Below are 57,671 nucleotides of genomic sequence, written 5' to 3' on the forward strand. Positions count from 1 at the left end.
TATTAACGGCGGGTTGATTGACTCAGTGGGTGTGTCTAATACATTTATGTATTGGGGTTTGATTGTTATGGGCATGATTGTAATCGGTTCCTTGCTCGTAAGAGAAGCTCCGGTTCAAGCGGCCCCAGCACCAGCGGGTTCAACGACAGCTGCAGTAATGAGTTCACCGAAAGACTATACGGTCAAAGAAATGCTGCGGACAAAAGAAGCGTATCTGCTATTTATCATCTTTTTCACCGCCTGTATGTGTGGTCTGTATTTGATTGGTATTGTAAAAGATATCGGCGTGCAGCTGGCTGGACTTGATGTACAGACTGCAGCTAGTGCGGTGGCTATGATTGCGATCTTTAATACAGCGGGACGTTTAATTCTGGGTGCTTTATCTGACAAAATGAGCCGCTTGAAGCTGGTAGGCGCATCACTTGCTGTAACTGCGGCGGCTATGCTGACCCTCAGCTACGCGACCCTGAATTTCGGACTTTTCTTCACTTGTGTAGCAGCCATTGCGTTCTGCTTTGGCGGGAATATCACGGTGTTCCCGGCCATTGTCAGCGACTTCTTCGGACTGAAAAATCACAGTAAGAACTACGGAATCGTCTACCAAGGTTTTGGTATTGGTGCCCTTTCCGGTTCGTTTATCGCCGTCTTCCTAGGCGGGTTCAAACCAACCTTTGTTATCTTTGGCCTCTTGTGCCTGCTGGCCTGCATCATCGCGATTTCTCTGAAACCGCCAGTGGCGAAGTCGAAAGAGAAAAAAGCGCTGCGTCTCAAAGCAACGGAACGTACGGCTTAAGGTGTAATTGAAGTTAGAGCCAGGCAGCGATTCTCCGGTTAGTGGAGAATTGCTGCCTGTTTTTTTGATTTGCGGTGGCTTGCTGAGCTGAGACTTGTTTGGGCGGATTATCTTCAATTGGGAGAAGGAGTTTTGCTGGGATCTGAGAAGTAACTGCATTCTGTACAACTATTCCGTATGAAATAGTGAATCTTCGGATTTTAGCTGTATTCTGTACAAATAAAAACTCGAAATTTTGCTTATAGGCGAAAAAACCAAGGAAATAGTTGCACCAAATACAGCTATATCTAATGGTGGCGTGATGCATGAAAAAATAGGTGTACGAAATACAGCTAAACGTGACTACCCTTGCACCAGCACCAGCACCAGCACCAGCACCAGCACCAGCACCAGCACCAGCACCAGCACCAGCACCAGCACCAGCACCAGCACCAGCACCAGCACCAGCACCAGCACCAGCACCAGCACCAGCACCAGCACCAGCACCAGCACCAGCACCAGCACCTATATCACTACGAGCGCCTAGCACCTACATCACTAGGAGCACTTAGCACCTACATCACTACAGGCACCTACACCAGCACCAGCACCAGCACCAGCACCAGCACCAGCACCAGCACCAGCACCAGCACCAGCACCAGCACCAGCACCAGCACCAGCACCAGCACCAGCACCAGCACCAGCACCAGCACCAGCACCAGCACCAGCACCAGCACCAGCACCAGCACCAGCACCAGCACCAGCACCAGCACCAGCACCAGCACCAGCACCAGCACCAGCACCAGCACCAGCACCAGCACCAGCACCAGCACCAGCACCAGCACCAGCACCAGCACCAGCACCAGCACCAGCACCAGCACCAGCACCAGCACCAGCACCAGCACCAGCACCAGCACCAGCACCAGCACCAGCACCAGCACCAGCACCAGCACCAGCACCAGCACCAGTACCAGCACCTGCACCAGCACTAGTACCAGCACCAGCACCAGCACCTGCACCAGCACTAGTACCAGCACCAGTACCAGCACTAGCACTAGTACCAGTACCTACACCAGTACCAGTACCTACACCAGTACCAGCACCAGTACCAGTACCAGCATCTCTACCAACGTCTGTTCCTGCACCATCACTTTTGCCATTCCTTTCCCTTCGTCTCTCTTTTGCGTCTAAACATTGCCTCCGTTACTGCTCAATATGTTTATTTAGAGGGTGGATAGATTTGTCGGACGCACAGCGGATTTTTTGTAACTAGGTAAGCAAGTACATCAATAGGACAGTGTGGTCGAAGCAGTGTTGGATGTGACCTGGTTCTTGCGGAACTCGGATGGGGAGACCCCGCTAAGTTTATTGAATATGCGGTTGAACTGGGAGAAACTGTTGAATCCGCATTGCCCGGCGATCTCGGAAATCTTCAGGCGGGTGTAAATCAGCAATTGCTGGGCATTACGGACCCGGGTCATCTGAATATATTCTGTCAGCGTGGAGCCGGTAATTAACTTAAATTGGTGTGATAAATAATAGGAGCTGATAAAGAACTCTTTAGAAGTCAGCTATGATTATCTGAATTGGTATAACGAGAAGCAGGATGCGTATTATACATTCACCAGCTATGGAGATAAGATTTTGACCAAGGAGCAATTTTTACAGCTGGCTGAGGAGCTATTGAAGTAGAGTTTTGAAGTTTGAAGTTTGAAGTTTGAAGTTTGAAGTTTGAAGTTTGAGGTTTGAGGTTTGAAGTTAGTAGTTAGTAGTTAGTAGTTAGTAGATGCATGCGCTAAGTTAGTTGTATTATGTGCAATTAAAGTTCACTAATATTCTGTATATAGGTCCTTTAGTTGTATTTGATACAGTTATTACTGGTTAGATTAGTGGAAATAGACGTTTTTACGGATTTTAGTTGTAGAGAATGCAATTAGAGAAGAGGATATGAGCAGATTAGAAATAAATAAGTGTATAAAATACAGTTAAATCGTATGCAGGGAAGGCAGCAAGTCGATCCAGATATAAAAGAAGGTATCCCCCAAGCGAGAGCTGCAGGGATACCTTCTTTATATTCTTATGTCGTCGAAAAGTCGAAGAGCGTTAGCCTTCTAACAACAGTGCTTCTGGATCTTCCAGCAATTCCTTCACTTTGACGAGGAAGCTTACCGCTTCAGAGCCGTCTACGATCCGGTGATCATAGGAAAGGGCGATGTACATCATTGGACGGTTTACGGTTCTTTCTTCGTCCAGCGCGATCGGACGCAGTTGGATCTTATGCATCCCTAGAATACCCACCTGTGGTGTATTCAGAATCGGTGTGGATAACAAGGAGCCGAATACGCCACCGTTGGTGATGGTGAATGTTCCGCCTTGCAGCTCGGAGAGGCTGAGCGTATTGGCGCGTGCTTTGGAAGCGAGCTCGCCAATCTGGCGCTCGATTTCCGGGAAGCTGAGCCGATCCGCATCACGGACTACTGGAACTACAAGTCCTTCTTTCGCTGCAACAGCAATACCGATGTCGTAGAATTTCTTAACGACCAGATCTTCACCGTCGATTTCGGCGTTCAGCAGTGGATAGGTTTTAAGCGCACCGATCACGGCTTTAGTGAAGAAGGACATGAAGCCCAGTCCAACTTCATGTTTCTCTTTAAAAGCATCCTTGCGGCGCTTGCGGATGTCGAGGATCGCTGTCATATCCACCTCGTTGAAGGTGGTAAGCATGGCCGCGGTCTGCTGCGCTTCGACCAAGCGGCTGGCAATCGTGAGCCGTCTGCGCGACATGCGCTTGCGCTCCACGTTTTTGCCCTCGTCCGGCGTGGCTTTGCTCGCTGCCGGCTTCGCTGGCTCCGGCTTGCCTTGCGGCGCCGGAGCTACCGGTGCAGCGGCCTGCGGCGCTGCTGCACCATGACCGGACACATCGGCCTGACCAATCCGGCCGATAGGATCACGGGCGCTAACCTCGCCGAGGTCGATGCCGCGCTCCCGTGCCAGCTTGCGTGCGCCCGGCGATGCCAAGGCAGCATGGCTGTCGCCACCTGCTGCAGGCACTTCGGGCGCAGCTACAGGCGCGGCGGCTGCTACTGCGTTGCCGCCTGCCGGAGCCGCTTTAGGCGCTTCGGCTTCGCTTTCAGCGGCCCGCGGCGTACTGCCGCTTGCGGCTCCAATGATGCCGATGGCTTCGCCAACGGCTACGTTCTCGCCCGCTTGACGCAGGATGGTGGAGATGACACCCTCCACCTCTGCACTAATTTCCAGATTCACTTTATCTGTTTCCAGCTCAGCGAGCACATCGCCTTGACCTACCGTGTCGCCTTCTTTAACCAGCCATTTGTAGATGGTTCCTTCGGATATGGATTCTCCCAGATCGGGTACTAAGATTTCTGACACAGGCCGTTTCCTCCCCAAACATAATGGTTTACGCTATTGTGATACCGTCCTCTTAAGAGGACGGTACAGCCGCTTGTACGTTCGAATTTGATTTTAGGGCTTCTGTTACAATTCTCCGTTGTTCGAAGCTATGAACATCTGCATAACCACTGGCCGGGCTGGAACGTTCCGGACGGCCGATATATCTTACGCCGGCATTCTTCGGTGCGATGGCCCGTAACCGAGGCTCGCTATAGCTCCAGCCGCCCATATTCTTCGGCTCTTCTTGCACCCAGACAATTTCCTGGAGGGAGCTGAGGGAGTTTAAATGTTCGCTTAGCTCCTGTTCCGGGAACGGATAAAGCTGCTCTAGGCGAAGAACATGCAGCCATGACCAATCCTTATCAGGTGCTGCTTCCAGTTCTGTTTGGATGTCGATAGCGACTTTACCGCTGCAGACTACGAGCCGTTTAACTTCACTTGGTTTCTGGCCAAGCAAAGATTCAGCTAATACAGGCTTGAATTGTCCTGAAGCCAGCTCGGTTCCGGCAGAAGTGCTGCGCGTATTACGAATGAGACTTTTCGGCGTCATAATGACTAGCGGTTTAGCATCTTCCTGCCCGCATAACGCTGCTTGGCGCCGCAGCAGATGGAAATATTGCGAAGCGGTAGTCAGATTAGCGACTGTCCAGTTCTCCTCAGCGGATAGCTGCAAGAACCGTTCCAGCCTACCGCTGGAGTGCTCAGGTCCCTGTCCTTCGTAGCCATGCGGCAGCATGATGACGAGATTGCTGCGCTGTGTCCATTTGGCGCGTCCAGCCGCAATGAACTGGTCAAAAATAACCTGACCCGCATTGGCGAAATCACCATACTGTGCTTCCCAGATTACGAAGGTTTCCGGTGCAAACACATTATAACCATATTCAAAGCCTAATACTGATGCCTCTGACAATGGACTGTTGTATACGCCAAAGGAGGCACGGGAATCGCTTAGCTGATGTAGCGGAGAGAATAAATCTCCTGTTTTACTGTCGTGCAGCACCAGATGGCGATGTGCGAAGGTTCCGCGTTGGGCATCTTGACCGCTCAGTCGGATGGGCGTCCCATTTTTCAAAATGGTAGCGAAGGCTAACGTTTCAGCCAGTGCCCAGTCGACCTTTTCACCCTCATTCAGTGCATCTTTACGACGTTGTAAAATGCGCTCCAGCTTCGGATAAACCTGGAATCCAGCTGGAACCGTCAACAGTTCACGATTGATCTCCTGCAGGCTGGAGATGGATACCGCTGTAGTGTTTGCCGCTGCGCGGTCCGTTTGTAGAGGAATGAAGGCTTTGGGTTCTTTTTTCTTATGATTGCCTTCCTTCATATTATCGTACGCACGCTGCAATACGCTTTCTGCTTCAGCATTCATCTTTTGTACGTCTTCGGCGGTAAGAACCTTTTCGTTTTTCAGTCTCTCTGCATAAACCTTGTAGACGGTCGGATGATTGCGAACCTTGCCGTAGACAATAGGTTGTGTGGTTTCAGGATCATCCATTTCGTTGTGACCATGACGGCGGTAGCCGATGAGATCAATTACGAAATCTTTTTTGAATTGATGGCGGTATGCGCTAGCTAAACGTACGGCTGCTACGCAGGCCTCTGGGTCATCAGCGTTGACATGGACTATCGGGATTTCATACCCTTTGGCAATGTCACTCGCATAATGCGTAGAACGGGAATCTTCACTTTCAGTCGTAAAACCAATTCGGTTATTAACAATGATATGGATCGTCCCACCATTTTGATAACCTTGAAGTTTGCCGATATTAAGCGTTTCTGCAACAATTCCTTCACCTGGAAAAGCAGCATCACCATGCATCAGCACCGCCATAGCTTTACTGGTATCAATCTTCGGCAGTCCTGCAGTGCTCCGGTCTTCTTGTGCGGCACGAGTGAAACCTTCCACGACAGGATTGACGAATTCCAAGTGACTTGGGTTATTCGCTAGTGTTATTCTTGTGCGTACGGTTTCTCCTTCACGGACAGCACGGTCTGCACCGAGATGGTATTTCACATCACCTGTCCAGCCATAGTTAATGCCTGTGGAGCCTTCGGAAGGGAAAAGCTCCTTGTTCGGAGAATGATGAAACTCTGAAAATATGATATCATAAGGTTTGCCCAAAATATGTGCAAGGACGTTGAGGCGACCGCGATGCGCCATGCCCATCAAAATATGCTCTGCACCGTCATGTGCAGCAGCGCGTACGATTTCGTCTAACATCGGCACAAGAGCATCATTGCCTTCAAGACTGAAACGCTTCTGACCTACAAAAGTCTTGTGGAGGAAGGTTTCAAATTGCTCTACCTGAATCAGGCGGTTCAGGAGCTCTTTGCGTTCTGTATTATTCAGGGGTGCTGGTGAGCTGGTGGATTCTGCCTGTCTATTTAGCCATTGCAGTTCTTTTTCTTCATGCACATGCCCGAATTCATAGGCGATAGTCTTGGTGTATGCCTGACGCATACGTTGCACGGCATCCCACCCGGTATGCACATCATTCGGCGCATTTTCCCATATAAGCGTGGCAGGCAGTGCAATCAGGTCTTCGCGGGTCAGCCCATAGGTTTCAGGCTCAAGATATTTTGCCATGGGATTCTGATCGCGTACCAGCGGATCAATTTCAGCGGCCATATGGCCATATATACGAATATTGGCGATTAGCTTGGAAGCTCTTACTGCTTTTCTAAGCCATTCGGTGTCTCCCGAGATGCGCGGCTGAGGAGCCGGTTCGCTATCCGGAGTTAGGGGAGGGGGTCCCGAATTTGTAAAAAGCTCGCGATAATTATTTTCTACGGTGGAGGGATCTTTCACAAACTGTTCATATCTTTCTTGAATGTAGCCTAAATTGGGTCCGTAATACTTACTCCAAATGGATTCGTTATAGGGCTCTTTGGCTGCCATGAATACATCCTCCTTAACGGATGAACTCCATACGTGACATTTTGTGTCAACGCTTACTGGAGCTGTGATGATTGCGGTTTCATTTCTCATCTTATTGTGCTACTTTCAGCCACTGTAATCAATTCATTCTTTCGTCCAATACGTTCGCAAAATGGTATAGGTTAGCTTGTTCTAATGAAAAGAAGGGTGTTTCTTCTCATTACCCATTCTAAAGGCCTATTAAAATGATTCTATTATCCTTATTTTTAACTATTAGGTCAGTAAATATTTATTTTGCTAGTACAATTTATTTTATGTAACGGACGAGTATCGTGATAATCGGACAAGATCTTTGAAAAAAAATCTTTTATTTTTCGTTTTTAAAATAGAAAGTAACCAGGAATCGACACACTTTTCCGCTTTCTTTTTGTATAATGTTATTGCAGATAGTAATTTTATAGTTTTTTAAGCAGATCCTTTCGTGAAAAGGGTCCAGTAAAAGGTAAACTTGCCGAAAGGCAGGGGCACAAAGTCGCGGGTCTAAGGTAGAGATACTATGACAGCCGGATTGCCTGGGGACGTAAAATCTTAGGGGGAGATTTTTTGGAAAAGTCCAACCAGGGTAGCAACAGAGAACAGCAGTTTATTGATCTGGATCAAGAGTGGGTACATTTATTATTAGCAGCTAAGAAGGCTGGCATTAAGGCAGATGAAATCCGCCAGTTCTTTCATGAGAAAACTGTGCAGATCGTGCAGTAATACATTAGAGGGGTTACATATCGAAAAAGGGCACAGCGGTTCTTCGCTGTGTCCTTTTTCGATATGATTTAGTAGAAGAGAGGATCGTACCAGATTAGTAGGAAGTATTAATCCTTTTGATCGAGCTTCCATTTCTGATAGTCCAGAAATTCTTTGAATTCGCGTTTGCTAATGCCTGAGTCCATAGCTTCCTGCACCAATCGGAACCATTCCGAATCTAAATGTGATTCCTCTGCATCATTTGGTTCTCCATAGAGTAGGGCATGAATGGATACCTGAAGCGCGTCAGCGATCTTTTCGATAAACTGGATGGATGGATTGGATTGGATGTTTCTCTCCACGTTGCTAAGATACGACTTAGCCACATCTGCTCTGTCCGCAAGCTCAGATAGGGAGAAACCCTTGTCTAGGCGGAGCTGCTGGATACGTTGGCCCATATTCTGTGGCACTATGCTGACGCCCCTCCGTAATTTTTGTTATTAGTATAGCAAATATCAATAAATCGGACAAAGTTTATTGTAAAGAGAAGAGCAGCAATCTGCTTATCCGTGGCCGGATTCAGGATCTGCTGCTCTTCGAGTATTTTATTAAATTACTTTATTGATCTTAGTAGTCTTTTTTCGCACCTTGTTTAGCTACGAAATCCCAAGTCAGTGTTAAGCTATCGCCTTGGAAAATATTTTGATCTTGGTTATTTTCCACAAATTCGAATTGGACGGAGAAGCTGTCATTGGTACCGGCTTTAATACCGGATGCTTCGGTAAAGAGTTGATCCCAACCTGTATTTTTTACGAGATCCGGATGCTGACTTTTTAAAGCAGCAAGTGTAGTCTCATAAACTACATTTTCAGGAGAGACGATAGGTACTCCTTTATCATTATTTCTAAGGAATTTAACTTTAATGAACTCGGCTAAATCCAGGTAGTTATCTCCTTTAGCATCCGTGATTTGAGTCGATGTATTCAGAATGATAGATCCGATATCGAGCGAACCATCGTTTTTCAATTTGAAGGATTTAGTTACAGTATCACCTGGTTTCAGGTTAGGAATATTAACGATGACAGAAGGGTCGGAGTTCAGATCGAGTGTACCCGCTGCGAATGTAGCTGTGCTTTGCGCAGTGTCGCTAAAGTATGCGAAGGTTCCTCCGCCGATTAATGATAAACCCAGTGCTGCAGATGCTACGCCAAGACCCAATGTTTTCTTGATACCCATAATAAAATTCCTCCTCAAATTTGTGTTTGAATTTTTTATAAAATTTATATATTGTATCTTCCGGTTCGTAAGCGGAAGTGGACAATCAACTTAGGGCTGTGTTTCTGTTGGGGACGGTGAGGCTGGCAGTAGGGCAGCATTTTTCTTTTCTAATGCAGCTACAGCCTTCCAAGAGGTATACAGAGCATAGAGCAGAAGCATCAAGCCAGGCACGATCATGAGGACTACACTTCCAGCTTTGGAAACCGCGAAATTCATAGCGTAACCGACATAGGGTACAGTGACCCCGGTATACTGAGCTACAACATTCGCAGAACTGGTAGGGTTCATGTCGGGTGCGTCGTTGTTATCGCCTTTAGTGCGATAAACAGCTTCACCAGTAGCGTTATTGACGGTCGCTTCTACAATCCGGTGAGTAATGAGCAGATTATCTTCGTTCCTAAAGGTGATGACATCGCCTGGTTTGAAACGATTCATATCCCCTCCGGGTTTTAATGCGACAATTGAGCCTGTCTGAATTCCTGGTTCCATCGATCCTGAGAGTACGGTTTTGATCTCATATCCGAAGAAAGCAGGTTCACCACCGGAGGCCTTGGATAACACTACGGCTGCCACCAGCAGAATAAAGATCACAAGCATTAAGCTCGATAAGGTATTATTGATAATTTTTTTAATTCGCATCTTATTCTCCACCTTTCTCAGGTTGAGGGTCCGAAGGAGCTTGGGTTGCTACCGGCGGGGTAGTCGTACTGTCTTCCGCCTTTGGCGTCTCTTGTGGAGCCTCTTGCTGAGGAACATCTTTTGGAATTGTGAGCTCTTCACCAATTTCCGGCTTAACCGGGTCAGTGGCTGGGGCTTCAGGTTGTTCTTTATTTGGGGCTTCCGGAGCAGCTTCACCTGACGTTGGAGGGGTTGCCTCAGCTTTCGCTTTATCCTCGGCTTCTTGTTGCTTTTTCTCCTCAGCCAAACGTTCTTCTTCCTTCTTCGCTTCTTCTTCTTTCTTTGCTTGCTCTTCTTCTAGCCGAGCTTTTTCAAGCTCTTCTAGTTTTTGCTCGCGAGTCTGACTGATCATTTGGAGTTTATCTTGAAGGGTAGTGATACCTGAGGTTGCCGATTCTTTAAGGTTAGTCAATTCGGTATTTAGAGCTTCATAAGTGGAGGTGAGGTCGCTAGAGATCACGCCATCTGGTTGAGTGAAGGTAATCAGGAATGGCAGTGGCTGTGGGAACTCTCCTTCGCGTAATTCAAGTTGTCCATAAACATCACTGGTAACTACCGAAGCGAATGGAAGACCGACATCGTGTATGGAGGTTAGGTAACTAATAACTCCATTTAAGGAAGCATTCAAGGATTCCGAGATCACACCACTTTGATTCAGGCTGCTTTGTAAATCTCTGAAAAATTGCTCATCCTTGATTTCTAGACAGTTTGAATCTAGAGAAGTCATATATCCTCCTATCTGGAAGAGTAAGGCTGCTGCTGCACTTAGCTCATTGTGGATTTGATTCCAAATTTGGCTGTTAGCCGCCAGTTGCTCGTTAACGCTATCTATTTGGGATTGAAGCGCCGCTATTTGCGAAGAAATCTCTTGTGCAGCGACATCAAGCTCTTCCAGCGACATCCCTTCTATTCCCGAAACGTCCGAGTAGTTAGCTGATGAGGAAAAGGGTTGTAGTGATTCTTTTAAAGTGAGCGCTCGATTAACATGTTCTTTGAACTCTGTAAGCAGTGCCTTGATCGAATTCGGAAATACTTCGCAAAAGCTAATCGTGCTAGTGGTTTGCGCAGCAGCTCCAAAGCCTCCATAGGTACCACCAACTTGCTGCGAGGTATATAGAAATAAGACGGAGACAGCCATTCCTGATTGCAGTATACGTAAACCAATTTTCCTGTTTCTTCTAGGCCTTCTCCTTGCTGATCTGGGTCTCAGAGGAATACCTCCCCTCAATGTCTGTTTCTTTGGTTCGTTATTATCGTTCTTTATTAAGAACAACTTCTGTAATGAATCATACATGGAATAAAACAAAAAGAAAACTGCCAATAACGCGCATTTGTACTCTATAAAGAACAAAAATGATAATTTATCTCTAAATAACTCCATTTATCGCTCGATTACTAAATATATTCGCAATAAAGAACGATCTATTAGGGTGATTCGCATAAAAATACCCGGCTCGCAGTAAAAACGCGAGCCGGGTATAAGTGGAGTAATGAAGTTGAGAATATAAATGTATATGTTACGGAAGTTTTGAACCACGTGAACTAACATACAGGTCGTACCATTCCTTACGGCTAAGCTCCAGCTTGTCCGCATCGGCACAGGCAGTAATACGCTTCGGATTCACAGTTCCAATAACAGGCTGAATGGCAGCTGGATGTGTCATTAGCCAAGCCAATACAATAGCTTCGGGTGTTGTTCCTTTTTCATCTGCAAGCTGTTGGACCATAGCTGCTGTTTGGACGATATTCTCCGGTTGATCCTCTAATGAACGCCCGCTAAATAGACCTTGGGCGAGTGGCCCCCAGGCTTGAAGCTGAATGTTCTCCATTCGACAATGTTCAAGGGTTCCCTCAGGAAAGATAATATCCTTCCAGGGTTCACGATTTACACTGATTCCAGCATCCACCCAGCTGATCTTAGCCAAGCTCATATGCAGCTGGTTTACGATAAAAGGTTCATCGCAATAAGTCTGCAGCAGCTTGATCTGAGCGGCGCTCATATTGGAAACCCCGAAATGACGAACCTTACCAGCGGCCTTCAGTTGATGTAATGCGGAGGCTACTTCCTCGGGATCCATTAAGGGATCAGGTCTATGCAGTAGAAGAATATCAATGTATTCGGTCCCAAGTCGTGACAATATTCCATCTACACTGTTCAGAATATGTTGGCCAGAGAAATCAAACGTATTAGTGCTGTCTCCAGGCTCCATTAGCTTAATTCCACATTTAGATTGAATTATGATTTCTTCACGTAGTCTTGGACGATCCTTAAAAATCTGACCGAATACCTTCTCCGCCTTCCCACGAGTATAGATATCTGCATGATCAAACATGTTGATGCCGATGGAAAGGGCGGCATCAACCGCTTCATGTCCCTGTTTAACATTCTCCGCAGTAATCGGCTCATGGTCCCAGTCACCGCCTAGCCCCATGCAGCCTAAAGCAATGCGGCTTGCGGGAATCCCGCGCTTGTTTAAAGGTAACGCTTTCAACAATGTGATTCCTCCTTGGAAATTATGATTGCGTACTTGTAGATATTGTACACTCTCAGAAGCCCGTATGGTATTTTTTGTCGCTGGAAGAGCGGTGTTTGGTCTCCTCTTTGTTCTTTTCCTCTTGCTTTTCCAGCGTTAAATCTTCCATCGGAATCGGGTCTACATTCTGCTCACTTTCATGAAGATCAAATAGACTTTCTTTTTCTGTTGGATATTGTTCCGGGTGATCACGTTTGTCACTATTCAGCTGATGTTTTTCTTGGGTCATTTTTACCGCCTCGCCTTCCTTTGAGATTTAATGGATATTGTGCTCGTTAATAAACGTATTTTGACTCCCTTAAACAGAAAAAGAGGCCATTAGGCCTCTAAATTCAACGGTGACCCTATGTCTTTTAGCTTGCGTGCTACAACATCATCGTATAGGCGCTGCAGCCATTTCAGCTCAGTCAGGGTGTGCTCATATGTACCGTACATTAGATGCAGGGCAGAACGAGGCACGATGGAGATATGCTCCTCGTATACCTGATAAGCCAGATTAACCTGATGTTCTGTTTCCCGGAGGCGTTCCTCGAGCAGCTTCTCAACCTTGCTCTGATCGATATGACGGGACATAGCCAGGGCCATATACATCGGATGATAGAAGGGTTCGTTTTTCTTAATTTGTTGCAGGATAAGCTGTTCGAATAAAGCTTTACCTTGCTCCGTTATGGCATAGATTGTTTTGTCCGGCCGATCACTGCTGCGGATGACCTCTAAAGCTTCTATATAACCATCTTGTGCAAGCTTATCCACAGCATAATAGAGTGATCCCATCTGCAGCTTCGTGATCCGGTCCATGGAACGTTCCTTCATCACTAATGTGATTTCATAGGGATGCATGTTCCGCTCCAGCAGTAAACCTAAAATGGCTAATTTCATGGACATAATGGTTACCTTTTGCCCTCAGACGCCTGAACAGCTTTAGCAGGAATGGTAAGACGGTCTTTTGGCATGAGCAGTACAAAGACTAGACCGAGCAGTGCAGGAATCAAAGCCCACATAAAGGTTTGGGCAATAGAGGTGGATAACGCACTTGATATTTTCTCTAATATTTCAGCAGGGATCTTCGCTCTTGCTTCAGGTGTTAACGCAGCGCGTGGATCTCCGAAAGCTGCTGACTGTTCACTACCGCCAAAAGCATCGCTTAGACTGTTAGTAAAGCTATTCCGCTGAATAATCCCGAAGATCGTAATTCCCAGCGTCATTCCAAGGGAGCGCATGAAGGTACTGGTTGATGTTGCCGACCCCCGTTGGCGCATATCGAAATTATGGATAGCTGCCATGCTCAGCACGGAGAAGGAAAAGCCTACGCCGAACCCAGTCAGAGCCATAAATACATTAAGCATGAGGCGGGAGGTATCTGGTGATAAAGTGCTTAGGCTGTAGACCCCTGCGACAAAGCAGACTGCGGATAGGATCATAATGTTGCGGAAGCTGGTTTTTGTTGTAAGCAGCCCCCCGGTCTGACTGCCAACGACCGTACCGATCATCATCGGCATAAGGATCAGCCCTGAGTTCGTAGCTGAGCCGCCAAATACACCCTGCACAAAGATAGGAATGTAAATAGTAGCTACGATAAAAGCAGAGCCATAAAATAGGCTGGTCACGCTGCTTGTTGCAAACAACCGTTTGCGGAACATAGCGAACGAGATCACAGGTTCAGCAGCTACTCTCTCAATAAGGATAAACGCCAGCAAGAGAACAGCAAAACCTACGAATAAGCCAAGGATGGCACTGGAATCCCAAGCATATTGATTACCACCAAGTTCCAGAGCGAACATTAGGCAGATAATCGCGCCAACTAGAGTGAAGGCTCCGCCCCAGTCAATGCGCTGTTTAGCGTGGGAGATCGACTCCTTATAAGAAGTTGCAATCAGGAACAGTGCAATAATTCCTAGCGGCAGGTTAATGTAGAATACCCACTGCCAACCAACATAGTCGGTAATATAGGCACCGAGTAAAGGTCCAAGTACACTGGAGATTCCGAAGACGGCTCCAAAGAGACCGGTCAATTTCCCTCTTTTTTCAGGCGGGTAAATGTCGAAAACGATGGTGAAGGCGATTGGCATTAGTGCACCGCCGCCGATCCCTTGAATGGCACGGTAAATACTGAGCTGTGTGATACTGGTGGCAGTACCGCACAGAGCCGAGCCAATCAGGAATACAATCAATCCGAAAATGAAAAAACGTTTACGTCCATACATATCAGAGAGCTTGCCGAAGATAGGGGTTCCGGCCATTACCATTACCATGTAAGCGGAGGTGACCCATACGATTTTATCCAGACCGCCAAGATCTGAGACTATCGTTCCCATAGCTGAAGCTACAATGGTATTGTCCATTGCGGACATAAGAATCCCAAGCAGCAGGCCAACCACTACGAGTTTAAGATTACTTTCTTTAGTATGCATGCTTCGCAGCTCCTTTTTCTTAATAGTGATAGTGATAGTGATAGTTCTGTTCGAAAAATGTTCATAATTAGAAGCAAAATTTATTATATTCAAATTTGAATAGGGAGGCAATAGTTTTTTTGAAAAAATAGAGATGTATAGCCAACCGTAGAAGAATACGGCGGTAATATAGGGACAAAATACCCGTGGAGATCATCTGTGGATGAATTAGGAATGCCTCTTGACATACCCTACGGGGGTATATTATATTATAACCAAGGAGGCTGATTCTTATGTCTACTGGCAAGAAAGAGCAAGCTGCAGAATCCTGCGACATAAATTGTCATTCTTCATCATCAGGAGAACGAAAAAGTCATCATTCGGCAGAATTCAAGAATAACTTGAATACGCGCCTCAACCGGATTGAAGGCCAGATCCGCGGGGTAAAGGGTATGATTGAGCGGGATACCTATTGTGATGATGTACTCAACCAGCTCGCGGCGGTACAGGCGGCGTTAAATGGTGTCGGTAAGATGCTGTTAGAAGGACATATGAAAAGTTGCATTGTTGAGCGAATCGAAGCTGGCGAACATGAGGTTATCGACGAGCTCCTAATTACGGTTAACAAATTAATGAAATAATAAGCTAATGCTTCTAGAGCATAGCTTCACAACATTTATTGGAGGTTATATTAATGTCAAACGCTACATTAAACGTTGAAGGAATGTCTTGTGGTCACTGTGTTAACTCTGTAGAGAAAGCCGTAGGCAATCTTGGAGCCACAGCTAAAGTTGATCTTGCTGCTAAGAAAGTTTCCGTCGAGTATGATGAGAACAAAGTAAGCCTTAGTGCGATTAAAGAAGCAATTGTAGATCAAGGGTATGACGTAGTTTAATTTGAAGCACAGTAATAAGGCTTGGAGTGATATGGGGAAGCAACCCGAAGCTCCAATGCCTTTTCTTTTAGAAATTATCATACCCTATAGGGGTATGTGGAGGCGTGGAAATCATGGATAAAACCAAAACAACAGCTTCACCAAACGAACAGCAGGCAACTGTACAGATTACAGGGATGACTTGTTCCGCTTGTGCAACCCGGATTGAGAAAGGTTTGTCCCGGATGGACGGCGTATCTCGTGCGAATGTGAATCTAGCCTTGGAACAGGCTACTGTTGGATTTTATCCGACAGTATCAGGGTTGCCACAAATTGAAGATAAAATCCGTTCTCTTGGTTATGACACTATTAAAGAATCTGCGGATTTTGATATATCGGGGATGACCTGTGCTGCTTGTTCCTCACGGATTGAAAAAGTGTTGAGCCGTACACCGGGCATAGCAGCAGTTAATGTGAATTTGGCGCTGGAAACAGCACATGTAGAATATACACCCGGTAATATCAGTCCAAGGGAGATCATGGAGAAGGTAAGCAGTATCGGCTATAAAGCTTCTCTTAAAGAAGACCGCAAAGATCATGTGGATCGTCGTGGAAAAGAAATTCAGCATAAAAAGTGGAAATGGATCATTTCTGCAATTCTTTCGTTCCCATTGTTATGGGCGATGGCGGGTCATTTCTCCTTCACCGGCTGGATTCCAACACCGGATATATTTATGAATCCTTGGTTCCAGCTTGTTCTGGCTACCCCTGTGCAATTTATCATCGGTTGGCAGTTCTACGTCGGTGCTTATAAAGCCCTTCGTAACCGGAGTGCCAATATGGATGTGTTGGTCGTATTAGGGACGTCGGCAGCTTATTTCTACAGTCTTTATCTGACCATTGATTCCTTAAGCATGAAGGGAATGAATCATACTGTAGAAATGTATTATGAGACGAGTGCTGTACTCATTACCCTTATCCTCGTCGGTAAATGGTTTGAGGCGCTGGCGAAAGGCCGTTCCTCTGACGCAATCAAAAGCTTAATGGGTCTTCAGGCAAAAACCGCCCTCGTAATTCGGGATGGGCAAGAAATGAATATCCCGACAGATGAAGTCATTCCTGGCGATATTGTATTGGTGAAGCCCGGTACTAAGGTGCCTGTGGATGGCGAAGTTGTCGAGGGATCTTCTTCTGTGGATGAGTCGATGTTGACCGGGGAAAGTATTCCTGTGGAGAAAAAACCAGGGGATACCGTGATCGGTGCCACTATGAATAAGAATGGTATCTTGAGAATCAAAGCAAATAAAGTGGGTCGCGACACTGCGCTGGCTCAAATTATCCGAGTAGTGGAGGAAGCTCAAGGCTCCAAAGCTCCGATTCAACGGATTGCCGATGTAATCTCAGGGATTTTTGTGCCGATTGTTGTGGGTATTGCTGTGATAACGTTTCTGATCTGGTATTTCTGGGCAGCCCCTGGCCAGTTCGCTGATGCCCTCGAAAAAGCCATTGCAGTGCTCGTAATCGCTTGTCCATGTGCGCTAGGTCTGGCAACGCCAACCTCCATTATGGCAGGATCGGGCCGGGCAGCAGAGCTTGGAATCCTCTTCAAGGGCGGGGAGCATTTAGAGGGAGCGCAAGGGATCCAGACCGTTGTGCTAGATAAAACAGGTACAGTGACGAATGGTAAACCCGTGCTTACCGATGTTGTGACTACTACTGGAATTGCAGCTTATGGAAAAGAAAATGCGGAAAACCGTTTGTTAGCTTTAACTGCAGCCGCAGAAAAGCTATCAGAGCATCCACTTGCGGAGGCTATTGTTGCTGGCGCCGCTGATAGAGGTTTGGCTTTGCCTACTGCTGAGCAGTTTGATAATGTGCCCGGACGTGGAATTATGGCGGTTATCTCTGATCAGCAGGTTATGGTAGGCACACGGCGGATGATGGAAGATCATCAGCTCGATATCACAGAATGGACTCCAATTATGAAGAAGCTGGAGGAGTCGGGAAAGACAGCTATGCTAGTAGCGGTAGAGGGAGAAATCGCTGGAATTGTGGCCGTTGCTGATACGATTAAACCGACCTCAAAAGCGGCTGTAGCCGCGCTTCATGATATGGGTATTGAAGTCGTTATGATCACTGGTGACAATAAAATTACAGCTGAGGCTATTGCGAAGCAGGCAGGGATCGAAAAAGTGTTAGCAGAGGTTCTGCCAGAGGGCAAAGCTGAAGAGGTTCGCAAGCTCCAGCAAAATGGGACTAAGGTTGCCATGGTTGGGGATGGGATCAACGATGCTCCGGCACTGGCTACTGCCGATACGGGTATGGCGATTGGGACAGGAACGGATGTAGCTATGGAAGCAGCAGATATTACGCTGATGCGCGGGGATTTGAAGAGTATTCCTGATGCGATTATGATGAGCCGCAAAACGATGAGAAATATTAAACAAAATTTGTTCTGGGCGCTTGCTTACAATACAATAGGAATACCGATTGCTGCACTTGGGTTTCTAGCCCCATGGCTGGCAGGAGCTGCGATGGCATTTAGCTCCGTGTCTGTTGTCTTGAATGCACTTCGGCTACAGCGGGTAAAGCTGTAATATCACCATCACTATTTAGGGAGTGGCCACAGTGCAAGTAAATAACGATACAATTTCTCTGTTAATGAAACATGCCTCTGTCCGCAAGTTTCAGGATAAGCCAGTAAGTGAAGATCAGCTTAGCGCTATTATTGGAGCAGCTCAGATGGCTTCAACCTCAAGCAATGTTCAGGCCTATAGTGTTATTGCAGTTACTGACCCGGCACTAAAGACGGAGCTTGCGGGATTAGCGGGCAATCAGGCTTATATAGAACAATGCCCAGTGTTTTTGGTCTGGTGCGCTGATCTGTATCGGCTGCGCGAGGTGACGAAACCTCATTTGCAGGGAGAGACTTCTTATGAAGATTCTGCTGAGAACCTGATTGTAGCTACCGTTGATGTTGCGCTTGCTGCACAGAATGCTGCAGTGGCTGCGGAATCACTAGGACTTGGAATTGTATATATCGGTGGAATCCGTAACCGGATCGCTGAGGTATCGGAATTGCTGGGACTGCCTGAATTGGTCTACCCGATATTTGGGATGTGTGTGGGTTATCCTGACGGAGCTTCGGGCCTGCGTCCGCGGCTTCCACTAGAGGCTGTTCTGCATCGTAATCGCTACAATGCGGAAACCACTGTGGAGCAGGTCAAAACTTACGATAAAGTCTCTTCAGACTATATGCGTGAGCGGACCCACGGTGCCAAAGACACCCCTTGGTCGGCCATTATGGCGGAGCGATTGGCACAGCCAGCACGGCTGCATATGAAGGAGTTCCTGCTGGAAAAAGGATTCCTTCGAAGATAACTAAACTTTCTTCACCTAAAGAGGCTGCCTTATTAGTAGTTCATTCTACTGATAGGGCAGCCTCTCTTTTTTATTCGGAGCCAGGAAGGTGACAGTTGTCATCTTAAAGAAATGACAGTCCATACTAATGTCATGTCTTCTTTTTCCATATGATTGAAATAGATCAAACGCATTCGGAAGCGGAGGGATTACGTTATGGATAATATTATAGAAATGCACGGAGTCAGCAAAATATATAAGGATAAAAAGGCTGTAGATAATATCAGCTTTAACATTGCTAAAGGTTCGATTACAGCTATTCTGGGACCGAACGGAGCGGGTAAAACAACGGCATTAGGCATGCTGCTGGGGCTAATAGAGCCTACCGAGGGTACAGTGGAGTTATTCGGGCATCATCCGAAGGATAAAGTGGTACGAGAAAAGACAGGAGCGATGCTGCAGGAGGTAAGTGTAATGGATCGGCTAAAGGTGCGGGAGATCATTGACCTGATCCGCAGTTATTATCCAAAGCCTATGGATATGGAGTTTCTAATTAAGGCTACTGGACTTGCGCCAGCCGATTTGAATAGATACGCCGAGAAGCTCTCGGGTGGTCAAAAGCGTAGTTTGGGTTTTGCGCTAGCCCTCGCGGGTAATCCGGAGCTGATCTTTTTCGATGAACCTACAGTCGGACTTGATATTACTTCCCGGCGGCGGTTCTGGGAAACGGTTCGTGGACTTGCGGAGCAAGGAAAAACGATTGTGTTCACGACCCATTATTTGCAGGAAGCAGAAGATATCGCGGATCGTATTCTGTTATTCAGTAAAGGCCACTTAGTTGCGGACGGAAGTCCAGATGAGATTAAATCGCGGATTGTGAAGCGTTCCGTGTCCTTCCTGCCTGTGGGTGATCGCTCGCAATTGCGCAGCAACCTGCTAGACCTAGCTGCTATAGAGGATTGTTATGAAAAAGATGGCCGCATTCATGTGACCACAGAGGATACAGATGAGGCGCTTAAAGCGATTTTTGTGGCTGGACTTCCCGTGAAGGATGTTCGAATTGATCAGGGACGTTTGGATGAGGCTTTTGAACAATTGACCATGAACCAAGAGGAGGCTGTCTAACCATGAGACTAATTACTGTACAGTGTAAAGCAGAAATGCTGCGGATCATCCGTAATCCCTATTATGTGTTCTGGTCTTTGCTCATGCCCATCATGTTCTATTTCATCTTCACCCGGGTGGTCAATACAGGTAGCGATGACCTAACGTGGCGTGCTCATTATTTAATGTCTATGGCGACCTTCAGTGTAATGGGCTCAGCCATTATGACGCTTGGCATCCGGTTAGTGCAAGAGCGAACACAAGGCTGGACCACCTTTATTCGGATTACACCGCTGCCGGGTTCGATCTATTTTTTCGGAAAAATGTTCGGACAGACGATGATGCATCTGTTTTCGGTCATTTGTATTTTTATCGCAGGCTATTTAATCAATGGCGTCTCCTTATCCGCAGGTCAATGGGTGCTTAGCGGGCTGTGGATCCTGATCGGTTCTCTACCATTTTTAGCGATTGGTACGCTTGTAGGTGCTATGAAACGGGTGGATACAGCCAGTGGAGTCAGCAACGTGATTTATATGGCTCTTGCTGTAGCAGGAGGCATGTGGATGCCGATTGAGATACTGCCACGATTAATGCAGCGGATTGGTCATTGGTTGCCTTCCTATAACTATGGGAATGGAGCCTGGGAGATCGTTCGTGGATCAGCTCCGACGTGGAGTAATGTCTTGATTTTGCTCGGATATTTGGTAGTTTTTATGTTACTATCGGTCTATATTCGAAAAAAACAGGAAGCGGTGTGAATGAATGGCTGAGCGTGCGAAGTTCCGGTTATTTCCACAAAAACAGGGGTTTTTCCCTTTTGTATGGGCTGTTTATCTGGTTTTGCCCATCCTGAATTTGCGCGGGGAGACTGGAATGAAGCTCATTCTGGGCGGGATTATGATAGCGGTATTTGCCCTCAGCTATCGCCAGCTGTATTGGGTGCGGGGTGGAGTGTTTAATGTTTGGTTAATTATTCAAATGTTGATCATCGTGGTGCTTAGTGTGTTCTATACCCCCTATAATCTGTACATGGGCTTTTTCACCGCAAATTTTATCGCATATTATACGGAGAATAAAGGTTTCAAAATTGCATTTACTTCTTTTGTGATCATGATCCTTTCGGTGCTGGTCTTAGTGGGTCGTGGGATGGAGTGGGGAAGTGTGATATTTTTAGCTCCGTTTATTATTATTATGTTGATTAGTCCGTTCGGAGTGAGGTCCATGAATCGGAATCAGAAGCTGGAGAAAGAGCTGGATCAAGCGAATGAGGTAATTAAAGAGCTGGTGAAGCGTGAGGAACGAATGCGAATCGCCCGTGACCTGCATGATACCCTTGGCCATACCTTGTCCTTGATTACGTTAAAGAGCCAACTCGTAGAGAAGCTGGTGACGAAAAATACGGAGCGAGCCCAAGAGGAAGCGCGGGAAATCCAGCGCACTTCACGGGCTGCGCTCCGTCAAGTGCGTGAGCTAGTGTCGGAAATGCGTGCGGTCTCAGTAGCAGAGGAACTGGCTGAAGCTGGAGAGATGCTGCGGACGGCAGAGATCGCCTTAGAAGTGGAAGGGGATATCTCTCTGGAGGGGGTATCCGACCTGACGCAAAATATCCTCAGCCTCTGTATCAAAGAGGCGGTGACTAATATCGTGAAGCATAGCAGAGCGGATAAATGCTTCATAGGAGTGGCAAAGCTGGCTGGAGAAGTGCGAGTTACCGTTAAAGATAACGGCATTGGCCTACAGCACGGGGAGAAAGGGAACGGCGGGCTTAGCGATGGAAATGGCATGAAGGGGATGGCGGAGCGCCTATCCCTGATTGATGGCTCCCTGTCGCTAAGCTCAGCTGAGGGTCAGGGAGCTACGCTGATCGTTGCCATCCCGCTAATCGTAAAAGATGCACAAGGGGGTGAGACTGCATGATAAGCATTGTTATAGCGGAGGATCAACGTCTGCTTCGGGGAGCGATGGCTTCTTTGCTGGATCTTGAAGACGATATCGAAGTAGTCGGAGAAGCTTGTGATGGGGCGGAGGCGTTAGCTTTAATCGACAAGCTTCAGCCGGATGTCTGTCTCATGGACATTGAAATGCCGTTCAAGAGCGGGCTGGAGGTTGCAGAAATATTGCGGAGTAAGGGTTGTCCGACCCGTATTATTATTTTGACTACCTTTGCCCGTCCGGGATATTTTGAGCGTGGAGTAAAGGCTGGTATTCAAGGGTATTTGTTGAAGGACGAGCCTGTAGATAAGCTAGCTGAATCTATTCGTCGTGTCATGGCTGGACATCGGGAGGTATCTCCGGAGTTAGTCTTTGGCAGTCTGCGGGAGGAGAATCCATTAACAGCACGGGAGCGAGAGATTTTAAAACTGGCTGGAGAAGGGCAAACCGCGAGCGAGATAGCCTTTTCGCTGCATCTGTCTTACGGCACTGTCCGCAATTACATCTCTGAAATACTCAACAAGCTGGAAGTGAAAAGCCGGATTGAGGCGGTACGGCTGGCGGAAGAAAAAGGCTGGATTTGAGGGGAGAAGGGTATTGTTATGCAAATATTTCTGATTCGTCATGGTGATCCGGACTATTCCATAGATAATCTAACGGAATTCGGGCATCAGGAAGCAGCGGCATTGGGAAAACGCATGGCATCTAGCGGTCTGGATGAATTATATGCTTCACCATTGGGGTATGAACTATCGCCCAAGGGGATTAATGGGTAATCATGTTTAAGGTGACTGATTAAGAGCGAGCTAGGATATTGTCTATGAAGTGAAAGGCCATCCCGCAGAGGATGGCCTTTTTTTTAAATACAACAAGAACGTATAAGTTCGGCACGATACATTATCCTTCTATTTCTCGCATAAGCGCTTACCGTTCTTTAGGGACATCGAAGGCATTTTTGTTTGCATATAAGAATCGTGCCCCTTGCCCAGTTCCTGATTTCCACTTGCTATTGTACTAACGGACTTAGATGCAGCTATTTGTACATTTTAAGCCTTTTGGAGGAAGTTGTGGACTCGAGAGATCTTATTTTCCATAAATGGAGGGAATATCGTGCTATTTTAGTGATATAAAGTCTCTGAAGTCCGTTAGCATCCCAGAACAGCGAAATAGTTACGAATAAGGGCTGTGGTGTCCGAACGCAATTCTGAATTCTGCTCGCAATAAAGCTACATTGGCAGATAGCAGCAGCTTTTCATGAAATGGTCGACTCATTTTAGTTTTGAGCCTACTCTATCTGAAATTCCACTCTTCACCGTGGATTTAATTTCACCTGTGAACCTTTGCCGCCTGTCTGTATGCCCGTTTCCTTCGTTCCAACGTCCTTCAAGTCAGTCACTAGTCGCTCCAATACGGCCTTGGAGGCAGCAGCTTCCTTCGCACCGGATGCTTTGACAACTAATTGCACCGGCTTGCCGGAGCGGAGATGCTTCTCAGCCTGACGGAGCTTAGTATCGTAGTCGTGCTCTTCAATATGAGCAGTGAAGCGGAGCTCTTTGACCTTCTCCTTGCTGCCGCCCTTTGCAGCTGAACCCCCACTGGCCTTGCGTGCTGAGGCTGCCTCCTTCTGCGCGGCCGCTTTTGCTTTGCCTTTTGCAGTTAGGCTGCAGGGCGGTGGGCTGCTCATTAGCGAGGTGCATACCAGATCAGCACCTGCTGAGCTGGCCATGGCCAGCGCCTCTTCCCGGGAGACGATACCCAGCTTCTCACCCCTAAGTCCTGTAAGGACTACTTCGGATGCTCTGATTTGTTCATTGATTAATACTGCCACTTCTATGAATCCTCCCCTGATAACGATGATAAAGCTATCATATATGGAACTAGCTTGAGGTTCAAATGTGGAGCGTAGGATTAGCGTTACTAATCCTCTCAATTTCTTCTTTTATGATTTTTAGGATTAGTTTTTTAGATGATGTTGCTAGATATTCTCGGTTGCGCCGCTGCAATATACCTACTTGAATGAACGGCTCGCTTAGTTCAACATCTATTTTTACGATATCTGTCATTAAAGCTGTCGAATCAAGCACTACCCCTACCCCAGGGTTCTTTCTTACAAAATGAGGAATAGCAGAAATTTGGCTTATGGTGGATAAAGTGGGCTTTGATTCGAATCTCGAAAATTGCTTAGCTAACCGAAGGTAATATAAGCAAGTGCGCCCTCCAGCTATAATTGGATATTCAAGAATTTCTCGAAATGAAATATCGTCTCGTCCGCTTAAAGGATGATTTTCATCTACTATAAAAGCGATTTTCTCGTGATAGAGCGGTTCGAAATAAAAGAAAGACAGGTCGGACGGCTCACCGCAGATGGCGAAATCCAGCTCACTTTGGAGGACAAGCTGTGAGAGGGAATCAGTGTTACCCTGAATGAAGTTACATGCCATCTTTGGTTTTTGCTCCTGAAACTTTCGCAAGGCGTTCGGTAGGACGGATTCCATCATGGATTCAATGCCTCCGATATGAAGTGTGCCAATTTCGTCATGCTGTAAAGCCTTGGTGAGTTCTGATACATAGTTCCAATGTTGAATAAGGTTATCGATTTCCCCTGCAAAAACTTGCCCAGCACTTGTCAGTTCTACTTCCCAGCCTCTGTGAAAGAGTTGTATGCCCAGTTCTTTTTCAAGTCGTTGAATTTGGTTGGTAATGGTAGACTGCGCATAATTCAACTTCTCGGCAGCGCGTGAGAAAGTGCCTTCTTGAAGAATGGTCTTAAAAGCCATCAGTTCTTTTAGATCCATCGATTGTCACCTCTATCGGTATAATTGATTAAGATTATTATCTTATTCAATTATATAAATCAAAATACTGAGAGTACAATAAAAGAATTCCAAAGAAGGAGTGAATTAAAATGCCTTTCATTAGAGTCAGTTATCTGGAGCAACAATACGACATTCATCAGCTAGAAGGAATATGCAGAGCGATTATGAGCGCGTTAATTCAGCATTTCCATGTACCGGAGGATGATATGTTTCAGGTTTTTCATGCGCATAAAGCGGGGGAATATTTTTATAGTAAAGATTATTTAAATATTGAACGAAGCGACGGACTGATATATATCCAAGTTACGCTAAAATCCGGAAGATCAACGGAACAGAAGAAAAGCTTTTACGCGAGGCTAGCCGAGGAATTATCGATGACGCTAAACATCAGAAAAGAAGATATATTCATTGTGCTCGTCGATACGGAATTCGAAGATTGGTCGTTTGGTAACGGTGTTGCTCAAATGCTACAACCTCCGGTTAGGGAGGCGTAATATGGCGCATCAGAAAATCGCCACAAATGTACGGGGATCGTTAGGCGAGTTCGCTCCGGCATTCGTCGAATACTCGGAAAATGTGTTATTTGGGGACTTATGGAGACGTGAGCAATTATCACTTCGGGATCGTAGCATGATTACGATTTCTGCCTTGGTGATGGGGGGCATGACGGAACAACTCCCCTATCATCTGCGCTTGGCTTTAGAGAACGGCTTACAACTTGAAGAAATCGTGGAGGCCATCACCCACCTTTCTTTTTATGTAGGTTGGCCGCGAGCCTCTTCTGCTCTAGAGGTTGCAAAGGATGTAATAGGAAAAAATAAATAACGTCTGACTTTTTAATCCCATCCGTAACCTTTAGGAACTTCATTGGCACTTGTATATAATACGGAAGAAGGGGGTGGGGGAGAAAATGCTTCAGTATATCGAAGAGGCTAAACAAGGAGACCGACAAGCCTTTGAACAGATTGTTAGGCACTTTACACCGATGGCAATTGCAGTTGCGTCCGAAAAGCTGCGTGACTATCAGTTAGCGGAAGATGCTGTGCAGGAAGCTTTCACAGAAGCCTTTTTGCATTTGAATAAATTACGAGCAGTAGAGGCATTCCCGGGCTGGTTTAAAGCTATTGTGGTGCGGCAATGTTATCGCATCTTGCGAAGAAAGCAGCGTCCTGCATTACCCTACGATGAAGCTGCGCAAGCGACAGAATCTTCATTTTCTATAGCAGATATTATTGAAAAAAAGGAAACCCAGCGGCTGGTTCACGAGTCTATAGCTGCATTAACGTCCAATATGCGGATTGCCGTTCAATTATATTATTTTCAAGGCTACTCACTACAAGAGATTGCTGACTTTCTGGGGACTTCGGTTTCGATATTGAAGAAGCGACTTTTTGATGCCCGCCGCAAACTGAAAGGTGCATTGCCTGTGGCAGATGTTCTTTCCGTATTCAACCATTTGTACGAAGGGGGAAAAGATGTGCTTCACATTGTAAATGGAGATGTAGTGGGAGAGAAGCTGCGGCAAGGAATCGTTAAAGGTGATGTACTGGTGTGGAGAGAGGTATATTCGCATGGGCCCGTATTTTTGGATCCTGCCGATGGAGATAACCGTGCAGTTCGAGCGCAATATTTGGAACAAACGATGGGAATTCCGCAGAGGGAATTTATTGAAAATAGTGAGAGGCAAGAGAAGATTTTAGCTGATTTTCATAAATATGAAGAAGTGGTGTTATGGTTCGAGCATGATCTTTTCGATCAGACGATGCTCAGTTATTTACTCCATTGGTTCTCGAAGCAGAAAATGTTAACCACCAAGCTAAGCTTACTATGCATTGGAGAGTATCCGGGAATAAAGTTATTTCGAGGACTTGGACAACTTTCTATAGAGCAGATGGAAACATTATCAGGCACATGGAAGCTAATCGGAGCCAAAGAACTAGAAGCAGGTCAAGCACTCTGGGAAGCCTATGTATCACCGAATCCAGAATTGCTGCAACAACGATTAACTACCGATACATCGGCTTTGCCCTTTGCACATGACGCTTTTCAGGCGCATTTATCGCGCTTTCCCTCTACTACAAACGGACTTGGTATCGTAGAACAACTCACGCTGGAGATGATCTATGAGGGAATAAAATCACCCTATGAGCTGTTCAAAAATGTGGGTGATAAGCTTCATATCTTGGGAATGGGCGACTTGCAATATTGGCATATCCTAAGAAAGCTGGTACAAGGCACGTACCCTTTGCTACAAACCCATGGATGCAATGAGTTCCCTGTTTATAACGATTCAGTAATGCAATTTAAAGACTGTGAGCTTGTATTAACAGAGCTAGGTAAGAGTGTAATAACTGGAAACGAAGACTGGGTACAGAAGAATGGCAGCGATGAGTGGTTTGGAGGTGTACATCTGCAAGGATTGACTCCGCGCTGGCGGTGGAATCCGTTGGTCGGTGCGCTTCAGGATAGAAGTGCCGAGGCGTAATTTATTAATCTAAATGTTTGCTACACAAGGCATATTGAGCATGAAAAGACTTCCACTAACTTGGAGATACTCAAACGCTCCAGAGGGGGAAGTCTTTTTGTGTTGTATCCATATATTATATGAATAGTAAATATAGTATATATCATCTATTTAAAGGGTGATTGATCCTTGTTGGAGAATATTATCTATAGAATAAATAGTGAAAGTATTCACTTGTTGATGTAAAGGGAGGAATATTTGTTACACGATAGGAGGATGATGTATCAATGTCCATACAGAATAAAACAGTAATGATAAGAATTGCAAAAGCGAATTTAAAAGCGGAAAAAACCAAAAATTACTTTATAGGCAGTGTAATAGCTTTAGCTGCATTTTTATTAACTGTTGTAATGACCTTTGGTTATAATTCTTTTACTAACCTACAAAATGAGTCGAATTTCCAAGCTTTATTCTATAACCTCAATAACAATGAAATCTCACGATTGAAAGAAATAGAGGAAATTAATAAAATCGGACTCTATAAGGAAATAGGCAGAGAGAAAAAAGAAGAACGTTTATTGTCCATTCTCTACACGGATCCAGCCATGATGGATTTATCAAATGCCAATATCGTTCTGGGGAAATTTCCTACAAAAGAAAATGAAATTGCAATAGAAAAAGACTTTCAGTTATCCGATGATCGAAGCCTGGGGCTTGGCGATTCTATTTCTTTGCAATTTAGAAACAATACCAGCAAAGAATTTCAAACCAGCCAATTTGTGATTACTGGAATTCTGCAAACAACCGCATCAGGTAACGAGAATCGAATCGGTTACAATGCTCTGGTATCAAGCGCGTTCGTTGAGGCGGATCCGTTTCTTTCCAAAGAAGATTACTCCGCGGCAATTAGCATCAACAATAGCAGCAGTTATTCCAACGAGGAACTGAAGTCAAAAATCAAAGAAATAGGGCAGCGAATGGGTATCCCTGAGAGAAATATTCAGATCAATAATGTGAATGTGGATAGTAATAATCTGTCAGGAAGCACTGTGATAACCATCCTGTCTATCATGCTGATTATCGTACTGGCTTGTTGGCTTGTCATCTACAATATCTTTTATATTTCAATTACTAAGCGAATTAAACAATACGGACAACTTAGAGCAATCGGTGCAACAAAAAAGCAGATAAAACAGCTTGTTCTATATGAAGGGAAAAATCTTTCAAGAAAATATATCCCTATTGGAGTTATCTTTGGATGTTTAATGAGCTGGATTTTAAGTGGCTTTCACTGGAATGCAGCTCCAAGTTTTTCACTTGCTTTTTTAGCAGGTTTGCTCACCAAAGTAACAGTTAGAGCTTCATTAAACGCACCATCTAAATTCGCATCAAGAATCTCCCCTATAACAGCGATTAGACATGTAGATGCCGATGTTAATACAAAAAAGGAGAAAAGAAACTCTAAAAGACTAACACCATTTTCTTTAGCTGCATTGAACTTATCAAGAAGCAGGAAAAAGACGGTGTTAACTTTGCTGTCTCTTTTTTTAAGCGGAACGCTATTTGTTTCCTTGGGGACATTGTTAAACTCGGTCGACCCAATCTCAAAAGCAGAGAAATATTTTCCAAATCATGGTCAGTTTGATATTCAAATTAATAATGATTTGTATTCTGAAACAACCTCATTAAGTGATCTTCAGACGGAAGGGCAACTATCTACTTCTTTAAAAAATAAAATCCTAGCTATAAATGAAGTTGAGGACGTAATCGAACATCAGTATATTGAAGCTGCTATCGAAGGAATAAAAACGGATGACGGGGCCGCGATAGTCAGTATTGAGAATATCCCTACGTTAAACAACGAAAGATGGAGTAGTCATTTGGCTGAGGGGAAGATCCCGGATGTTGATTCATCGGATGCATCCTACATTCTCTTGAACAGCGCCAGTAGTGACTTAGATTATTACGGGGCTCATTACGCTGTCGGTGATCATATTTCATTCATAATTGCTAATGATCAGGAGAAGGCCAAACATGATTTTGAGATCATTGGAGATATTCCGGATAAGAATTCAGGAACTTCATTTTATCTTCCACCCAAAGTAATGCAAACTACAGCCCCTTTTAATAGCAATAAGAGCTACGAAGTTATTACTATGGATAAAGCGAATGAAGAGTTAATAAAGAGTGAGTTAGAGGGTATGATTCTCAATGAGGATACACTCAAATTATTGTCTTTTTCCGAAGTTGTGGAATCCAATAGAATTGCTTTTAGAACTATCACTATTTCAGTGTATAGTTTTATGGTTTTTATAGCAGTATTCAGTATGATCAATCTCTTGAACACCATAATCACCACTATTTCTGCAAGAAAAGGGGAGCTAGGCCTTATGCAAGCCATAGGAATGGGCCGAAAACAATTAATGGCTATGTTAACCTATGAAACAGGATTTTTAGTTGTCGGAAGCTTTACGATGGCTCTTGTTACGGGCAATCTAATGGGATACATGATAAGTAAGAGTGCGGGGAATATGGGGGGGCTTTCCTACATTCAATACCAATTCCCTTGGAGTGCTATTTTCCTGTATTTCTTGGTTATTTTACTTGTCCAGACTGGTATGGTTCAGTTTGTTAGACGAACAATATCGAAGCAGAGCATTATAGAGCAATTAAATTAACGATGCGGAAAGTTTAGCTATATTTAATAAATCCCTCGCCTTTATACGGGCCAAACGTGAAAATAAATAGTGAGTAGCAATTAACGTTGAAGGGTGATTTATATGCTGAAACTACCGGTGTATCATTCCGTTATTTCTTCCAATGCCTTAGTACCCGTAATTAATGATCTTTATGAAATCGGGGATGTTTTGGAGTGTAGTTTTTATGAGAACGGACTTAATGATACCTATTTACTAAAGACCTCTATTGATAAATACATTCTTAGGATCTATAAAGCTCATTGGCGAAATAAACATGAGATTGATTTTGAAGTGGAGTTATTGAATCACTTAAATAAGAACAATATCCCTGTATCGGCTCCGGTAATCAGCAGGGATGGTGGTTACCTAATTGAGCTGGAGGCTCCTGAAGGAACACGTTACGCAGTACTGTTTACTTTTGCAAAGGGCAATTATTCCGATGAAAAAACTAGCTGTGAATTATACGGTGAACAAGTGGCTAAGATGCATCTGGCTATGAATGATTTCGAATGTGGGCAGCAAAGATTTACGCTTAATCTGGATCATCTGCTTAAAGAACCGCTTCAATCGATTCGCAAGCCTTTATCCCACAGGCAAAAGGATATCGATTATCTAGAATCTTTGTCGGAAGTATTGGCAAATAACATAGCAGAAATCTCATCAGAGCTGGATTGGGGGGCATGTCATGGTGATCTTCATGGAGCGAACGTACATTTCTACGAGGATACCCTGACTCATTTCGACTTTGATTGCGGAGGTTTTGGCTGGAGGGCCTATGATGTTTCCGTGTTTTTGTGGTCAAGGGTTAGAGGGAAAGAACGAGAGCATTTTGACAATGAACAATGGACTGTTTTCCTGGAGTCATACCAAAAGAATAAAGTATTATCTGAGAACGATCTAAAGGCAATCCCTATATTTGTTGCTATCCGGGAGATATGGTTGATGGGTCTGCACACAGGGAACGCACAGGTTTGGAGTTGTGGGTGGCAAAACGATCATTACTTCAATACTAATCTGCAATTCCTACGTAATTGGTGTGAAGTTCATTCTATCCAATAGACAATACCCAAACAAGAAGCCACTCCATATTTAGGGGTGGCTTTACTTCAGTCATTATTCATAAACGTCTTATGATAAGCGTTACGATATTGGGTGGGCGTCATGTTTTCGTATTTTCGGAAGAGGCGCATGAAATATTTATCGTCGGTGAACCCCGTCTCTGTCGCGATTTCCCTCACGCTTAATGCGGTTCTGGTTAGTAGCTCCTTCGCTTTAGTCACACGTGCTGAATGGATATATTCCAATGGCCCCATGGAGGTATGCTGTTTAAATAGCCGAGCTAAATAGTCCTTGTTGTAATTGAATTTATCCGCGATGATGGCCACGGTAAGCGGTTCGCTTGCATGTATCCTTGTCCACTCAGCTATTTTGACGAAGGTGACATCTTGCTGTGCGCGGATCAGCTTACTGGCGAACGGCTGAAGTGCATGCTCAGATAGCTCAATTAAAAGCGAGGTCAGCAAATAATTAACGCTGGAATAGGTTAAATACCCCGAATTGGCCACATGAAGGATTTGATTCGCCAGAATATGAATCCGGTCACTATGTTCGATTTTTATGATTTGGGGCAGATATAGATCATGTACGGACCATAAGCGCTGTGTGCGCGAAAAGATTTCTTCTGCCTCAGGCTTCATTTCCTCCTCACTCAGCAATAGCCCCTCGTTTGTCAGTTCGAAATGAAACCAATAAAACTTAACCCCGGGTCGTGACTCTCTATAGCCGACATGTGTGCGATTAGGCATGAGCAGAAGAGCTTCGTCAGGGCCTACTTCAAATTGTTTGTTTTCCTCACTCAAATACACCGTTTCGTTCACGCCAATGATTAGTTCGTAGTTCCCCATAACACGCTCCACATGCTTCCATGGTGTTTCTGAGATAAATTCACCTGCCGCTGTAAAATGAACAGGTACATCTGCATTTATTTTTAAATAGCTCATGCGGTCCTCCTAGCAATCAATAAGTCGGGTTTGTCCACTATTTGTACGACTGATCTACCGACAAATCAACGTTCCGGTGTTATCTTATGGATACAAATATACACTTGTCATCTAACCCTGACAAGATTGCAAGGGAGCGATTTCATTGAAGACGCAAGCTTTTGATCTACAGAACGTACGAATTGATTCAGGTCCACTTCTCCATGCGATGGAGTTAAATACTGATTATTTACTCAAGCTTGAGGCAGATCGGCTTCTGTCGCGTTTTCGCGAATATGCTGGCTTAGAGCCTAAGGCTGCTCACTACGAGGGCTGGGAATCTCAGGGGATTAGCGGCCATACGTTAGGCCATTATATTTCTGGATGTGCGTTAATGTATGCCTCTACGGGAAATGAAGAGCTGCTACAACGCGTGAATTATGTAGTAGATGAATTAGAGCAATGTCAGGATGCGCATGGCAATGGCTTTATTTCCGGCATTCCTCGTGGCAAGGAGTTATTTGAGGAAGTGAAGGCAGGCGACATTCGCTCACAGGGCTTTGACCTCAACGGAGGTTGGGTGCCACTTTACACGATGCATAAGCTGTTTGCAGGTCTTCGCGATGCTTATCGACTGGCCGGCAATCAGAAGGCGCTCGTTATTGAAACGAAGCTAGGGCTGTGGCTTGAGAATATTTTTGCAGGGCTGAGTAAAGATCAGATCCAAGAGGTGCTGCGTTGTGAGTTTGGCGGCATGAATGAAGCGCTGACGGATTTGGCAGAGGATTCCGGGGAAGAGCGTTTCCTCGCGTTAGCGGAAAGCTTTTATCATGGGGAAGTACTTAATGATCTTGCTATAGAAAAAGATACCCTAGCTGGAAGACATGCTAATACACAGATTCCAAAAATCATCGGAGCTGCTAGACAATATGAGGTAACAGGGCAGGAGCATTATGCAGGTATTTCCCGCTTCTTCTGGGATCGGGTCGTGAATCATCATTCTTATGTGATCGGCGGCAACAGCTATAATGAGCATTTTGGTGAACCGGATAAGTTAAATGACCGATTGGGCGAAGGCTCCTGTGAGACATGCAACACGTACAACATGCTGAAGCTGACCAAGCATATGTTCCAATGGGATGCGTATGCAGCGTATGCGGATTACTACGAACGTGCGATGTATAACCACATCTTAGCCTCTCAGGAGCCGGTAGATGGCCGGGTATGTTACTTCGTATCTCTCGAGATGGGTGGACATAAATCGTTTAATTCGCAGTTCGAAAGCTTTACGTGTTGTGTAGGCTCGGGAATGGAAAGCCATTCTATGTATGGCTCGGCGATATACTTCCATAGTGCAGATGAGCTTTATGTCAATCAGTACGTACCTTCTACAGTGGCTTGGAAAGAGCAAGGCATTAGCTTGCAGCAAGAGACCAAATTCCCGGCAGAGGGACAAGGTGTACTGCGGATCAGTGCAGCACAGCCAACGAAATTCACATTAAAGCTAAGACATCCTTACTGGGCTGAGCAAGGGATGAGTGTTAGCGTAAATGGTGAAGATGTTCAAGTAAATGTAGGCAAATCTAACTACTTTACTTTGGATAGAGAGTGGCAGGATGGAGACGTTGTCGAATACGATATTCCGATGTCGGTGAGAATCGAGACGATGCCGGATAATCCGAACCGAATTGCATTCCTTTACGGTCCACTTGTGCTCGCAGGTGATTTTGGGCCTATAAATGCAGAGGTCAATAGCGATCGCGCCCTTGCCTCCGTATTAATCGGAGATCGGGACACACTGACGGACAACCTCATCCAATCTAATGTGAGCAAAAATGTGTTCCGGATGAAAGGTTTAGGGTATACAGGGGATCATGAGCTTCGTCCGTTCTACCCTATGCATGATCATCGTTATTCCGTGTATTGGGATTTGTTCACACCGGAAGAGTGGAAGCTGGCAGAGGCTGAATATCGCGAAGCCGTGGAGAATAACTTGCTGCTTGAGCTGTTAACTGTCGATTCCGTACAACCTGCTGAAATGCAGCCTGAACGCGATCATAATTTCACAGGTGAATTTGTAGGCTTAGGCAAAATCCACAATCGCAAGTATCGGGACAGCTGGATCAATGGCTGGTTCTCCTTCACGATGGAAGTTTTGCCGGATGAGCAAGTGGATCTGGTGGTCACGTATCTGAAGTCGAACGATACTTCGCTGGCATTCGATATTTTGGCGGATGGGGAGCAACTTGGTGTAGGCACTCTTGAGTCTGAGGAGATGAATAAGCTGGAGACGATTCGCTATGAACTCCCGCAACCGATCACGAGCGGCAAATCAGCGGTTACGATCAAGTTTGCTTCTCATGAAGGACATAAGGTTGGCCAAGTGGCCGGACTTCGTATCGTTAAACGTAATTCTTGAATTAAAAGGCTTACAGAATTATAATAGGGTCAATTCTTTTAATTGAGGTGAAATGGATGTCTTTCCGTACCGTTACAAGGAACTAGTTATCGGGCTGGGTGAAACGCGTACCAGCTATCAAGGGGGGAGTCTACCCTTTTGATTACAACTAACTAGAGCTTTGAACGGTGCCATAGGCAGCTGTTTTTGTAGAGCCAGGCACTTAACCTATTTAACTTAGAGAACCGTTTATTTGTGGATGGTTTTTTACAGTGGGATAGGGGTGCCTGGCTTTTTTGAATTCAATTAAAAGAGGGGATAAACGATATGTTAAAAAAGAGTCTAGCTCACCTAAAATGGTGGGTAGGTGGTTATATTTTATTGGGTTTTGCCATTCAGCTGTTAAGTAGTTTAGGTGTTGTTGTCTTTCAAAAAATATTAGATAAGGCCACGGTAATCAACAGTTTTGATGAAATAGCAACATTAATTATAGTGTATGGGGTTCTGCTAGCTGGGGTGGCGATCCTGAATTATATAGACGAATACCCGAGTGTGTTTTTATCGAACAGCATCACGGAGAGGTTAAAGATTATTGCACTGTCCAAAATATCAAAAATGGATTATCAAGCGTATCAGGATATGGGAACAGGGCAAATGATTAAGGTGATCGAGAACGGGGCAGCGGCTGGAAACAGCATTATTTTTTCTTTTTTTCTCAAAACACTACATGAGTTGTTACCTACTCTTCTATTCAGTCTAGTCTTTATCAGCTTCTATGACCTAAGGATCATGTTAGTGATTGCAGCTGGCTATGTGGTCGTCTTTCTGATAACAAATCTGCTGTTGAAATTTCTGTATGCCATGAAGGCAACCATTCTCCAAGAGCAAGAAAAGATGTCCAGATTCTCTATCCGCGGGTTTATGGAATTGGTCGTCTTTAGAACCAACAAGAGATATGAGAAAGAGATCGATAAATTAAGCCAGACCGCGCGCACTATCATTCATAAAAATGCTCAGCTAAAAATGATTCATGAAGCTTTTTTCGCTATATTCGAGTTATTTGTCACGATCATTAAAATTATTGTCCTGATTTATGGTGTGAAAAGCATTGTCGCAGGCGAGACCTCACTTGGTATTGTGGTCGCATTGTTTATGTTCATCGATAAAATTTATACCCCAATTGCCATCTTCAATGTTTTATTTGTAGATTACAGACTGAATAAAGTGACTTACAGAAGATTCGAGGAATTTATTGCTGCCCCAGAAGATAAGAACTTGGAATCCGGAGAAGCCATCACTGAGCTCCAAGGCAAAATTGAGTTTAGGGAGGTGTCCTTTACTTATGGGAATGTGCAGATTCTGAATAACCTGTCATTTTCGCTTGCGCGAGGAACTTCCGTTGCTATTGTCGGATTAAGTGGAGGCGGGAAATCTACGCTGATTAAATTGATTGTGGGGTTATTAAAAAAGGGCGAAGGTGAACTCTTACTGGACGGTAAGGATATCGATGAGATTCGTTTGAATAGCTACTATGATCATATTTCCTATCTATCCCAAGACACGCCGATTTTCGATGCTACGATAAGAGATAATATTGTATTCGATGAGGATACTCTGTCCGATGAAGAGCTATATGAGATTTTGGAAAAAGTTCATTTGCAGGAAAAAGTAAGCCATTTGCCGGATCGCTTAGATACTTTGGTGGGCGAAAAAGGTCTAAAATTATCAGGAGGCGAAAGACAGCGATTAGCCTTTGCCAGAATCATTGCCCAAAAAAGAAATATTCTAATTCTGGATGAGCCTGTGTCAGCGCTTGATAATATCACTGAGCAGAGTCTTATGGAGACGATTTTGAATGAATTTAAGGACAAAACTATCATCATTGTGGCCCACAGGCTTAATTTTATAAAAGACGTTGATAAGATACTGGTAGTGGATCAAGGGTCAATTGTTGGGGAAGGGAAGTTTGATGATTTAATAGAACAGTGCGAAGCTTTTAAAGCGTTATGGAATAGAAAAATATCGTTTACAGATTATCGATAAATTGCTAGACTCTTCTAAAAAAAAGAGGTGCTATCGATGGCTTGGCCAACACATATTGTAGCGGTGGGTGGAATTGCAATAAATGAAGAGGGAGATATTCTTTTAGTAAAAACACATCATGGTGGGTGGGTATTTCCTGGAGGACAAGTGGAAGTTGGAGAAAACCTAATGGATGCACTAATTCGCGAGATTAAAGAGGAAAGTGGAATAGATGTCGTTGTTTCTCAATTGATTGGCGTGTATTCGAATACAGGTATGCATAAATGGTATGACGGTGAGACGGATGTTCCTACCAAGGTCATGTTAGACTTTATCTGCAAGCCCGTGGGAGGAGAATTAAGTACTTCAGAGGAAACATCTGAAGTGATGTGGGTAGCCAAGGAGAAGGTGCTGGATCTGATTTCTGCAGCGGCTATTCGTACCCGCTATCAAGCTTATTTGGATTTCGATGGAAATACTAGGTATATGGATTATGTAACTGGAGGTGCGTTTGAAGTTAAATTGGATCGGATGGTGTAAAAAAGATACTTTGAGGCTTTCCCGAAAGGGAAGGCCTCTTTTGTGTGCGCCCAGCATGGGCGCTATCTATAGGGTTGAAGTCCCGAATGGCGAAGGCAGTAGTAGCCATTAGCTTAAGGCAAGGGTGTCCACCGCGAGGTGGAATCTGAAGGAAGCCAGCGGCAAATCTCCGGTCTGAGGAATACGAACTTCATACAAGGCTAACGTAGGCTGGATGAGGTTGCACAACAAACCAAAGTCCATACTGCCAAAGGCGTACGAGAGTAAATGAAGCAGATAGATGGAGGGGAAGATAGCGTTCTTACCTGGGGAGATCTGTGTGATAGGCGAGTATACTTCGTAACCCTACTTGTGAGAGTAGGCTGAGTGCACAGAAGTCAGCAGACGCCATAGTACGCAAGCTGTTGCAACAGCTGCGGAAGGGCTGAACATGGAATAGGATTTATACATCCAGGCGTTCAAGATGAGCGATGAATGCAGAAAAAAAAATCCGAAAGGACCTGACTGAAGAAGGAAACGGTGAATCCCGTGGGGGACTTCAGCAGGGCGGAGTTCATCTTTGGCACAAATGGAAGGTATAAATCACGTAAAGAGAGGTTAAAAAAAAAATGTTGGAGCAACTGCTATCACGGGAAAATCTTCTGCAAGCCTTAAAGCGTGTTGAAGCGAATAAAGGAAGTCATGGCGTAGATGGGATGTCCGTAAAATCCTTACGAGAACACATCGTACAAAACTGGCAGACCTTGCGGCATGCCATAGAAGAAGGAACCTATGAACCGAGCCCCGTGCGCCGAGTCGAAATCCCGAAACCCGGTGGCGGAGGTGTTAGGTTACTAGGAATACCTACCGTGACAGATCGAATGATCCAACAAGCAATCGCGCAGGTGTTAACTCCATTGTTTGATCCAGAGTTTTCCGACCATAGCTATGGATTCCGTCCGAAAAGACGAGGGCATGATGCGGTGAGGAAAGCTCGAACCTTTATGAAAGAAGGCTATCGATTCGTAGTCGACCTAGACTTGGAGAAATTCTTTGATCGCGTCAACCATGACCGACTGATGATGAAGATTTCGGAGAAAGTGGAGGACAAGAAAGTTCTCCTGCTTATCCGCAAATATCTTCAGTCAGGTGTGATGGAGAACGGGTTAGTAACCCCGACAACGGAAGGTGCCCCGCAAGGCGGTCCACTGAGTCCGTTATTATCTAACATTGTCCTAGATGAGCTCGACAAAGAACTCGAGAAACGTGGGCACCGCTTCGTTCGTTATGCGGATGATTGCAATATTTACGTGAAAACGCTAAGAGCAGGAGAGAGAGTCAAGACAACGGTCACCCGATTCATCGAGACGAGGCTAAAGCTGAAGGTGAACCAAGTAAAGAGCGCGGTAGACCGTCCCTGGAAACGAAAGTTTCTAGGATTTAGTTTTAGTGTGGACAAAGAACCAAAGGTGAGAATTGCGAAGCAATCCTTACAGAGAGTCAAGGTTCGAATACAGGAGATATCCTCTCGAAAGAGATCGATGAAGATGGAAGAGCGAATCAAGGAACTAAACCACTACCTCATGGGATGGTGCGGTTATTTCTCGCTGGCGGATACCCCAAGTACCTTTCGAGATATGGATAAATGGATACGAAGAAGGCTACGAATGTGCCTCTGGAAGCAGTGGAAGACCCCTAGAACCAAAGTCAAAAGACTTATATCCTTAGGGGTACCTAAGGATAAAGCCTATGAGTGGGGAAATACCCGAAAAGGGTATTGGCGAATTGCAGGGAGTCCAATTCTACAACATGTATTGAATAACCAATATTGGGAAGCCAATGGATTAAAGAGTGTATTGGACAGATACAACTCCTTACGGAATATTTCATGAACCGCCGTATATCGAACGGTACGTACGGTGGTGTGAGAGGTCGGGGGCTAGCCGCCCCCTCCTACTCGATTGAGAATGAGCGATCATTCCGCTATATCGTATAAGGATTGTGACGAATCATCTCAATTAAATTCACTGCGGCTGCTGATAAGGGCTCATTTTTACGTGTACAGATCGCAATGGTGTTCTTCAGATGGATTCCTTCTACATATACTCGGCACAATTCTCCACGCTCTACATATTTGCGTACGACTAATGAAGAAACGAAGTTTGCACCATATCCGGCGATAACGGCTTTGATGGCTTCATGTAGTCCATTAAATTGCAAAGAGATGATAGGAGCGGGTGTGTTGTATGTGCGGCATAAAGATAATAATCGCTCCCGCGTTGAACTTCCTTTTTCACGCATAACAAAGGGTTCCATCATCATTTCGGATAGAGAAACCTGCTGATTGGCATAACGATGATCGGGTGCGACTACAAACCATAACTCGTCCTGAAATAACTCCTCTGTCTGGATTGTATCTGGATAAGCCTCGGCGATTCCTCCATAAATAGCTATATCCACGTCTACATTTAACAGCTGCTTGAGGGCATCACTTGAGTTGGTAGTGGTGATCATCATCTCCACTTGTTCATATTGTTGCTTAAACTTTGCAATCCAGGTAGGAATGAGAAAGTGAGCAGGCAAATACGTTGCGGCTAGACGGATACTTCCGTTAGTGCCGTTAACATAATCTTGAGCGAATTGTTCAATTTGTTGTTCTACGGCGAACAGTCGCTTGGCGAGTAGAGTAAGCTCTTCCCCAGCATCCGTTAAAGCGATTCCTCTGCCTTGAGGTTTAAATAGGGTAAAGGACAGTTCTTTTTCGAACTTCTTAATCTGCGCAGTGATGGCAGGCTGACTTATATTTAAAATTTCTGAAGCGCGTGTCACACTGCCTGTCGATGCGATTACATGGAATAAGCGTAAGGCATGTAGGTTCATGGTTAAACTCCCATTCTTCAATTTATATATTAAATATATAAATTATACTTAAAGATATATTATATTTATGATTATAACTGATTTACAATACAGATATAAAGATGAACTTGGAAAAATGAGATTAGGGAAAGGAGTAATGGAGAGGAGGTTTGGAACTGTAGGAGCGTAGCGATCGCCTTTGTCTCCGGATTTCAACCATGAACAAATACTAAAGGAGAAGTGATAAATATGAATCAAACGACTACTTGGGATAAAGTCGATCAGTATATTACAGAGCGCCTGATTCCACAGGACTCTGTGTTGGAAGAAGTGTTGGTCACCAATCAACAGGCAGGGCTGCCGCCCTTTGATGTTTCGCCCAGTCAGGGGAAATTCCTGAATCTACTGGTGCAAATGAAAGGTGCACGCCGGATTTTGGAGATTGGCACCTTGGGCGGGTACAGTACGATTTGGATGGCAAGAGCCCTGCCGTCTGACGGACAGATAGTTACCTTGGAGCTGGATCCCATCCATGCGCAGGTAGCTAAAGCTAATCTATCGCTTGCCGAGGTGGATCATCTGGTAGAGCTTCGTGTAGGGGATGCATTAGAGCAACTGTCTCAGATGAAACAAGAGGGCGTTGAACCCTTCGACTTTATTTTTATAGATGCCGATAAACCGAATAATCCTAACTATTTAAAGTGGGCGCTGCAATTCTCCCAGCCCGGATCGGTGATCCTTGGAGATAATGTGATTCGTGAAGGTGAGGTCATTAATGAGAATAGCGAAGACGCTCGTGTAGTAGGCGTACGGGAATTCTATGATCTGTTGGCTGAAGAGTCTAGAATTTCGGCTACTGCCATTCAGACGGTGGGAAGCAAAGGTTATGATGGATTTGTATTGGGGATTGTGAATAGCTGAGGGATTTCACAGGTCCTCTGAGCGTTACGGACCCCAGTGACGCTATTGCTTAGAAAGAGGTTCATCTGTGTCCGATAGATGCCGGTGCCTCCTACCTGTAAATGATATCAAATCAAACAAAGGTGTCCCTAAGCCATGATGGCTTTAGGAACACCTTCGTTATTTTAAAGCGCCTCTTTAATCACCTTTTTGTAATAGAAGACGGACAATATTGCAAAGATCGAATACAAAGCAGTGTATAACAGCATCACCAGAATCATCGGTGTCCAAAGCTCTGTGCCGAATAAGAACCAGCCGGATTTAACGGCGAAGTAGCTGTGAAGCAGACCTATGACTAATGGAATACCGAAGTTGAACAATTGTTTCATCTGTATACCTCTGAGCAGATCACCTTGCGTGAATCCAAGCTTTCTCAGAATGGTGTAGTTAGGTTTTTCATTTTCACTTTCATCCATTTGTTTAAAGTATAGAATACATCCGGAGGTAATCAAGAAGGTTAACCCCAGAAAAGCAACGATAAACATAATGAGTCCCATATTTTGTTTTTGACCTTTTATCGACTCTAATTGAGAGTCTTGTTTGTTATTCTCATCAAATTTTAAGGTCTTGAAAAGTTCATTTGCCTGTTCAACGCTGGCCCGGACTTTCATATCAATCCCGATATTAAGGGAGGATCCTCTTTGAAGGGCAGGATCTAAATCCTTCTTTAAGCGCTTAAAGATAGATTCGTCTACAACCGCAACCGGTAAGCCACCACCTGTGTAATACCCTGAAATGGGACTTTCGATATCTAATCTTTTATAATCCTGCGGAAAAACCTCATGTAACCCTTTGAGTTCAATCGCACCTTTATCTTTCATAGTAACAAAATTATCCAATGTACTGCTTGATTTCGTGAAATAAGCTTTATCTGGAGTTAGATCAACGTCTTCAAGTGCATTTTCACTTATGACCGCCAGGGTCATAATATTTGAAAACATATTGTCTCCGTCCGGTTTTTTAACAAGAATCTCTTCAACATCTACATCGACCTGAAGGACTTGGGTCCTTCTTTCTGTAAATACTAAATCATTTGCCGTTAGGATCTTTGTAAATTGTTCAGCCTCTTGGGCATTCGTGAATACAAAATCCGTTGGGACATATTGCTTGGAAGTTTTCTCAGCAGAGTAAAAGGAAATGTAGCTAAGGGATAATAAACCCAGGGCTAGTGCCGATACCGTTGTAATGATGGTTAATAATACGGCATTGGATTTCATGCGAAACATAATGGAGGAAAGAGATAGAACCTCTCTAATGTTCAGATAGCCGTTTTTCCGCTTACGAATGATATGAAAAATAAAACTTACCGAGCCTTTATAAAATAGATAGGTCCCAATAATGACGGATCCCAAAATAGTAATCATGGATATAGCCAATTGATTCATTGAGGTTACGTCTTCGGTAAGTAATTTAGAGGAGAGCACATAGCCCAATAGGATTAGGCCAATTCCGACAATCCCTATGATCATTTCAAAGAAGGATAATTTTTTCACTGTACCTTCTGTTGTTGAGGTCACCCGGAACAAGGATAAAATACTTTGTCTTTTAATAAATCCATAATTCATCAGCATGATCAAAAGATAAATCACACAGAATACGATCAACGTCTGAATCAAAGCTTCGATAGAGAAATGAAGGGAGGCTATAGCATCGACCCCCATTATCTTAAATAAGATCATGAGGATTAATTTTGAGATAGAAAAGCCAACCAATATCCCCAGGACCAAGGAACCGAAATACAGAATAAAGTTCTCTGCCGAAAGAATGCGGAAGATTTTATTTTTGGTCATTCCAATTAACTGAAATAAGCCAATTTCTTTACCGCGTCGTTTGATGAAGATCGTATTAGCATATAACAGGAAAATAGAGACAATTACGACTAGTAAAATCGAGGCAGCCATGATGGCTGCGCCCCCTTTGATAGAGCTTTCCAGCTCATCCATCGAGGGATCATATTGCAAGGTGACAAAGGCGAAATATAAGGCCACACTAAAAACTAGCGCAAACACGTATAGGTAGTAATTTCGAATGTTTTTTCGCAGATTTCGAATCATTAATACATTAATGCTCATTCTGCACACCGCCTAATACACCCTGTGTTTTTATAATGTCGTTGAAGAAAACTTGTCTTGATTGTTCTCCTTTATTTAGCTGCGTATAGATTTTTCCATCTTTTATAAAAATAACTCTACTGCAATAACTGGCAGCCACTGGGTCATGCGTAACCATAACGATGGTTGCTTTTCGTTTTTGATTGAGTTCACTTAGCTTATTTAATAAATCAGAAGCGGATTTAGAATCCAGCGCCCCGGTAGGCTCATCAGCAAAAATAATACTTGGATCATGAATGAAGGCACGAGCTGCTGAGGTACGTTGTTTTTGACCGCCAGAGATTTCATTGGGGTACTTATTTTTTAATTCCAAAATCCCCAATTCCTTTGCGAGACTTTCGAATTTCTGATTGGCGGCTTTCTTGGGTGTATTGGTAATGGATAGTGGCAGCAGGATATTCTCCTTTACCGTCAGTGTGTCCAAGAGATTATATTCTTGAAAAATAAAACCTAAATGATTTTTGCGAAATTCCGCGAGCTGCTTCTCTTTCATATTGGAGATTTCATTGCCCTCAATGGTAATAGATCCGTTGCTGATTTTGTCGATCGACGAGAGTACGTTGAGTAGGGTTGTTTTACCTGAACCGGAAGGCCCCATGATGCCAACGAATTCGCCTTCTTCTATACGAATATCGAGTCCGCTTAACACGGATTGTTTGTTTAATTTATTGCCATAGCTTTTATGAATTTTAGTAGCTTCTAGAATTGCCATAATGATTCACTCCTTCGTTTCTTCTTGTATAGCCTTATTATAAAAAAGTTTATTGTTCTTATCCTGCGATTGCCCGAACAAAATATAAAAGCATGTGACATTGTTGTCACATGCTTGAGATTTTAACGAATTCATTTTTGAGTGGGAAGGTTAAAGTAAATGTTGTTCCCGCTCCAAGCTTGGATTGAACCCCGATGATGATGAGTAAGGATTGAGCTGCTTTCTGAGCTAAATATAAGCCCATGCCTGTGGCTGCATTGTCGCGATGTACAGTAGTGGAAGTAAACCCTCTATCGAAGATGCGCGGCAGGTCCTTCGGATCTATCCCGCGCCCGGAATCCTTCACCTCAAGAACGATATGTTCAGCTTGCTGGTAGCTATTCACTGTAATATCAGAAGCTTCACTATATTTTACGGCGTTGGTTAGTAGTTGTCTGAGGATAAAAGCCAGCCATTTAGCATCACTAAGCACTTCAGCAGCTTCTAAGTGCAACTCAAAGCCGATTCCCTTCTGAATACACCAAGACTGTAACGTCTTAATCTCACTAAAAATAAGCGTTTCTATATCGATTTGCTCCATATACAGATCGTTTTCAATAAAGGGTATCCGTCTTTGGTGGAGCTGCTGATCCAGCAGCAGATGAATACGCAGCCACTCATAGGTCAAGTGCCTCTTCATAACATCATCTTCTATACGTTCAATCATTAGATGCATTGCGGTCAGTGGAGTCTTTACTTCATGAATCCAGGATAACAGCTCATCCTTCTCTTGCTCCAAGTTCATTAGATTGTCTGAAGCAGTCCTCTTTAACAGTTTCACTTGGTTGGTGATGCTCTCTTCGATGATTTTCTCAAAAGGACTTTCGGCAAGAGCGATACTTGTCAGATCGAGATCATCGTCCCGCTCATTTAAGCTTTTATAAAATCTGGTTTCCTTAGGATAGCGAATGACTAGAAAAATTACGAAAAAAATCATTGATAAAGAGACCAGATAGAGCACTGAAGACAGGGGGATGGTCGGGTCCATAAAGGTGATAAAGAGCATAAATAGATGTACAAAGAGAAAGAGCAGAATCCAACCGAGTCTTTCGAGCAGGTACTTTTTTATCATAGAGAATCCTCTTCAATGGCTACGTACCCTTGTCCAACCTTCGTCTCAATAAACGCCCCTAATTCAAGCTCGTCCAGCTTTTTGCGCAGCCGATTTACGTTGACGGTGAGGGTGTTATCACTAATAAAGCGCTTATCGTCCCATAAGCTATTAATTAATTCCTCGCGGGTGACAATTTTATTCTTTTTCTCAATGAGTAATTTCAATATGAAAATCTCATTTTTGGTAAGCTCAATCGATCCCGTGTCGTTGGTCACTGAATTCCGCTCATAATCGACGGTAGCTCCGCACCACGTTTTGAGTTCAATGTTATCCGAATTGTAATTGTACACACGTCGGAGAATGGCTTGCACCTTGGCAATGAGTACATCGAAATGGAAGGGCTTTTGGATATAATCATCGGCTCCCAGCTGCATGGACATCACCATATCTGTCGGATGATCCCGGGAGGATAAGAAGATAATCGGCAGGTTAGAGTGAGAGCGAATCATTCTGCACCAATGAAATCCATCGAATTTGGGTAATTGGATATCAATTATCACTAAATCAGGTTTGATTTCCGTGAATTCCTGTGTAACATTGTTGAAATCTTGAATGCCATATACATCATAAGACCACTGCGTAAGCCGCTCTTTGATCTCATTAAACAGCGTTGTATCATCTTCGATTAATAAAAGCTTGAACAAATCGGTCACCACACTTTTAGTTTCGTACCTTGCGTTTAGAATACGCTTAAACGATTGAAGCCATACTTTGATTGTGCTTAGAGCATTGCAGATAACACTGTCTGGTAATGCGCAAATTCCTTCGTTTCATTAAATTGAGGGCACATTTTCAAGGAGAGCAGGGCGCTTTCGATTAAGAACTCTCTTGGTTCCTTGTTGTTCATGATCTCTTCTTGGATAAAATATAACAGCTTTAGTGCATTGGACAGGTTAGGATCATCAGCGGCGAATGATTTATCTATGATTTTTTTTAAGCTCACGGTCGCAAACGATAAATCATTATTAAAAAAATCAGTGTATTCAGCAACAGGCAATAGTTTCCCTACATGATCGGGGGAGATAAGCTGGATTCCTTTTTCGCTTACATCCTCAACAATCGTCTGGATAAGAGTAGTGCAATAATTAATGATTTGTTGAGAGGTAATGACTTCATTCATGGCACTGTTAATTTGCAGCATATGTTGCAAGATGCCTGTGAAAATGATGGCTCCATCCAGTAGATAGGGCTTCTTATCTTCAGAAAATATATGCAGGAAACGTTCATGCACCCAGGTTAATAAGGTGAATTTAGTTTTTTTGATGAACGTAATTAAGTCGGGATCATTGGAGACCAGGGCATCTTCAACCAGCTGCAACAATTTATTTTTCTTATTGATTTTCATAACCAGTTGAACTTGTTTAGCGAATATATCAATGTCAGAGGGGTCCTGGCCAATGAGCAGGCCATTTCTGCCTTCTTCCAGCTGGTCATGAATAGAGGTGAATACAGCTTTAAAGAGATCCCCTTTGGAAGGGAAATAATTATAAAAAGATCCTTTGGAGATCCGGCTGTGATTCAGAATGTCCTGTATGGATGTGGCGTGGTAGCCTTTTTCAATAAATAATTCATGTGCTTTTTGAATTACTTGCTCTTTCCGTTTATTTATCATCTTAGGTGCCCCTTTAAGCTGGACTCTTTTGTGCAAAAAAAACACTTCACGTAGAATAGACTAGCTTATATTTCCACTTAATACAATTTAGTTTTTAAATGAATTCTGACTTGCCAAGCAGTAAATATAAGAGTAATATATTCTACATTGTAACATAAGTTCAAATTTGAACCGACGGTATGATTATAGAATGGAGGATTCCAAAATGAAAACGAAAGAAAGTAAAGCGTCCTATGGGATTTTGGCAATCCTTATGATTGGTGCATTTGTTGCTTTACTAAGTAATACACTACTCAATATAGCTTTACCATCGATTATGAAGGATTTTGATGTCAGTGCCTCAACGGTACAGTGGCTATCGACGGGTTATATGCTAGTGAACGGGATCATGATTCCTTCAACGGCCTTTTTAATTCAAAAGTATACAGCGAGACGATTATTCTTAATCGCCATTGGATTATTTGCAATAGGGACCTTTATTGGAGGCTTTGCTCCAAGTTTCCCTGTATTATTGATTGCGAGAATGGTCCAAGCCTCAGGGGCCGCAATTATGATGCCATTATTAATGAATGTATTGTTTACCACATTTCCACCTGAAAAACGCGGCTCGGCCATGGGGATGTTTGGTTTGGTTATGATTTTTGCACCAGCCATTGGTCCTACACTGTCAGGATGGATTATTCAGCATTATGAATGGCCTGTGCTGTTCTTTATGATTGCACCTATCGCCGTATTGGTGTTCATTCTTGCCTTCTTCAAACTGCATGATCCTAAAAAAGATGTGGCTATTAAAATCGATATTCTATCTGTAGTTCTATCAGCGATTGGGTTCGGGGGTCTTCTATACGGCTTCAGTTCCGCTGGGAATAAAGGATGGGATGATCCAATGGTCTACTCCACCCTTATTATCGGGGTAATTGGTTTAGTGATATTCATAATGCGCCAGATGAGAATGAAGGAGCCTATGCTTAACTTCAGAGTGTACAAATATCCGATGTTCGCTTTATCCTCAGCGATTTCGATTACACTGAATATGGCGATGTTCTCAGCGATGATGTTAATGCCGATTTACCTGCAAAATATTAGAGGCATTTCACCTCTGGATTCGGGACTCCTAATGTTGCCTGGTGCATTGATTATGGGGGTTATGTCTCCAATCACAGGTAAATTGTTCGATAAATTCGGCGGCAAAGTCTTGGCGTTAATGGGTCTGGCTATCGTAGTGATCAGTACGTATTTCTTTAGTGATCTAACTGAAACAACGAAATATTCGACACTTATGATTTTGTATTCTGTGAGAATGTTCGGGATTTCAATGGTTATGATGCCTGTGATGACCAATGGTCTGAACTCCATCCCGGCTAAATATACACCGCATGGTACAGCCATGAACAGTACGATTCAGCAAGTCTCCGGAGCGATTGGCGGGGCGCTGCTTGTAACGATTATGTCTAACAGTACCACTTCACATGTCAAAGATATGGTAGCAGAAGCTGTGAGTAAATTAACGGCTAAACCTTCTGCAGAGCAATTGCTTGGTATTCAAAACCAAGTCATCGCAAAAGCAACGATCGAAGGAATTAACGATGCGTTCTTAGTGTCAGTAGGCGTAGCCATCATTGCCTTTATCCTAGCTTTCTTCATAAAAAGAGGGATACAGCCTAAGGATACAGAAACAGTCGAAGAAAAAGTGGCTGTTAAACAAGTTTCATCCGCTAGATCGATGTAATTTGCTATGCAGAAAGACGCTCACCTATGTGAAGTGCTCCCTGTCAAGTGGACAGTGTAAAAAACAAAAATAGTTAGTTTAGATACCTCAGTTCGTATTGCCAGAACTGAGGTATCTTCGTTATGCAGCTCGTCGGTATTCGCTAGGTGACAAGCCATCCAAACACTCTGTGTAGCGGTAATTATTGTAGTAGTGAATATATTTGCTAACCTCTGTGAGGACATCATCATAGGTGTCATACTTTGTAAGATAATAGCTTTCTGACTTGTATGTACCCCAAAAACGCTCAATAGGTTGGTTGTCCAAACACCGACTCACACGAGACATGCTTTTCTTAAATCCGTATTTTACATGAAGTCGGTTGTACTCATGAGACGTGTACTGGAAGCCTCTGTCGCTTTGTAAAAGAGGGGATACGCCAGGATTCTTCGCGTAAGCCCTCTTCAACGTATCCATCACGAGTTTATTGTTGTTGGAATGGCTTAATACCCATGAGACAATGGAATTATCATATACATCAATAATAGCGCTCAAATAGGCTTTGCGCCCATTCCCGTACTTCAGTTCAGTCACATCTGTACACCATTTTGAATTAGGAGAATTGGCATCAAAGTTACGGTTCATTACATTTTCAACTACATGGATCTCCGTAGCTTTCACATAACTCGCTCGTTTTCTGCGAATGACTGCTTTAAGCCCAAGAGCACACATAATTCGGTAATAACGCTTTTTGTTGTACTGCTTTTTGAGCTTTCGGTTTAATTGCGTGCGCATTTGACGATAGCCAAGAATCCCTTTTCGCTTGTCATATCGTAGCTTTACTTCTTTCGCTAACGCACGAGTTTCAAGTTCTATGCAAGAGGGTTTCCATTTTAACCACTTGTAATAGGCAGATCGAGCAACCCCAGCTAACGCACACAACTTCGTAATTGCGTGACCTTTTTCTTTGTTCAGTTCTTGAATCGCTTGATACAAGTTTACTTGTCGAACGAGGGTTAGCGTGTATTTCGTCGCTTGATCTCCGCCAACTTTTTTGCGAAGTCATTCTCCATCTCTAGGTATTCATTTCGCGCTTCTAGCTCTTTAATCCGTAGTTTAAGGCGGTCATGCTCATCTAGTTCTTCTACAGGCTTTTTGCGACCGCGATTGTCCTGAAGAGCCTCCTCGCGGCCAACTTGATATTTCCGAACCCATGCGTAAACTTGCTGATAAGATACTCCGTACTTTTCAATCGCTTTCTGATAATCCAATCCATTAGCGATGGTATATTGTGCAATTTCAATGCGTTCTTCGAAAGTTGTTTTACGTCCTTGGTTCATATGAGATAGTCCTTTTCCTGTATGTGTAGGTTTCAATTCTATCTCATTAGTATACTTGGTAATCCATTTTGTCAAAACACTTCTGCTTGAAATATAATGCTTGTTTGTCACCTCTTCAACGGAGCAACGACCAGACAACACTTCGTTAACAGCAGCAAGCTTCAATTCCTTTGGGTATGATTTCCATGTTCTCGATTCCCTCAACCCGTCCAAACCATCTGCTTTATATTTCCTAATCCATTCTCTAACTGTGTGTGAACTAAGACCTAGCTGCTTTGCCTCATAGTTTGGATTTGACTTGTGCTCAAGGCACAGCCCTACGACATGTAATTTTACTTTTAAAGATGTTGGACTTCTATTAGACATTAGAAAAACTCCCATCATTGTAGCAGTAGAAGTTTTTGTTTTTTCTACTGTCTACTATGATGGGAGCTTATCAATGGTGGGCGTCTTTTTGTCTTAATTAAAAATAGAACTCTGAGTGAGTCTTGGTCCATCTTGAATGACCGTTATGGAGTCGTTTCCACCTACATAAATTCTATTTGTGAGCGGGTTTAGCACAGTGCTGCCTGATACGGAGGAGAATCTTGCGAGCCGTTTAAACGTGGTGGCGTTATAAACGGACATATGATTCTTATCAAAATTACCAACAAATAAATGATTTGTATTCGGGTTGATAATCGTGTTGGAGGAGGTAGGCAACACCTTTGTGGTTATAATTTTGTTGTTGCGCCCATCTATGACAAACAGCCTGCCCTTACCCTCCACTTGTGCACTTGAGACATAAATACGATTCGTCAGCGGATTTATAACGACCTCACTTTGCAAACGTCCCAGCTGTACATTACGCAACAATTTATTGGTTCGGCCATTGATCACAGAAAGAAACCGGCTCAAGTTATTAGCGACATAAATACGATTGGTAATTTTATTAAGTGCTGGCGCTATCACGGGGTTACTTCCGACTTTTATTGTCGCAATGATCGCCTGTGTAGTTCCGTTAATGACGGTGACGCTATCATTTACTGTATTGGTCACATAGACACGGTTGGTAAGCTCATTGATAACAATTCTGGAGGGGCGTCCACCGATTTCAATCTTTTTACGGACCTGATTTGTTTTCCCGTCTATGATGAATAGGGTTCCGAATGCGCTAGTTACATAAATCAGATTGGTTCGAATATTTACTCCGATATTGTCTGGGAATCGGCCTACTTTGACAGTTTTGATTACCTGGTTTGTCCGCCCGTTTATGACAGATACGTTTTCGTCACGGAAGTTAGGTACATAAATCCGGTTGGTTTGGGGGTTGATTCCGAGCTGAGACGGCAGTCTTCCTACAGGGATCCGAGCGATAATGCGATTAGTTCTGCCCTCCAATACCCCGATAGTTCCAGCCTCGGTGTCTGGGTTTACAAAGTATACTCGATTCGTGACGACATTTACTTTTATATCTCCGATCGGTCCGGCAGAGCGGACTGTAGCAATCACTTTTGGCTGCGCCATGCTTTTACCCCTTTCCAAGTAAATAGATACTTCATTATATTTAGGCTTAGGCAAAAGGGTACTTCATTTATCCTTGCAAGATATATATTAGGAGTGTAGAATGGTACTCCATTATCCAAATATTAGGTTAGGTGTAAGCGTTTTATTTTTTGAGAAATTGAGATTGATTGGAGGTTGGGGTTGAGATGGTGAAATCAGTGTTGTCGGATATTTTATTAATACCTGATAAGATGCAGGTTCATAGCGAATTATTAGAGGAAATTGGGCAGTATATCACACAAGAAATTCTAAATCATCCGTTAATGAAAGAGGAGAGTCAGCGGGTAAGTATTCTCCTTGATGGATCGACCGCACTTGGTGTGGTGGATGAGCAGTCGGATGTGGATGTAATCATTATTTGTCAGGATGAGTATTATAGCAGCATTAATCATCGGTTCGAGCAAGCGGGGCTGATCCCGGAGCAAAGTAGTTTTTTTATGGATTTACGACTTCCCAGCGGCAAGACCGGACATTACACACTGCATAAAATATCAGAAATCAAAGCGGCGTTAATGAGCGGAAATATGGAATGGCTGTGGAATGCTTCTATTTCTTATATCTACTATGACCGATTGGCTGTAAAGTCACTTTTTGATGCCTATGTGCCCCTCCAACCTGGAGTCCTAATGAGATTTCGTAAGAATTCATACATACAGTTACGAAGTTATGCCAAAAGCTTAGATAATCCTGTAGTGCGTGGCGACGCCTTTCCTATTTTATTTTTAGCGGTTTCTCTTTATAAAGAAGCATTACGCTGTGCCATTACTATTGAAGGTTACCCCTACCCCTATGACAAATGGCTGGTACCTGTAGCCAAACAAACAGCTGTCGGCCGAAAGATTTTGGAGTGTGCGGGCGATTTTTGGAGTTTTATTAGAGATGATGAATCCTTTGCCCCTATGTACCAAGAGGATAATAACTTTGTCAAAATGGAAAAACGATTCCGGAAGATACTTGTAGAGGAATTCCGCATGCGGGGGATCGATGAACCTTGGTTAGTAGAGTGGTGGAAGTTTATGGAGGAGTGAGTGGAGCTATAGGGTGTTTGGGTGAGTAGAGTAGCTGTGGTGGCGGGGTTGCTGGGATGGCTGTAGTGGGCTGAAATGGTTGAAGCGGTGGAATGGCTGAAGTGTTTGGGTAGCGTAGTAGCTGGGGTGGTGGAATGGTCGGATGGTTGAGGTGGCTATAGTGTTTGGGTGATCGTAGTGGATAGCTAGCTGTAGCGGCGTAGTAGCTGTGGTGATTAAGTAATTTAAATGACTCCCCTTCCTCCTCTTGATTATGGTAAGGTATATTGAAGTGGAATTTTAGTGAGAGGTGATTATATGGACGGGACAGTTTCAATATTAGGAGTTCCCTTTTCAAAACTAACACTACATGAGACAACACTTCATCTAACAAAACATATTCAATCTGGGGAATCGAAACTTTTCCATTTGATCACGGCTAACCCGGAAATTACGATAACAAGTCAATCGGACGAGCTGCTACGAACCATACTTCAAGAAGCGGATCTAATCACTCCTGACGGGATTGGCATTGTGATGGCATCAAAAAGAAAAGGCGATCCTATTGCTGAGAGGGTAACTGGATATGAGCTGCTTCTTGAGCTTTTGGAGCAAGGAAATAGCTTGGGATGGAGTTTTTATTTCTTGGGAACAGATGAGCTTACCAGCTGTAAAGCGGTCGAAAAGATCACGGAGTTATATCCGAATGTGAAGATTGCAGGAAGACATAATGGTTTTCTTACCAAGGAAGAGGAGCCTGCCATTGTAGCAGAAATACAGCGCGCACAGCCAGATTTCCTGATCGTTGCGATGGGTGCGCCATACTCTGACAAATGGGTATATAAGCACAAACAGGAGCTTGCGCAGGTAAAAGTTGTTTTTGGCGTGGGGGGCAGCTTAGATGTAATAGCGGGAAAAGTTACTCCTGCACCAGCGCTATGGAAAAAACTCAATCTGGAGTGGTTGCATCGACTTTTGTTCGCTCCCGTTGCGAAGGGACAAAAGTCGCGATGGCGCAGACAGGCAGTGCTGCCCAAATTCGTGTTCCGAGCTATGATTAGGAAATGAAGAAAAGGCCTCGTTTATGGGGGCCTTTTTTTGGTTCGGTTGGTGGGAGAGGAGGAGGGGGCAGATGTGAGAGTAGGAAGTAAGGAGTAGGGGGAAGAGTAAGAGAGATTAGTGGGAGTAAGGTGAGGAGTATGAGCAAGAGTGAGTAGTGAGATTGAGGTAAGGACTAGGAGTAGGAGTAGGAGTAGGAGTAGGAGTAGGAGTAGGAGTAGAGTAAGAGTAAGAGTAAGAGTAAGAGTAAGAGTAAGAGTAAGTAGTGGGATTGAGGTAAGGAATGGGAGCAAAAGTGAGTAGTGGGAGTATGTGTAAGAGTGGTGAGTAGGATGTAAGTGCGACTATAGCTGTGACCTTTAAACAAATTAATAATAATAAACAACACCGATTCTGGTGATGCCATAGTCTCGTATTTAATTCAAACTAAAAGCTAAAGAGGAACAATAAGGGCAAAAATGCCCCTGAGTCACTGGAATTCCGCCGAAGTGGGAAATAGAAGGCAAAAATGCCCTAGATCGGGTGCAATTCAACCCGACGAATCAAATCAACGGTATAAATCCCGCAGAATGAGCCGAGTCCGGCCCGACGAAGTAAATCAACGGTATAAATCCCGCAGAATGAGCCGAATCCGGCCCGACGAAGCAAATCAACGGTATAAATCCCGCAGAATGAGCCGAGTCCGGCCCGACGAAGCAAATCAACGGTATAAATCCCGTAGACTGAGCCAAATCCGGCCCGAAGAATCAAATCAACGGTATAAATCCCGCAGAATGAGCCGAGTCCGGCCCGAAGCAGCAAATCAACGGTATAAATCCCGCAGAATGAGCCAAATCCGGCCCGACGAAACAAATCAACGGTATAAATCCCGTAGAATGTCCCCAACCCGCCCGGTTACTATCCATTACCAACAGGGAGTCGGTTTTCGCCACACATTTAATGTGATCCCTACTATGATGAGTGAAATTTGTTTAATTGAGCAGATACATCCGCGTTCATTGAAAATAGGGTTGGAGTTTATCGCTGCAAAATAAAAAAACTGACACCGCTATACCAGCGATATCAGTTTACAGAGCTTAGCGATTAAGCTAGCGGCTGCCTATTTTTAGCTTGTTCCTCTCGCATCCACTGTGACAACTGGCGTTTGAGCTTAATGAACTCGGGAGAGTCCGTAATCTCATCACGGCGTGGCCGCGGAAACGGCACATCGACTGTATGCAGAATGGAGCCGGGGCGGCCGGAAAATACATAGATACGATTAGAGAGCAGCAACGCTTCTTCGATGTTGTGAGTAATGAACAGCACAGAGCGGCGATTCTCTTCCCACAGCTCAAGCAGCCAGCGCTGCATTTCACTGCGAGTTAGTGCATCGAGTGCGCTGAAAGGTTCATCCAGCAACATTAGCTCCTGGGGAGCGAGCAATGCTCTGAGAAAAGCTGCACGCTGCTGCATCCCGCCAGACAACATATGCGGATAAGCATGTTCGAAACCGCTTAACCCAACCTTGGCAAGCCACTGGCGCGCTTCCTCGCGGGCTCCATCCCGCAGTGCGCCCTTGATCTCCCCAGCAAGCAGCACATTATCCTCAATCGTACGCCAAGGAAAAAGCGCAGGCTGCTGCGGCATATAACTAATTTCACCGCGTTGACCTGTAACGACCTTACCGTTCATGCGGATCGTGCCTGCATCGGGTTTCACAAGGCCGCCAATCATATGGAATAAGGTGCTTTTTCCGCAGCCGGAAGGACCAACGATCGAAACGAACTCTTGTTGCTCTACCTTGAGAGAGACATTATTCAGAACGTTCGTCTCACGGCGACGATGGGAAAAAGATTTGGAGATGCCGCTCACTTCAAGGGCGGGTGCCACGGTATGAGCTTCAGGAGAGCTTATGACTTCTGTTGTTCTGTGTTGCATTTGCGTCGCTTGAGACATACAGGCATCTTCCTTTCTATGAGTTACGGCGCGGCTTCCAGCGAACCAGCCATTTTTCCAGCAATGCAATAATAGCAAAGAGTACAAGACTTAAAAGTACAATAATAACAATAGCAACAAACATCCGATCCGTACGATATGCGGATTTCTGCAGAAGCATATAATAGCCAATACCTTTATCCGCGCCAATCCATTCAGCGACCACGGCGCCCATAACCGCATAAGTAGCAGATATTTTTACGCCGGAAAATAGTGCCGGGATAGAAGAGGGCAGCTCCAGCTTGGTGAAGATTTGCCACTTGCTTGCGCCAGCCATTTTCATATAATTCATCATGACCTGATCACTTTGGGCCAGACCGCCCATCGCAGCGACAGCTACCGGGAAGAAACATACTAGTGTAATCAGCACGATTTTGGGCAAAAGACCAAAGCCGAACCAGATAATGAGCAGGGGTCCGAGCGCGATGGAGGGAACATTTTGACTCAGAATAATAAGTGGATAAAAAGCCCGTCTAGCCCAAGGCAAAAGATGCAAAAGCAAAGCAACGATCAGGCCTACCCCCGTACCAATGGGAAAACCAATTAAAGTGAGCCGCAGCGTAGCCATCGTATGAGCCCAAAGACCAGAAGCGTTACTGGTGGATTCACGGGCAATATCAGCAGGACTCGGCAGAATCCAGGATTCAATATGAAATACAGATACAGATAGCTGCCATACGGTTAAAAAGAAGACGACCGCCACAAGGGGCGGCCATATTAGCTTCCAGGTCGATCTCACGGCCGATATTTCTCCGTCAATTTATCCATGCTGATTCCGTTAGGATTATGAGCGATTTTGATCTGCGAAATTACGCTTGGACTGCCTGCTTCGATCAACGCCTCCTGCATCTGACGCACAACCTCCAGCAGCTCGCTAAGCTCACCTTCCATTGTGGTTTCCAGTGGATTCACTTGATGTTTAACACCGGATTTCTGAATGACCTCAATCGCTTTATCTACGTATGGGATGGAATCCTCATTGTTCGGAGTTTTTGGAATTACTTGAATGCTTAGTAGGGTGTTAGCCACAATAATCAATCCTCTCATTTTATAAGGTAAGTTTAAAAAGCCAACTTTGATAACGAAGTAATTCATTACAATTGTTGTTTACTCCGCCGGTAAAAAATCATTACTGAATGCACTAGCAGCATCCAGCGGTTTATCCAGCAACTTCAGATCATACATCCAGTCGCCGTAATTTTGCCAGACCTCGGTTTTTTGCTCGCCCCAGCGGGCAGCATCGTCCTTGTATTTTGGGCTAAGCCATTTTTGGCTAGCTAGGACAAGGTCGGCGTCCAGGTCAGGAACGTCCTTCGATAACATACCGGCAGCCTCTTCCGGATGATCAATGGCATATTGATAACCTTTTGATGTGGCTTTCATGAAGGCCTTCACCAGCTCAGGATGATCTGCAATTTGCTTCTCACTCGTCGTCAGCACAGGCGTGTAATAATCGAGCTGTGGCGCATAATCCTTTAAGTACAGCATATCCAATGGCTCGCCACGCAACTCAGCCTCAACGCCAGTCCAAGCGTAGAAAATCCAGGCGAAATCAATGTCACGTTTGACGGCGGTAAAATAATCAGCTTCACCGATACTGATCAGCTTCACCTTTTTCACATCGCCACCTTCAGGATCCATGATAGCTTTCATGGCTGCTTCTTCGGCTGGTGAGCCCCAGCCTCCGTAGGTTTTACCTTCGAAATCCTTTGGTGATTTAATATTGCGATCTACTGGAGCGGCGAATCCCGATGTATTATGCTGAATAATAGCTGCTATCGAGACAAGGGGTACGCCTTGTAGACGGGCTAGCGTTAATCCTTCTTGGGCGCTGATGCCAAATGCGGCTTCGCCAGAAGTAACCATAGTATCAGAACCCGCTGCGCCTGGTTGAACGATTTCGACGTCCAGACCTTCTTCAGCGTAGTAACCAAGATCCTTAGCTACGTATAGACCGGTATGATTCGTGTTCGGTGTCCAGTCGAGTGCGACTTTAACTTTGGTGAGCTCTTTTGGAGCATCCGTGCCAGCCGCTGCAGTTGGATCAGTAGCATTTGCTTTGTTTCCGGCTGTATTCCCATTGTTGCTGCCGCATCCGGCAATGGCAAGAATGAGTACACAGGTGAGGCACAACGTAAGTGCTTTTTTGAGGTGCATGTCTTCTTCTCTCCTTTAAGGTTACAAGAATCCCGTCTTCACAACATGAACCGTAAAGTGTAGTATGTACGTTTTTCTACATCTTTTAGTGATCTAACAAAAAAAGCGCCCCGAGTGATCGGGACGCTGGCTTGGCGCAAGGTTAGTCAAGGTCACAGGGACCAGAACCAATTGGCGATTCCTACGCTGGCATTATCCAGATCAGGTATAAGGGTCAGTATCTTGTGGGATACAATCTCAGCCGGCCAATTCCAGCACCCCTGGTTCTATGAAGTTAACGGGTATTTCTATGTGCAATATAAGTAAGCATAAGTTTTGTACCTATACTTAATGTCTTATATTTCTCGCATACGGTGTATTATAGACGGCTGTACTCGGAATGTCTAGTAGTGCACTCCTGAATTTTTCCAATCCAGTAGTTTCTTTTTTGCTAGTCTAGATCTTTATATTTCTTGCGGTGACGCCGTTTAAGCTCACTAACCAGCGCCCCTAGCGTGAGGACAACGCTGATCAGAATCCCGCTCATGATCACGAAGAGGGCAAGAAATTCAAAGGGGGAATAACCAATCATTTTACTCCATTGGATTTTTCCATCCAGATCGTCAATGACTTGATTCATGCCGTAAAT

The 57,671-nt window shown here is 44.4% G+C and carries 56 protein-coding genes and 2 riboswitches (2 of these 58 running past the window's edge); of the genes, 24 read left to right on the plus strand and 32 right to left on the minus strand.

The features are described from left to right. Positions 1-793, plus strand: the 3' portion of a protein-coding gene (locus MHH86_RS01785) for an OFA family MFS transporter (protein WP_143760543.1). The gene continues 464 nt to the left of window position 1, outside the view; the window shows 793 of its 1,257 coding nt (coding positions 465-1,257); its start codon lies off the left edge, out of view; it ends in the stop codon at positions 791-793. Positions 794-1,135: 342 nt separating this feature from the next. Here MHH86_RS01785 and MHH86_RS01790 read toward each other — a convergent pair whose 3' ends face one another. The 5 genes from MHH86_RS01790 to MHH86_RS01810 all read right to left on the minus strand — a co-directional run bounded on the left by MHH86_RS01790 (position 1,136) and on the right by MHH86_RS01810 (position 7,082). Then, complete coding sequence (locus MHH86_RS01790) at positions 1,136-1,297, minus strand: hypothetical protein (protein ID WP_342479608.1); 162 nt, start codon at positions 1,295-1,297, stop codon at positions 1,136-1,138. Positions 1,298-1,365: 68 nt separating this feature from the next. Beyond that, a complete protein-coding gene (locus MHH86_RS01795) occupies positions 1,366-1,821 on the minus strand; it encodes a hypothetical protein (protein WP_342479609.1) in 456 nt (151 codons plus the stop codon). 237 nt (positions 1,822-2,058) lie between these two features. Continuing rightward, positions 2,059-2,343, minus strand: a complete 285-nt coding sequence (locus tag MHH86_RS01800; RefSeq protein WP_081383738.1) for a helix-turn-helix transcriptional regulator — start codon at positions 2,341-2,343, stop codon at positions 2,059-2,061. Between the two features lie 532 nt (positions 2,344-2,875). Beyond that, positions 2,876-4,162, minus strand: a complete 1,287-nt coding sequence (odhB, locus tag MHH86_RS01805; protein WP_036682784.1) for a 2-oxoglutarate dehydrogenase complex dihydrolipoyllysine-residue succinyltransferase — start codon at positions 4,160-4,162, stop codon at positions 2,876-2,878. 52 nt (positions 4,163-4,214) lie between these two features. Next, positions 4,215-7,082 (minus strand): 2-oxoglutarate dehydrogenase E1 component, encoded by a 2,868-nt coding sequence (locus MHH86_RS01810; RefSeq protein ID WP_076224882.1) that lies wholly within the window; start codon positions 7,080-7,082, stop codon positions 4,215-4,217. Between the two features lie 470 nt (positions 7,083-7,552). Further along, positions 7,553-7,637: riboswitch (cyclic di-GMP riboswitch) on the plus strand. 27 nt (positions 7,638-7,664) lie between these two features. On the opposite strand from MHH86_RS01810, the gene MHH86_RS01815 reads away from it, so the two are divergent. Beyond that, complete coding sequence (locus MHH86_RS01815; protein WP_232061118.1) at positions 7,665-7,820, plus strand: anti-repressor SinI family protein; 156 nt, start codon at positions 7,665-7,667, stop codon at positions 7,818-7,820. Positions 7,821-7,927: 107 nt separating this feature from the next. Here the strand turns inward: MHH86_RS01815 and MHH86_RS01820 are convergent, their stop codons facing one another. The 8 genes from MHH86_RS01820 to MHH86_RS01855 form a co-directional block, all read right to left on the minus strand. After that, a complete protein-coding gene (locus MHH86_RS01820) occupies positions 7,928-8,257 on the minus strand; it encodes a helix-turn-helix domain-containing protein (RefSeq protein WP_036682795.1) in 330 nt (109 codons plus the stop codon). A 169-nt stretch (positions 8,258-8,426) separates the two neighbouring features. Continuing rightward, the gene (locus MHH86_RS01825) at positions 8,427-9,035 is read right to left on the minus strand and encodes a TasA family protein (protein WP_036682781.1); all 609 of its coding nucleotides are present in this window, start codon (positions 9,033-9,035) and stop codon (positions 8,427-8,429) included. Positions 9,036-9,125: 90 nt separating this feature from the next. After that, positions 9,126-9,716, minus strand: a complete 591-nt coding sequence (locus MHH86_RS01830; RefSeq protein ID WP_076101220.1) for a signal peptidase I — start codon at positions 9,714-9,716, stop codon at positions 9,126-9,128. A gap of 1 nt (position 9,717) precedes the next feature. Next, positions 9,718-10,893, minus strand: a complete 1,176-nt coding sequence (locus MHH86_RS01835; RefSeq protein WP_038568378.1) for a hypothetical protein — start codon at positions 10,891-10,893, stop codon at positions 9,718-9,720. Between the two features lie 379 nt (positions 10,894-11,272). Next, positions 11,273-12,250, minus strand: a complete 978-nt coding sequence (locus MHH86_RS01840) for an aldo/keto reductase (RefSeq protein ID WP_076124641.1) — start codon at positions 12,248-12,250, stop codon at positions 11,273-11,275. A 52-nt stretch (positions 12,251-12,302) separates the two neighbouring features. Continuing rightward, the gene (locus MHH86_RS01845; protein WP_051491260.1) at positions 12,303-12,518 is read right to left on the minus strand and encodes a hypothetical protein; all 216 of its coding nucleotides are present in this window, start codon (positions 12,516-12,518) and stop codon (positions 12,303-12,305) included. 89 nt (positions 12,519-12,607) lie between these two features. Further along, a complete protein-coding gene (locus MHH86_RS01850) occupies positions 12,608-13,174 on the minus strand; it encodes a PadR family transcriptional regulator (protein WP_248549126.1) in 567 nt (188 codons plus the stop codon). A 5-nt stretch (positions 13,175-13,179) separates the two neighbouring features. Then, positions 13,180-14,700, minus strand: a complete 1,521-nt coding sequence (locus MHH86_RS01855) for an MDR family MFS transporter (RefSeq protein WP_339189266.1) — start codon at positions 14,698-14,700, stop codon at positions 13,180-13,182. Positions 14,701-14,972: 272 nt separating this feature from the next. Between MHH86_RS01855 and MHH86_RS01860 the strand changes: the two genes are divergently transcribed. From MHH86_RS01860 to MHH86_RS01900, 9 genes are all read left to right on the plus strand, one after another. Continuing rightward, complete coding sequence (locus tag MHH86_RS01860) at positions 14,973-15,320, plus strand: metal-sensitive transcriptional regulator (RefSeq protein WP_342479610.1); 348 nt, start codon at positions 14,973-14,975, stop codon at positions 15,318-15,320. Between the two features lie 53 nt (positions 15,321-15,373). After that, a complete protein-coding gene (gene copZ, locus MHH86_RS01865) occupies positions 15,374-15,574 on the plus strand; it encodes a copper chaperone CopZ (protein ID WP_339281589.1) in 201 nt (66 codons plus the stop codon). Positions 15,575-15,687: 113 nt separating this feature from the next. Then, a complete protein-coding gene (locus tag MHH86_RS01870) occupies positions 15,688-18,150 on the plus strand; it encodes a heavy metal translocating P-type ATPase (RefSeq protein WP_342479611.1) in 2,463 nt (820 codons plus the stop codon). Between the two features lie 31 nt (positions 18,151-18,181). Further along, a complete protein-coding gene (gene nfsA, locus MHH86_RS01875; RefSeq protein ID WP_076101226.1) occupies positions 18,182-18,934 on the plus strand; it encodes an oxygen-insensitive NADPH nitroreductase in 753 nt (250 codons plus the stop codon). Between the two features lie 195 nt (positions 18,935-19,129). Continuing rightward, positions 19,130-20,038: an ABC transporter ATP-binding protein gene (locus tag MHH86_RS01880; protein WP_036682763.1), complete on the plus strand. Its 909-nt coding sequence runs from the start codon at positions 19,130-19,132 to the stop codon at positions 20,036-20,038. Positions 20,039-20,040: 2 nt separating this feature from the next. Beyond that, positions 20,041-20,775, plus strand: coding sequence for an ABC transporter permease (locus MHH86_RS01885; protein ID WP_036682760.1), 735 nt, complete (start codon positions 20,041-20,043; stop codon positions 20,773-20,775). Positions 20,776-20,779: 4 nt separating this feature from the next. Further along, entirely contained in the window at positions 20,780-21,934 is a 1,155-nt protein-coding gene (locus MHH86_RS01890; protein WP_340939130.1) for a sensor histidine kinase, read from the plus strand. Then, on the plus strand, positions 21,931-22,533 hold the full coding sequence (locus tag MHH86_RS01895) for a response regulator transcription factor (protein ID WP_036682756.1): 603 nt from the start codon (positions 21,931-21,933) through the stop codon (positions 22,531-22,533). The genes MHH86_RS01890 and MHH86_RS01895 overlap by 4 nt, the downstream gene beginning before the upstream one ends. Positions 22,534-22,551: 18 nt before the next feature. Then, the gene (locus MHH86_RS01900; RefSeq protein WP_081386973.1) at positions 22,552-22,725 is read left to right on the plus strand and encodes a histidine phosphatase family protein; all 174 of its coding nucleotides are present in this window, start codon (positions 22,552-22,554) and stop codon (positions 22,723-22,725) included. A gap of 533 nt (positions 22,726-23,258) precedes the next feature. Here MHH86_RS01900 and infC read toward each other — a convergent pair. Both infC and MHH86_RS01910 read right to left on the minus strand, forming a co-directional pair. After that, positions 23,259-23,777, minus strand: coding sequence for a translation initiation factor IF-3 (gene infC, locus MHH86_RS01905; RefSeq protein WP_326046917.1), 519 nt, complete (start codon positions 23,775-23,777; stop codon positions 23,259-23,261). A 61-nt stretch (positions 23,778-23,838) separates the two neighbouring features. Further along, a complete protein-coding gene (locus MHH86_RS01910) occupies positions 23,839-24,744 on the minus strand; it encodes a LysR family transcriptional regulator (RefSeq protein WP_094902592.1) in 906 nt (301 codons plus the stop codon). Between the two features lie 110 nt (positions 24,745-24,854). Here MHH86_RS01910 and MHH86_RS01915 point away from each other — a divergent pair, with 110 nt between their 5' ends. From MHH86_RS01915 to MHH86_RS01935, 5 genes are all read left to right on the plus strand, one after another. Beyond that, positions 24,855-25,259 carry a tautomerase family protein gene (locus MHH86_RS01915; RefSeq protein WP_038568393.1) on the plus strand — a complete coding sequence of 135 codons (405 nt, stop codon included), beginning with the start codon at positions 24,855-24,857 and terminating at the stop codon, positions 25,257-25,259. Between the two features lies 1 nt (position 25,260). Next, positions 25,261-25,590, plus strand: coding sequence for a carboxymuconolactone decarboxylase family protein (locus MHH86_RS01920; RefSeq protein WP_326046916.1), 330 nt, complete (start codon positions 25,261-25,263; stop codon positions 25,588-25,590). A gap of 85 nt (positions 25,591-25,675) precedes the next feature. After that, a complete protein-coding gene (locus tag MHH86_RS01925; protein ID WP_326046915.1) occupies positions 25,676-27,250 on the plus strand; it encodes a sigma-70 family RNA polymerase sigma factor in 1,575 nt (524 codons plus the stop codon). Positions 27,251-27,516: 266 nt separating this feature from the next. Next, positions 27,517-29,907 carry an ABC transporter permease gene (locus MHH86_RS01930; protein ID WP_341170553.1) on the plus strand — a complete coding sequence of 797 codons (2,391 nt, stop codon included), beginning with the start codon at positions 27,517-27,519 and terminating at the stop codon, positions 29,905-29,907. A gap of 102 nt (positions 29,908-30,009) precedes the next feature. Next, positions 30,010-30,987, plus strand: coding sequence for a phosphotransferase (locus MHH86_RS01935; protein WP_341170554.1), 978 nt, complete (start codon positions 30,010-30,012; stop codon positions 30,985-30,987). Positions 30,988-31,034: 47 nt separating this feature from the next. Here the strand turns inward: MHH86_RS01935 and MHH86_RS01940 are convergent, their stop codons facing one another. Continuing rightward, positions 31,035-31,928, minus strand: coding sequence for a helix-turn-helix transcriptional regulator (locus MHH86_RS01940; RefSeq protein WP_036682739.1), 894 nt, complete (start codon positions 31,926-31,928; stop codon positions 31,035-31,037). Positions 31,929-32,073: 145 nt separating this feature from the next. Here MHH86_RS01940 and MHH86_RS01945 point away from each other — a divergent pair, with 145 nt between their 5' ends. The 3 genes from MHH86_RS01945 (at position 32,074) to MHH86_RS01955 (ending at position 36,867) form a co-directional block, all read left to right on the plus strand. Further along, the gene (locus MHH86_RS01945; RefSeq protein WP_036682735.1) at positions 32,074-34,326 is read left to right on the plus strand and encodes a glycoside hydrolase family 127 protein; all 2,253 of its coding nucleotides are present in this window, start codon (positions 32,074-32,076) and stop codon (positions 34,324-34,326) included. 306 nt (positions 34,327-34,632) lie between these two features. After that, positions 34,633-36,348, plus strand: a complete 1,716-nt coding sequence (locus tag MHH86_RS01950) for an ABC transporter ATP-binding protein (RefSeq protein WP_342479612.1) — start codon at positions 34,633-34,635, stop codon at positions 36,346-36,348. Between the two features lie 36 nt (positions 36,349-36,384). Then, positions 36,385-36,867 carry an NUDIX hydrolase gene (locus tag MHH86_RS01955; protein WP_076142321.1) on the plus strand — a complete coding sequence of 161 codons (483 nt, stop codon included), beginning with the start codon at positions 36,385-36,387 and terminating at the stop codon, positions 36,865-36,867. Positions 36,868-36,975: 108 nt separating this feature from the next. Here MHH86_RS01955 and MHH86_RS01960 read toward each other — a convergent pair whose 3' ends face one another. Continuing rightward, positions 36,976-37,110, minus strand: a complete 135-nt coding sequence (locus MHH86_RS01960; protein WP_256720279.1) for a hypothetical protein — start codon at positions 37,108-37,110, stop codon at positions 36,976-36,978. A 365-nt stretch (positions 37,111-37,475) separates the two neighbouring features. Here MHH86_RS01960 and ltrA point away from each other — a divergent pair, with 365 nt between their 5' ends. Beyond that, positions 37,476-38,738 carry a group II intron reverse transcriptase/maturase gene (gene ltrA / locus MHH86_RS01965; RefSeq protein WP_076317345.1) on the plus strand — a complete coding sequence of 421 codons (1,263 nt, stop codon included), beginning with the start codon at positions 37,476-37,478 and terminating at the stop codon, positions 38,736-38,738. 91 nt (positions 38,739-38,829) lie between these two features. Here the strand turns inward: ltrA and MHH86_RS01970 are convergent, their stop codons facing one another. Then, on the minus strand, positions 38,830-39,726 hold the full coding sequence (locus tag MHH86_RS01970; protein ID WP_076179679.1) for a LysR family transcriptional regulator: 897 nt from the start codon (positions 39,724-39,726) through the stop codon (positions 38,830-38,832). Between the two features lie 228 nt (positions 39,727-39,954). Here MHH86_RS01970 and MHH86_RS01975 point away from each other — a divergent pair, with 228 nt between their 5' ends. Then, positions 39,955-40,626 (plus strand): O-methyltransferase, encoded by a 672-nt coding sequence (locus MHH86_RS01975; protein ID WP_076179680.1) that lies wholly within the window; start codon positions 39,955-39,957, stop codon positions 40,624-40,626. Between the two features lie 164 nt (positions 40,627-40,790). Here MHH86_RS01975 and MHH86_RS01980 read toward each other — a convergent pair whose 3' ends face one another. From MHH86_RS01980 to MHH86_RS02000, 5 genes are all read right to left on the minus strand, one after another. Then, positions 40,791-42,737 (minus strand): ABC transporter permease, encoded by a 1,947-nt coding sequence (locus MHH86_RS01980; protein WP_038568418.1) that lies wholly within the window; start codon positions 42,735-42,737, stop codon positions 40,791-40,793. Next, on the minus strand, positions 42,727-43,488 hold the full coding sequence (locus MHH86_RS01985) for an ABC transporter ATP-binding protein (protein WP_038568421.1): 762 nt from the start codon (positions 43,486-43,488) through the stop codon (positions 42,727-42,729). The genes MHH86_RS01980 and MHH86_RS01985 overlap by 11 nt, the downstream gene beginning before the upstream one ends. Positions 43,489-43,594: 106 nt before the next feature. Beyond that, positions 43,595-44,599: a sensor histidine kinase gene (locus tag MHH86_RS01990; protein ID WP_076148006.1), complete on the minus strand. Its 1,005-nt coding sequence runs from the start codon at positions 44,597-44,599 to the stop codon at positions 43,595-43,597. Next, positions 44,596-45,285, minus strand: a complete 690-nt coding sequence (locus MHH86_RS01995) for a response regulator transcription factor (RefSeq protein ID WP_076148008.1) — start codon at positions 45,283-45,285, stop codon at positions 44,596-44,598. Before MHH86_RS01995 ends, MHH86_RS01990 begins: the two co-directional genes overlap by 4 nt. 77 nt (positions 45,286-45,362) lie before the next feature. After that, positions 45,363-46,253, minus strand: coding sequence for a TetR/AcrR family transcriptional regulator (locus MHH86_RS02000; protein WP_235219480.1), 891 nt, complete (start codon positions 46,251-46,253; stop codon positions 45,363-45,365). 205 nt (positions 46,254-46,458) lie between these two features. On the opposite strand from MHH86_RS02000, the gene MHH86_RS02005 reads away from it, so the two are divergent. Then, positions 46,459-47,982 carry a DHA2 family efflux MFS transporter permease subunit gene (locus MHH86_RS02005; RefSeq protein WP_036682711.1) on the plus strand — a complete coding sequence of 508 codons (1,524 nt, stop codon included), beginning with the start codon at positions 46,459-46,461 and terminating at the stop codon, positions 47,980-47,982. A 120-nt stretch (positions 47,983-48,102) separates the two neighbouring features. Here the strand turns inward: MHH86_RS02005 and MHH86_RS02010 are convergent, their stop codons facing one another. The 3 genes from MHH86_RS02010 to MHH86_RS02020 all read right to left on the minus strand — a co-directional run bounded on the left by MHH86_RS02010 (position 48,103) and on the right by MHH86_RS02020 (position 50,807). Continuing rightward, complete coding sequence (locus MHH86_RS02010) at positions 48,103-48,957, minus strand: IS3 family transposase (RefSeq protein ID WP_081383579.1); 855 nt, start codon at positions 48,955-48,957, stop codon at positions 48,103-48,105. A gap of 20 nt (positions 48,958-48,977) precedes the next feature. After that, positions 48,978-49,667 (minus strand): helix-turn-helix domain-containing protein, encoded by a 690-nt coding sequence (locus tag MHH86_RS02015; RefSeq protein ID WP_036683516.1) that lies wholly within the window; start codon positions 49,665-49,667, stop codon positions 48,978-48,980. Positions 49,668-49,760: 93 nt separating this feature from the next. Further along, complete coding sequence (locus MHH86_RS02020; protein WP_342479613.1) at positions 49,761-50,807, minus strand: YncE family protein; 1,047 nt, start codon at positions 50,805-50,807, stop codon at positions 49,761-49,763. Positions 50,808-50,992: 185 nt separating this feature from the next. Here MHH86_RS02020 and MHH86_RS02025 point away from each other — a divergent pair, with 185 nt between their 5' ends. Both MHH86_RS02025 and MHH86_RS02030 read left to right on the plus strand, forming a co-directional pair. After that, positions 50,993-51,874 (plus strand): nucleotidyltransferase domain-containing protein, encoded by an 882-nt coding sequence (locus MHH86_RS02025; RefSeq protein ID WP_342479614.1) that lies wholly within the window; start codon positions 50,993-50,995, stop codon positions 51,872-51,874. A gap of 297 nt (positions 51,875-52,171) precedes the next feature. Then, on the plus strand, positions 52,172-52,921 hold the full coding sequence (locus MHH86_RS02030; protein ID WP_076225289.1) for a WecB/TagA/CpsF family glycosyltransferase: 750 nt from the start codon (positions 52,172-52,174) through the stop codon (positions 52,919-52,921). Between the two features lie 504 nt (positions 52,922-53,425). Here the strand turns inward: MHH86_RS02030 and MHH86_RS02035 are convergent. From MHH86_RS02035 to MHH86_RS02060, 6 genes are all read right to left on the minus strand, one after another. After that, positions 53,426-53,797, minus strand: a complete 372-nt coding sequence (locus MHH86_RS02035) for a hypothetical protein (RefSeq protein ID WP_342479615.1) — start codon at positions 53,795-53,797, stop codon at positions 53,426-53,428. Between the two features lie 198 nt (positions 53,798-53,995). Continuing rightward, positions 53,996-54,829 (minus strand): ABC transporter ATP-binding protein, encoded by an 834-nt coding sequence (locus tag MHH86_RS02040; RefSeq protein WP_051491256.1) that lies wholly within the window; start codon positions 54,827-54,829, stop codon positions 53,996-53,998. A gap of 34 nt (positions 54,830-54,863) precedes the next feature. After that, complete coding sequence (locus MHH86_RS02045; RefSeq protein WP_036682669.1) at positions 54,864-55,625, minus strand: ABC transporter permease; 762 nt, start codon at positions 55,623-55,625, stop codon at positions 54,864-54,866. After that, positions 55,622-55,915, minus strand: a complete 294-nt coding sequence (locus MHH86_RS02050) for an MTH1187 family thiamine-binding protein (RefSeq protein WP_036682688.1) — start codon at positions 55,913-55,915, stop codon at positions 55,622-55,624. The genes MHH86_RS02045 and MHH86_RS02050 overlap by 4 nt, the downstream gene beginning before the upstream one ends. 78 nt (positions 55,916-55,993) lie before the next feature. Beyond that, positions 55,994-57,043 (minus strand): ABC transporter substrate-binding protein, encoded by a 1,050-nt coding sequence (locus tag MHH86_RS02055; protein WP_342479616.1) that lies wholly within the window; start codon positions 57,041-57,043, stop codon positions 55,994-55,996. A gap of 161 nt (positions 57,044-57,204) precedes the next feature. Further along, positions 57,205-57,315, minus strand: a riboswitch (TPP riboswitch). Between the two features lie 158 nt (positions 57,316-57,473). Beyond that, positions 57,474-57,671, minus strand: the final stretch of a protein-coding gene (locus tag MHH86_RS02060) for a hypothetical protein (RefSeq protein ID WP_051491254.1). Its footprint extends 1,266 nt past the window's final position; only the last 198 of its 1,464 coding nucleotides appear in the window; its start codon lies off the right edge, out of view; it ends in the stop codon at positions 57,474-57,476.

This window comes from Paenibacillus sp. FSL F4-0097, from assembly GCF_038593125.1.
GTDB classification, from domain to species: domain Bacteria; phylum Bacillota; class Bacilli; order Paenibacillales; family Paenibacillaceae; genus Paenibacillus_AQ; species Paenibacillus_AQ odorifer.

Excerpts from the sequence above, each read along its gene's own strand:
- MHH86_RS02005 (WP_036682711.1), top strand. The coding sequence starts at position 46,459 with ATGAAAACGAAAGAAAGTAAAGCGTCCTATGGGATTTTGGCAATCCTT.
- MHH86_RS01920 (WP_326046916.1), top strand. The coding sequence starts at position 25,261 with ATGGCGCATCAGAAAATCGCCACAAATGTACGGGGATCGTTAGGCGAG.
- MHH86_RS01880 (WP_036682763.1), top strand. The coding sequence starts at position 19,130 with ATGGATAATATTATAGAAATGCACGGAGTCAGCAAAATATATAAGGAT.
- MHH86_RS01860 (WP_342479610.1), top strand. The coding sequence starts at position 14,973 with ATGTCTACTGGCAAGAAAGAGCAAGCTGCAGAATCCTGCGACATAAAT.
- MHH86_RS01970 (WP_076179679.1), bottom strand. The coding sequence starts at position 39,726 with ATGAACCTACATGCCTTACGCTTATTCCATGTAATCGCATCGACAGGC.
- MHH86_RS02020 (WP_342479613.1), bottom strand. The coding sequence starts at position 50,807 with ATGGCGCAGCCAAAAGTGATTGCTACAGTCCGCTCTGCCGGACCGATC.
- MHH86_RS01935 (WP_341170554.1), top strand. The coding sequence starts at position 30,010 with ATGCTGAAACTACCGGTGTATCATTCCGTTATTTCTTCCAATGCCTTA.
- MHH86_RS01975 (WP_076179680.1), top strand. The coding sequence starts at position 39,955 with ATGAATCAAACGACTACTTGGGATAAAGTCGATCAGTATATTACAGAG.
- MHH86_RS01940 (WP_036682739.1), bottom strand. The coding sequence starts at position 31,928 with ATGAGCTATTTAAAAATAAATGCAGATGTACCTGTTCATTTTACAGCG.
- ltrA (WP_076317345.1), top strand. The coding sequence starts at position 37,476 with ATGTTGGAGCAACTGCTATCACGGGAAAATCTTCTGCAAGCCTTAAAG.
- MHH86_RS01810 (WP_076224882.1), bottom strand. The coding sequence starts at position 7,082 with ATGGCAGCCAAAGAGCCCTATAACGAATCCATTTGGAGTAAGTATTAC.
- MHH86_RS01820 (WP_036682795.1), bottom strand. The coding sequence starts at position 8,257 with ATGGGCCAACGTATCCAGCAGCTCCGCCTAGACAAGGGTTTCTCCCTA.
- MHH86_RS01845 (WP_051491260.1), bottom strand. The coding sequence starts at position 12,518 with ATGACCCAAGAAAAACATCAGCTGAATAGTGACAAACGTGATCACCCG.
- MHH86_RS01930 (WP_341170553.1), top strand. The coding sequence starts at position 27,517 with ATGTCCATACAGAATAAAACAGTAATGATAAGAATTGCAAAAGCGAAT.
- MHH86_RS01835 (WP_038568378.1), bottom strand. The coding sequence starts at position 10,893 with ATGGCTGTCTCCGTCTTATTTCTATATACCTCGCAGCAAGTTGGTGGT.
- copZ (WP_339281589.1), top strand. The coding sequence starts at position 15,374 with ATGTCAAACGCTACATTAAACGTTGAAGGAATGTCTTGTGGTCACTGT.
- MHH86_RS02015 (WP_036683516.1), bottom strand. The coding sequence starts at position 49,667 with ATGTCTAATAGAAGTCCAACATCTTTAAAAGTAAAATTACATGTCGTA.
- MHH86_RS01910 (WP_094902592.1), bottom strand. The coding sequence starts at position 24,744 with ATGGATCTAAAAGAACTGATGGCTTTTAAGACCATTCTTCAAGAAGGC.
- MHH86_RS01870 (WP_342479611.1), top strand. The coding sequence starts at position 15,688 with ATGGATAAAACCAAAACAACAGCTTCACCAAACGAACAGCAGGCAACT.
- MHH86_RS02000 (WP_235219480.1), bottom strand. The coding sequence starts at position 46,253 with ATGATAAATAAACGGAAAGAGCAAGTAATTCAAAAAGCACATGAATTA.
- MHH86_RS01890 (WP_340939130.1), top strand. The coding sequence starts at position 20,780 with ATGGCTGAGCGTGCGAAGTTCCGGTTATTTCCACAAAAACAGGGGTTT.
- MHH86_RS01855 (WP_339189266.1), bottom strand. The coding sequence starts at position 14,700 with ATGCATACTAAAGAAAGTAATCTTAAACTCGTAGTGGTTGGCCTGCTG.
- MHH86_RS01990 (WP_076148006.1), bottom strand. The coding sequence starts at position 44,599 with ATGATAAAAAAGTACCTGCTCGAAAGACTCGGTTGGATTCTGCTCTTT.
- MHH86_RS02030 (WP_076225289.1), top strand. The coding sequence starts at position 52,172 with ATGGACGGGACAGTTTCAATATTAGGAGTTCCCTTTTCAAAACTAACA.
- MHH86_RS01885 (WP_036682760.1), top strand. The coding sequence starts at position 20,041 with ATGAGACTAATTACTGTACAGTGTAAAGCAGAAATGCTGCGGATCATC.
- MHH86_RS01960 (WP_256720279.1), bottom strand. The coding sequence starts at position 37,110 with ATGGACTTTGGTTTGTTGTGCAACCTCATCCAGCCTACGTTAGCCTTG.
- MHH86_RS02055 (WP_342479616.1), bottom strand. The coding sequence starts at position 57,043 with ATGCACCTCAAAAAAGCACTTACGTTGTGCCTCACCTGTGTACTCATT.
- MHH86_RS01900 (WP_081386973.1), top strand. The coding sequence starts at position 22,552 with ATGCAAATATTTCTGATTCGTCATGGTGATCCGGACTATTCCATAGAT.
- MHH86_RS02025 (WP_342479614.1), top strand. The coding sequence starts at position 50,993 with ATGGTGAAATCAGTGTTGTCGGATATTTTATTAATACCTGATAAGATG.
- MHH86_RS01895 (WP_036682756.1), top strand. The coding sequence starts at position 21,931 with ATGATAAGCATTGTTATAGCGGAGGATCAACGTCTGCTTCGGGGAGCG.
- MHH86_RS02040 (WP_051491256.1), bottom strand. The coding sequence starts at position 54,829 with ATGCAACACAGAACAACAGAAGTCATAAGCTCTCCTGAAGCTCATACC.
- MHH86_RS01955 (WP_076142321.1), top strand. The coding sequence starts at position 36,385 with ATGGCTTGGCCAACACATATTGTAGCGGTGGGTGGAATTGCAATAAAT.
- MHH86_RS01925 (WP_326046915.1), top strand. The coding sequence starts at position 25,676 with ATGCTTCAGTATATCGAAGAGGCTAAACAAGGAGACCGACAAGCCTTT.
- MHH86_RS01985 (WP_038568421.1), bottom strand. The coding sequence starts at position 43,488 with ATGGCAATTCTAGAAGCTACTAAAATTCATAAAAGCTATGGCAATAAA.
- MHH86_RS01825 (WP_036682781.1), bottom strand. The coding sequence starts at position 9,035 with ATGGGTATCAAGAAAACATTGGGTCTTGGCGTAGCATCTGCAGCACTG.
- MHH86_RS01915 (WP_038568393.1), top strand. The coding sequence starts at position 24,855 with ATGCCTTTCATTAGAGTCAGTTATCTGGAGCAACAATACGACATTCAT.
- MHH86_RS01980 (WP_038568418.1), bottom strand. The coding sequence starts at position 42,737 with ATGAGCATTAATGTATTAATGATTCGAAATCTGCGAAAAAACATTCGA.
- MHH86_RS01950 (WP_342479612.1), top strand. The coding sequence starts at position 34,633 with ATGTTAAAAAAGAGTCTAGCTCACCTAAAATGGTGGGTAGGTGGTTAT.
- MHH86_RS01850 (WP_248549126.1), bottom strand. The coding sequence starts at position 13,174 with ATGTCCATGAAATTAGCCATTTTAGGTTTACTGCTGGAGCGGAACATG.
- MHH86_RS01830 (WP_076101220.1), bottom strand. The coding sequence starts at position 9,716 with ATGCGAATTAAAAAAATTATCAATAATACCTTATCGAGCTTAATGCTT.